Origin of the sequence: Listeria cossartiae subsp. cayugensis (assembly GCF_014229095.1) — a bacterium.
GTDB classification, from domain to species: Bacteria; Bacillota; Bacilli; order Lactobacillales; family Listeriaceae; genus Listeria; species Listeria cayugensis.
This window is the reverse complement of record NZ_JAARZC010000002.1, coordinates 115343-173013: the sequence shown is the minus strand read 5'-3', so window position 1 is coordinate 173013 and position 57671 is coordinate 115343. Positions and strand designations below refer to the sequence as shown.

Below are 57671 nucleotides of genomic sequence, written 5' to 3'. Positions count from 1 at the left end.
AGTTGTTAGAATAAAATCAATATTCCGATAGTATTGCAAGCTGTTTTTGTATCTAGTAGATGATAAAACGTCTACTATCTCGACATCAGGAAAAGCTTTTTGAACCTTCACTTTTAAAAGTTCGGACGTTCCGATGCCGCTTGAACACATAATAATAATCCGTTTTACTAGCGGGGACGCTTCCATATGTTTGGCGAAATATATCGTGATATAACCAACTTCATCATCTGATATCGTATTCAACTTAAAGGTTTTTGCCACATCACGGGCTGTTGCTTTGATGATTTCAAACAATTTGCCGTATTCTAATTTAATGTCGCTTAATAAGTTATTTTTTATGTTAATTTGATGATTCATTCGGTTGACCATCGGCTTCATATGGCTGAGTAATTCGATTTTCAGTTGTTTTTTATTAATCGGCATATTGATTTTAGCAGCCACTTGATTGATATAAAAATCAGTCATTTCCTCCACGATAGGTAAAACATTACTCGGAACTAATTCGATTTCATGATTAAAACGAGACGAAATCAAGTATTGTAGAAAATGAAAGATTTCTCGCTTTGGCAACGTCATTTTTAAATATTGTTCGATTGCTTCAATGGCTTCCACTGCGATCGTATGCAGTTTTTCATTCGTTACAATATAAGCGTCATCACTTTCGTTAAAATCTTCCACAACTCCTTGGCGAAAACGATTGATTAAAATATACAGATGCGAAAAAATATTAATATCATATGGGTACGGAATATTAATCATCAGCTTGCTTTCAATCATTTCCATCTGCCTAACAATAAACTGAACATCCGCTTTATTAAAATCACTATATTCCGTTTTCAAATCATCGTAGCTCGATAAATCAATGTTATTAATCACTTCATTAATTGCAGTGCGAATATTTTCTTCTGTGCCAACAACTCGAATTTCTTTTTGCCGTTTCTCAAGAGCTAAATCATATTTCTCGATAGATTGATTTAAAAGGGCAAAATCGTTTTTGATTGAATTATAGCCAACATAATAATCCTCATATAGCGCCGTTACATCTAAATATTTAGGAGATTTAAATAGTACTTGCAGTAAAATTTTTTCTCGTCTTTCTGTTGGTGTATAGCCAAAAATATCGCTTGTTGTTTCTAATTTCGCTTGAATATATGCCTTGTAATCAAGTTTAAAACCACGTCCTTTTTCAGATATAATGATATCTTTTTCTTCTGTCGTGGCATTGATGTTTTTAATCTTGCGGTAAATGGTTTTAGAGGAAACGTCTAGAATTTCAGCTAGTTGCTTTGCTGTCAAAAAATCGTTTTTCGTTAAGAACAAGTTAATTAATGCACGCTCCGTTTGGGTAAGAAGCATTTCATCACCTCCCTCTACGCTCTATTATACACAAATAAAAGAAAACGGTTACACTAAGTTATGTCCACTACACTAGACAATTTTTTGGCAAAGTTTGTGAAAAAACAATTGCTGCGTCGATTTACTTCCAACAAGACAATCCCGCTGTAAAACCGTATAATAAAAACAGGGAAGAATTTAGAAAGGGGTGCTCTTGTGACGCTTGAACTACATAATGTTACGAAAAATTTTGGCACTAAAGTCGCGGTTAATGATTTATCGTTTCGAGTAGAACCAGGAAAAATACTCGGATTAATCGGACAAAATGGCGCTGGTAAAACAACTACTTTTCGACTTATTTTGCATTTTTTAGAAGCTACTTCTGGTAAAATCACTTGGAATGGCAAAGAAGTAAGTAAAATTGATCCAAATATTATCGGCTATTTGCCTGAAGAACGCGGTTTATATCCGAATGTGACGATTGAAGACCAACTGATATTTTTTGCGGAATTAAAAGGATATCCGAAACAAAAAATCAAAGCAGAAATTGATGATTGGCTTGAACGTGCTGAAATCGTCGGCAAAAAAACAGACTTAATTAAAACGCTATCCAAAGGAAATCAACAGAAGATCCAACTTTTAAGTACTATTATCCACCAACCAAAACTAGTTATTTTAGATGAACCATTTAGCGGACTCGATCCTGTTAATGCGGAGATTTTGAAGAAATTTGTCTTTGATTTACGTGCCTCTGGAGCGGCGATTATTTTCTCCAGCCACCGCATGGAAAATGTCGAGGAGCTTTGTGATTCCCTTTTAATGTTAAAAAAAGGAAATGTCGTACTTCAAGGCACGACGGAATCTGTAAAATCTGTATTTGGTCGCAAACGGATTTTGATTGAATCTAATCACACGGCGGACGAACTAGCTGCTTTGCCAGAAGTGATACGTGTAGAGAAGTATCGTGACGGCGTTCTTCAACTTGAAATCGCAAACGAAGCAGATGCCGAGAAGATTTTTGACTATGTAACAAAAGATGGTTTCATCCAAACATTCAGCCTCCAAGCCCCAACACTTGAAGAAATTTTCAAATGGAAGGCTGGTGAATCGCATGAGTAAGTTTTGGGTAATAACGAAGCAAGTTTATAAAAGGCGTGTGAAAACAAAATCATTTTTAATTTCGTTACTGTTTCCTGTTTTAATCGCCGCACTCATCGCGGGCATTCCGAAAATGGTAGATTACTTTGATTCTACTAGCGACGTCACCAAAATCGCCGTATTGTCTGATGATCCCGTTTTCGCCAAAGCCTTAGCTGCGGACAAAAATCATTTCAAAGTAAATAAAGATATCAACGACAAAAAATCCGCCCAGTCCGCCTTGAAAAATGGCAAAATAGATGGATTTGTCACAATTACGCAGGAAAATGATACAGTTGGCGCGGTTTATACAACGCAAGAAACAGCTGGACAAGACGTGATTACACGTTTAACAGAAGACCTTACAGCCACCAAAATCGCTGAAAAAGCCGCTGCCTATAAAATCACCAATGAACAATTGCAGTCGATTACGTCCCCTGTTTCTGTAACCAATGATTTAGAGTCCAACAACCAGCTCACTAACCATGAAAAAGATGTTATGAGCGCAGCCGTACTCGTTTTAACACTAGTTATTTTCATTTTCGTCATGAGTTACGCAAACATTGTTGCATCAGAAATCGCTACAGAAAAAGGTACACGCATTATGGAGGTTATTTTATCCAGCGTTTCAGCAACAACGCATTTATTCGCTAAATTAACAGCGATTATTTTCATGCTTCTGACGCAAATTGGGTTTTATGTCATTTGTGGCGCGGTCGTTCTGATTGCTGGTCGCAACACCGAAATGGTTCAAAATGTGTTAGATCAAATTGCCGTTTTCCCAGCATATTACCTTGTGCTAAATTTACTATTTGTTATTCTAGGTTTATTGTTATATATTTTACTCGCAGCAATGATTGGTTCGATGGTCCCAAATGTCGAAACCGTTGCGCAGTTTATTTATCCGATGACGATTCTTGCTATTATCGGCTACTGGGGATCCATTGCAGCAGCTAATGCACCTGACAATATGCTTGTTATCATCGGTTCGTACATTCCGACCTTCTCACCAATGATGATGCTAGCGCGAATGGACTTATTATCCGTTTCAACTATCGGTATTTTTAGTTCTCTGGCCATTCTACTTGCGAGTGTTATCGGCGCCTTTTTCCTCACTGTCCGCCTGTACCAAGGAAATGTCTTGCTATACAGCAACGACGGCTTGTGGAAAACATGGAAAACCTCGCTATCCTATGCAAAAAGAAAATAAAGAAAGTTGGTAAATTATGCAAATTAGACTATCTAAGCGCGAAGATGCAGCTTCTATGATTGAGTTAGAACATTTAGTATGGACGCCGGGAACAACGCCCGGCAATATCCATTTTGATAGTGAGGCAGACTTTTTACTTAAATGCCCTCCTGGTTCCAAAATCGTTGTTGTAAACGAGGATAAAGTCGTTGGGATTCTTGGCTATAAGTCGCCAATCCCACTTGCCTCCAATCAACACGTAGTAGAAATCGACATCGCTGTTCATCCGGATTTCCAACGTGCCGGTATCGGTCAGCTTTTAATGGACAAAATGAAAGAAGTAGCGCGTGAAAAAGGCTATGTTAAAATTGCCTTGCGTGTTCTATCCATCAATAAAAAAGCGATTCACTTTTATGAAAAAAATGGCTTTAAACAAGAAGGATTGCTAGAAAAAGAATTTATTATTCAAGGCGAATATGTCGATGATATTTTAATGGCTTATTTCCTCTGACAAAAGACCTGGCTTAAAATGCAAACTATGACTTTATAATCATTTTACCGATAAAGCGTTTACATTTATTTAGAACGGTTATATAAAGAGTACAACGAACAAATAAAAGGTGATGCGAATGACAAAAACTTGGTGTACAAGCTGATTTTTTTCTCAGCTTTGTCATATGCCGGCAAAACGTCTGGTGAAGGATTGTAAGTGTCAAACAGCTGTGGTTAGCTGACAGGAGGAAGGCGAGGAGTATACGCCGCGTCAAGGACTTTACGCTAACTTAGTTGTAGGAAGACGGAATTTCGTTACGTCGCTCGTTTATCAATATTTTTTATCCTCACTACATTGGTAAATAAGCGAATAAAGTATCGTATCATTCATGGCCACTATTTAAGCAAGTTACGGGCGCTCATTTATTCGTAAGTTAGAATATCTTGAGAAGTAAGTAGCAAGACAAATAATTCGCCTACTTGTTTGAAAATGCCTCACCGTTTTCCGATTGTTGTATGTTTATTCAGAAACATCCAGACATGGTCCGGCCCATCAGATGAGTGGCAAGACAAGCTCATCCGAAAAGAAAAACCCCGCGTGACGAAATCGTCATTCGGGGTTTTTTGATTCAGAAAAAAAGATTGAAATATTTTTATCATAAAATCTTTGAATGACCAAGTGGCATTTTTCAAATTCTTTTGCTTCTAGATGTGTCACTAATTCTTCTAGCGTTTCTGTCACGTCCATCGTAAAATCTTCAAAAAGTGGCTTTTCATTCTCATTCTTCATATTTCGCAGCGTTTGGCTAAGAATATCGATATTTTTCTCCATCGCCGGCATTTCAGTATAGTGAATCATACAAGCATAAAAGTTTTTCACGTGATTAATAAATACATCTGTATCTTGTTCCGCAACAGCCAGTTTGATATATACTAGCTCTTTACGAAGGCAAGTTGCGCAAATTTCTGCGTCTTGTTCTTGTAGTTTTTGTACCGCATAATTCAGATGAAAAAAAGCTAACTTTACTCGTGATTTTTCGCGATGCTGAGCTTCACTAGTCACTGCAACTGAAAAACCATTTCCTCCGCTGTTTTTGCATAATATACCACTTTTATGTAAACAATGAAGCGCACTAAAAGCTACTCGTTTGCTGACCTGAAATCGTTTCATGATGTCGTCTATATCCACTTTCTCGCCACTTTCCAAAGTGTTAGCCATTATCTCATTCTTGATTTCTCCGTAAATTGGATCTGCAACAAATCCACTTTTTTCCATAATTTGAACCTCTTTAAATTTTATTGCTTTCAATGTTATATTTTACACGAAAAAATTCCATTTAGATATGGCTTTTTGCGAAAAAATGTGTCCATTACGTTACAAAATTGATTTCCAGCGCATAACATTTCAATATAAAAAGCAGAGCCACAAAGCCCTACTTTTTACATCATTCTACTGCAATTCAATCGTTAAATCTCCTGTTTTCAAGCGTTCCTTTTTAAGCAGAATCGGTCTGACAATAAGTGCAATAACACCTGGCAAGACAACTGCTACCAAAATAAAATCAGCAAGTGTGCTGAATCCGTAATTTGCTATTAAATAAAGTGGTGCAACAAAGGCGCATAAGCCAAGACCAGCAACTTCACTCGCGGCTTGAATATGAAATACCATCACACCAAGAGGTCCAGCGATTAATGTCGTCAGTAACGGCACTAACATCAAACTAGGCTTTCTAATAATATTAGGTGTTTGTAATTTCGGTGTACAGATAAGTTGCGCGAAAAACGCACCCCAGTTGTTGTCCCGATAGCTTAATACCGCAAATGATACAAATTGCACCGAGCAGCCAATCAATGCCGCAGCACTTGCTGTTGGATCCAGTTGAAGCGCAATCGCGAGCGCAGCAGATGAAGCCGGACTAAGAATAAGTAAACCAAACACAAAAGCAATAACCATCGATGAAATTAGCGGTGAACCACCAATTAATGAACTAATCCCAAGGCTTACAGAAGCTAAAATCGGTGCCATAATTTTTGCAAATAAAATACCGCTCAGTCCGCCAGCTAAAAGTGATACGCCAGGAATTAAAATCATATCAAATTTCGTCTTCCCAGTGACCCTTTTCCCAGTCCAAACTGCCACAATCACGGCTAAAATAGCGCCAACCGGTTCTCCGCTAGTAATACCAACGCCACCACCAGCCAAAGTCACTACTGCCCCGCCACCAATAACAGCAGATGCAGCCGCACTTATCGTCACAAGCGTATTCGCATGCAAGCACATAGCGATACCAACACCAATTCCCGGAATGAGCATCGTTTTACCAATCGCACCAACTGTTACAAGAAATGAAATCCCTGTCATCTGGCCAATTGTTTGCAACAGAAGCCCAATCCCAAGCGTTACAAGAACCGCATTCGCAATCCCCATAGAAGCCTTATAGGAACGATCTATAAAATATTCTTTCATTACTTCTCCCCTTCTAAAATGTATTCTTCCTCATTGTAATCACTCCCTTGTTAAAAAGCTAGTTTTATTTACTGATTTTCCTTTAAAAATGTTAAAAAGGTTTCCGCAATACGATTTTCTAGTCTTTGTTTATTTTTTAATACCGAAAATTTCCGCATCAAGCTTCCCGCCTCATTAAAAACGCGTAATTTTCCTTCTGCAATTTCTGTTTTAACGACGCATCTGGAAATAACCGTGTACCCCATGCCCTCAAGCACCATTTGTTTGACCGCCATATTACTCCAAGCAACGACTTTTTCAGCTACATTCCAACCATTCGTACTTAATACATGATCCAAATATTCGCGCGTTCCGGAACCTTCTTCTCGCGCAATCCACGTGGCGCCTTGCTCAATTTCTGCAAGCGAACCATCTGCCCGTCCGACAATGCACATTTCGTCATTCGCAAAAGCACTTATCGCCAAATCTTTCTTACTCACTTGACCTTCAATAAGTCCAGCATCCACTTGAAGCAATTCAACTTTATCGGCAATTTTAACTGTATTTTCAACGATTAGTTCGATGGTAATATCTGGATAGTGCGCATGAAACTTCGCAATCAGCGCCGGCAAATAATACTCTCCTATCGTAAAACTCGCACCAATCCGCAATCGCCCTTTTAAATGGTGGTGATACAAACTAATTTCATCTTCCACTTGTTTATACAAACCTTCTAATTGTTTCGCACGGTGGTATAGTATTTCTCCCGTAGCTGTTAAAATAAACTTTTTCGCTTGTCGGTATATCAGCTCGGTTTCATAAATCTCTTCTAATTTCTTTAATTGCAAAGATACTGCCGGTTGGGAAATGTGCAATTCTTCGGCCGCTTTTGTAAAACTTTGTAATTCTACAACCCTTATATACGTTCTTAAAGCCTCATCCATTTGAAATCCCTCCATAAATATTTCTTATCAATAATATAATTAATATAAATTTTACTAATAAAATTAGAAATGGTAAAGTAAAAGCATAAAAGAAAGGGGGATGAACATGAGTCAAATTTTATTTAAAACGAAGACTTTTTGGTATGGTATTGCGCTTACGTTCTGTATCGCTACCCTATCTTATTTTTTAGCAAAATTGCCATTTTTAATGATTCTTGGGCAACTTGTTACAGCTATTTTAATCGGTATTATCATTCGCGCACTTTTTCCGGTTCCGGATCAATGGTTTACAGGTATTCAATTTTCCAACAAAGTGATTCTTCGTGCTGGGATTATTTTACTTGGTTTCCGGCTAAATTTAGTTGATATTTATGATGCTGGCTGGCGCGTATTCTTGATCGCTGCCTTATGTCTTAGTTTTGGGATTGCAGTTGTTTACTTTTTGGCAAAACTTTTTGGCGTCGATAAAAAGCTGGCGATTCTGGTTGCTTGTGGTACAGGGATTTGCGGGGCTGCAGCTGTAGTCGCGATTTCGCCGCAAGTAAAAGCTGACAATAACCAAACCGCGGTGGCTGCTACGATTATCGCGCTTCTTGGAACTATTTTCACGATTATTTATACGCTAATTTATCCAATTTTGCCGCTTGGACCAGATGGTTACGGTATTTTTGCAGGGGCTACGCTTCATGAAATTGCGCACGTAATTGCTGCAGCGGATCCAGGTGGAACTTCTGCCGTCGATATGGCCGTTATCGTCAAATTAACTCGCGTGGCACTACTTGTTCCAGTCTGCTTCGTCGTTGCAAAAATGGTAAACGCTGGAACAAATAATCGTTTTTCATGGGCAGAACTTCCCGTACCTTGGTTTATTTTCGGCTTCCTAGCTACAAGTGCTATCAATAGTTTTGGTATTATTCCAACATCTATCACCAATTTTCTCGTTGTCTGTGCCTATTTCCTTATTGCTATGTCAATGGGCGGACTTGGATTAAATGTCCACTTACCTTCTTTTGGAAAAATGGGCGGAAAACCTTTTGTGGCGGCGTTTATTGGTTCGATCTTGCTTTCTGCTTTTGGGTTAACTTTAGTACTTTTGTTTCATTTAGCAGGTTAAGTTATCCTCGGCAACTCAAATTGTGATACAATAGCAAGCACGAGGTGACTATTACATGACGAAAGCAATTTGGACTTGCCGAGCTTTTTTACTCGGATATTTTCTTGTTTTACATTTTACCGCTGACACGTATACTTTTTTAATTTTAAATGTTGGGCTTGCTTATATACCTTTCGAAATAGCTGTATTCCTCACAAAGAAACCTCGCGTATGGTGGATATTTTGGCCCCTCGGCATTGTTTGGTTAGTATTTTTCCCAAATGCGCCTTATCTACTCACTGACTTGCTACATTTACAGCGCTTAGAGATTTACGGAGCAGAAGGAATACTTTCCACGTCACCATGGTTGTGGCGCCACTTCACTTATATTATCGTTGGTGTATTCTTTGGGTTATTTATTGGCTTCTGGTCCTTTGCAAAAATGCTTGCGGAAATAAGAAGACGCTTTAATTGGACGAGTTGGTTCAGTTACCAACTACTGTTAATTGGTTTAATCTTATTATCGAGTTATGCGATTTATATTGGCAGATTTTCACGCTTGCATTCGATTCATCTACTTACGCAACCAGTCGAATCCATCCAAATCATGTTTAGTGTTTTTCACTGGCCATTCTGGAACTTCGTATTTTACTTCTCGATTATCCAATATGTCATTTATACACTATTTAGTAAGTTTTCTAGCTCATTAAAAGACTAAAAACGTTTGTATTTAAGAACTTTCCTTAAATACAAACGTTTTTTTAATCGATATGGAGTTTGCTTCGTTCCGCCGAAAAGCCTTGCGGATAGCGGCGTTTTAATTTTTCGATATTTAATTCGGCAACGGTTTCCATGCTTATGTCGGCCCATTTAGCAATTTGTGATACGTACCAAAGAACATCGCCTAATTCTTTCGTCAACGCATCTTTATCTAAATCGTGTCCATGAAAAGCATATTTCTTAATCAAATCAGCAACTTCACCGGCTTCTCCAGCTATTCCAAGTCCGTAATTCGTTAATGCCTGTTCGTGTGTTGCTGCAGTTCTATTTGCTAAAACTTGATACTCTTTAAAATCCATGTGTTGTCCTCCTTGCCTCTCTCACTTTCTTACTATAACAGATAATTTTTTTCCTTTGCAGTCTTGACTATTTCGAAATTATGCGAACTGATGCTCTATCAATGCCTTTCATCTTTAAAATTTTTTTCTCTTTAAAGGCTTATTTTTTTCAAGTTATTCCTTTATAATAGAGATAAGATTTCTGAAAGGAGTTTTCAAATGAAATTAGCTAGCTTAGTTGTACTTCTTGTTGGTCTGATTGGCTTTGGTTTTTCGTTTAGCATAACTGGACTTATTGGTTTCGGTGTTTGCATCATTTCGCTTATTTTGGTCGCAGCAGGAATTTTTGCAATGATTCGTTCCAAAAAAAGACGTAAACGATCTTATTCTTATTAAATAAAAAGCTGCTTTATCCTAAACTGATAAAGCAGCTTTTTCTATTTTTTCGGCCATGTCCGTGTTCGGTTTTCTGCGAGCTTGGAACGAACAAGCTCTTCGCCGTCTGCTCCCATACTTTCCGCGATTTGGAGTGCGTATATCATGACATCCGCTACTTCTTTTAAAATCGCTTCCCGGTTTTCTTTCACTGCCACCTCATCTTGCTTCCACTGAAAACATTCCAATAATTCTGCTGCTTCAAGCGACAAGGATATTGCTAAATCTTTTGGTTTATTATACTGATCCAACCAGTCACGTTCTTCCAGAAAAGCAGTAATTTCATCTTGTAATTGTCTCAAATCCCTAACCCCTCCTGTAAATCAAATCACAAATAACGACAGAAAAAAGAGCAATAAGTCGCTTAGTAGCAAGGACTTATCACTCATTCAATTACGCATTTAAAGAAACAGCTTCTTCGATTTTGTTTGGTGGGATAAATCCGTTTAAACGGTGGATTTCTTCGCCGCCTTTGTAAAGTACAAGTGTTGGTGTTTGTTGTACATCACGGTCAAAAAAGAAGTTTTCGCCCATTTCTTCTAATTTTACTTTTAATACTTTTACTTTGCTTGCGATTTCAGAGTTTTTGAATTCAGCAAACGAAAGATCAAGCATTTTACAATTAGGACAATTATCTTTCCAATAATCTACATATACTAATTCTTCTCCACTAATATGAGCTTGGAACTCTTCAGGTGTTTTAATTTCAATACTTGTCATTTGATTCCACTCCTTAACGCTAAAATTTGCTTGACCCAATTGTCTATATCAGCCACATCTTGTTCGGTGTGTGGCATTTGTTCTATTTTTAAGGTTGGGTAGCTTGTACCGAAATATTTGGCCATTCGGTCGACAGCTCCGCAATAAAAATCCATACCCCATTGTGTTTCCCCAGTGCCAAAAATGGCTACATTCTTGGGCTTTACGGCTAGCTCCGCGATAAAATCTTTCATATCTGGCGGCGTTCTTCCGTAGTCGACTGTCCATGCCCCCAACACGTACAAGTCAAAATCCTCATCAAGCGGATACGCAGCGGAAGGAGATACACGTAAGGACACAACTTCGTGCCCTTCGTTTTGTAATATCTCTTCAATTTCATCCGCTACCATTTTGGTGTTCCCACTTAGAGAATCATAGGCTAGCAAGATTCTCATAAATCGTCGAATCCGTTATCCATATTCGTTTTTTTATAGCTTGAATTGCGCATTTCGAAAAAGTCAGTTTTTGTTTCTGTAAAGTTATCTGCGTAAGCTTTAATCCAAGTCATTGTGTTGTCGCTATGTCCTGGATAAAGTTCTGGAATACCAAGCATTCCTAGCATTTTGTTGGCACGATATTTCACGTAATCAACCATTTCTTCCACATCAATACCTTCAATACCTTGTAAAACTTCTTCAGACCATTCTGTTTCAAGTTCAACAGCGTGGCGGAAAGCTTCATGTGTATATTCTACTAACTCATCTGTTTGTAATTCTGGGTTTTCCCCAAGGATTGCCCGGATTACTTCAGAAATAAATTTCGAGTGAGCTAATTCATCACGATTGATAAAGCTAATGATTTTCCCAGTTCCTGTCATTTTATTTTGACGAACCAGGTTGTAGAAGTAAGCAAAGCCACTGTAGAAATTAATTCCTTCTAAAATTGAAGATTGAATCAATGCTTTGACAAGTGTTTCACCCGTTTTGTTATTCATGAAATCGTCGTATGCTGCCATGATTGGCTCGTTACGTTTGATGATTGTCGGATGTGTTCTCGCAAGTTCAAATACGCGATTTTGTTCTTGCAAGTTGGTAATAGAAGCAAGTACATAAGAGTAACTTTCATTATGGATTACTTCTTGTTGCCCGATAATCGCTGCATTTGCATGTACAGCTGGATCAGTAATATATTCCGCAATATTGTAAATGAAACGTGTTTGCGGAGAATCAAGTGTAGCTAGTAAGCCAATGATGGCATCAAAAGCATATTTTTCTTCTTCGGAAAGATTCGGATATTGTTTCGCATCACTTTTCATATCTACTTCATCTGGAATCCAGTAGTTAGTAGAAAGTTCTTTATATGCACGGTAGAAAGAAGGATACGGGATATCATTCCAATTCAAAATCCCACTAGTTTCTCCGTTTATGATTGAAGTAGAACGATTAGGAAATAAAGGTTCTAAAATTTTAATACGAGTAAGTTGTTCTTTTTGGTTAGCCATCGAGGCAAGCCCTCCCTTTCATTTTTGCGTTATTCGTCAAGTGTTTAGAGATTTATCAGCTTGAGCACCATTCACATTCTTCTACGTCGATATCGTTTGAGCGGACATAGTAAGTTGTTTTTAATCCTTCATTCCAAGCAGTCATGTGTAGTTCAAGTAATTTACTTGCTTTAATGCCACTTGGTACGTAGAAGTTAAAGCTTAGCGATTGGTCTACGTGACGTTGACGGCGACCATTTTGACGAACACTTGCGAATTGGTCTACTTTGTATGCACCTTTTTCGTAGTATGGGTATGTGCTTAAATTTAAGTCTGGTGCAATTACTGGACGACGGTAATCTTTTTTCTCTTCATAGTAGAACGCGCTGTAAATTGGATCGATAGAAGCAGTGGATCCAGCAATTTGAGCTGTACTCATATTTGGCGCTACAGCTACAAGATACGCATTACGTAAACCTTTTTCTGCTACTTCTTTCGCTAATTCTTGCCATTCAGCTGAATTATAGTTACGACGTGCAAAATATTCTCCAGTGTTCCAATCGCTTCCTTTGAAGACTTTGTAAGCACCTTTTTCTTGAGCTAGTTTGTTACTAGCGCGAATTGCTAAATAGTTGATTTGTTCATATAATTCATCGGCATATTTCTCAGCTTCTTCTGAGTCCCACGCGATATTTTTAAGCGCAAGCAAGTGATGCCAACCGAATGTTCCAAGTCCGATAGAACGGTATTTTTGGTTTGTAATCGTTGCTTGTGGTACTGGTAGTTCGTTTAAGTCGATAACGTTATCAAGCATACGTACCTCAACTTCGATTAAACGTTCTAATGTACCTTCTTCTTCCGCCACAACTGCACGGCCTAAGTTAACAGAAGATAAGTTACATACAACAAAATCTCCCGCTTGTTTTGTAATAACGATTTGATCGCCAGAAATAATTTCTTGAATCATTTTTGTTGGGCTCATATTTTGCATAATTTCAGTACATAAGTTACTTGAATAAACCATACCTTCGTGTTTGTTAGGGTTCATTCTATTTACTTCATCTCGGTAGAACATGAATGGGTTACCTGTTTCAAGTTGGCTCACCATCACACGTTTCATAATATCAATTGCTTTAACGATTTTTTTACTGATTGTTTCGTCAGCTACTAATTCGTCATATTTTTCACGGAAAGTACCTTCACCTTTTGTTTCATCGTAGAAATCTTGTAGGTACCAGCCTTTTTTCGCTTTTACTTCATGTGGATCGAATAAATACCACTCGCCACGACGCTCTACAGCTTCCATGAAAATGTCAGGAATACAAACAGCTGTAAATACATCATGTGCGCGTAGACGTTGGTCACCATTGTTTAAACGTAAATCAAGGAAAGATTCGATATCTTTATGGAATACGTCTAAATAAACAGCAATTGCGCCTTTACGTTGGCCTAATTGGTCCACGCTCACGGCTGTATTGTTTAATTGTTTAATCCAAGGAATAACGCCGCCACTTGCACCTTTTACGCCGCGGATAGCAGCTCCTGTTGAACGAACATAACCAAGATACGCGCCAACACCACCGCCGTGCTTAGAAACTCTAGCCACGTCTGTATTGCTGTCATAAATACCTTGCAAGCTATCATCTACTGTATCTATGAAACAACTAGATAATTGTCCGCCAACTTTTCCGGCGTTTGCAAGCGTTGGTGTTGCTACAGTCATATATAGGTTACTTAAAGCCCAGTAAGCTTCTTCTACTAATTTCATGCGTTTTTCTTTTGGTTCATTTTGCATTAAATAAAGTGCGATAGTTAACCAACGTTCTTGTGGTAACTCATACACATTGCGTTCAGAGTCAGTTGCTAAATAACGAGTCGCAAGTAAATACAAACCGTTATACGTAAATAATTTATCTTTTTCAGGGTCAATTAATTTCCCTGCTGTAATCAAATCTTCTTTAGAATAATTTTTTAGGATATTGCCGGAATAAATACCGCGCTCGCCTAAACTTTCTTGAAGTCCAACGTACGAACCATATTTATCATCATCATTATAAAAACGGTTTTTACTCGCTTTTTTATATAATTTATTTAAATAAAGACGTGCCGCGAAATGTTCCCATTCAGGAATATGAATATCTGTACGGGCTTCTGCTTCCCTAATTAAATAATCGACTAATTCGTCCGCCGCGTAATCTTCCTTCTTCTCTACAAAATTAAAAACCTTACGTTTGTAATCTTCTAAATCAAGTTTCGGAAATTCTTCATGGATTTTCTCTAAATAACCATCCAATCGGCTTTTGTCAAAAGGTAGCTTTCTGTTTCCCCCGTCTTTTACTATGTAAGTTGTCATTTGCAATCCCCATTTCATCCTTTTTTCCTCGTTGTAAAAATATCTGATTCATTTTGCGCTTTTCATTCGTCCCCGAACTATTTGTGGTCGTTCCATGGAGCAAAAAAATTAACTTTTAAAGGAGCAAATTCCCCTGATAAAAGTTAAAAGGCGATGAAGCAATATTTCGCTTTCGATACTATATATAGTATAACTTTTTTTATGTGAATGCAAGATATAGTACTTTGAATTTTCGGCTAAAAAGGGCAAAACTCTGATTAAAACAAGGTTTCCGGCAAATAAAAAAATTTTTTCAGGCAATTGTGTGTTTTCGAGCATATTTTCAGTACCAAAATGCTACTACTTGTAGTGGCTATTTTTTTCACAGATTCTACATTTAGTAGTAAAAAAAATCGATTTTTGTAACTTCACAATCTTTATGATTCCATTTTGTCACCATTCTGACAAAATTGTAAGATTAACGATGGATTTTGTTAGTTAACAAACGGGATAAAGTTGTCTTTTCATTGTAAACTTAATGTAATAAAACAAATCCAGAGAGGATGAAGGAGAAATGTTTAATAAAAAAAGAGGTTTAATCTTATTAGCTGCAGTTCTTCTGACTGTTTGCGCAATTTGGGAGTATGCGATGCCAACCGATGCCGCAGTAAAGTCCTACTATCTTAAAGTCGAAGCTACTGGAAAACCCGTTCAAAAAAATCAATTCAAAGGATTCAAATATGTATCGAAAGTATATGATGATAAAGGAAAGCAAAAACAACTAACATTCTATTCCGAAAAAGAATTAACCAAAAACGATCAATTCAAAGTTCTCATCGGTGAAAATAAAATGGTCGTTAATTATAAAAAAATCAAAAACGTTCCAGATACAATGAAATATTTAGCAGAACAATAAAAAACGCTTTGTTATAGCCTTATCAAAAGGCTAAACAAAGCGTTTTATTTTTTATTAAGGTGTAACAATATTGAATACTGGATTAAACTCATCGAGCAATGACGCGAATTCCGCAAATTTCTTCGCATTGCCTTCTAGTTTTACGGTTTGGTCAGCGAATGCTTCTTCAAAACTCTTCACGCCACCGAAAATATGATTAAATGTATCGCGAGTTGTTGTTAATGTTAAGTCCGCTTTATCGTCCGCCTCACTATCGCGATAAATCAATACAGAATTGTTTACGAGCAAATGATAATTTTCATCCACATCTGTCAGCTTCCAATTCATTGAAATCCGTTTATCAATCGAACGTTCACCATTTAAACGAATACCCATATAATCTAAAATTAAGTTAAATGGCATGCCCTCAACGATATCAAGCGTAACGCCAGAAATAACTTCCTCTGGTACTGAATTTCTTAGTTCATCTGCGCCAGCTAAGAACACATTGCGCCAAGGGCCTGACTCTGATTGATAGCCAAGTTGTTCTAGCGCATCAGCAAGTAGTGCTCTCGCTTCACCATTTTCTCCGTCCGCGAAGACCGCGTGTTTGACTACTTCCGCAACCCAGCGATACTCACCCGCTTCATAAGATACGCGTGCTTTTTTCAAGACTTCATCGACGCCGCCCATAAACTCCACATATTTTTTCGCGACATCTTCTGGAGGTAGTGGATAAAGATCGGCCGGATTACCATCATACCAACCAAGATAAAATTGATAAATGGCTTTAACATCATGGTTAAGCGTGCCGTAATAACCGCGTAAATACCATTTTTCTTCGAGAACAGGAGGGAATTTCACCGCTTCTGCAACTTCAATCGCAGTTAGGCCTTTATTAATAAAATGAAGCGTTTGGTCATGCATGTATTTATACGCATCACGTTGGTGGATCAGCATATCATTGATTTCGTCATTTCCCCATGTTGGCCAGTGATGTTGCCCAATACACACTTCATATTGATCGCCAAATGCGCGAATCGCTTTATCAATATCTTTCCACCACTCGTACGCATCACGAATTTGCGCGCCACGTAGCGTTAAAATATTATGCAAATTATGCACGGCATCTTCCGCGATATTAAGTAGTTTAAATTGCGGGAAATACATCATATGTTCAGATGGAGCTTCTGTATTCGGCGCCATTAAAAATTCTACTTCGATTCCATCAACAACCCGTTTTTCATGGTCAAATGTAATCGTATCATTTGGCGCTAATAATGACATATGTCCTTTGGAAGCCGTTTTCCCAAGACCAGCATCCACCTGCCCTAATTTACCGCGTGATAAACGGCTACCGTACATATACTCCGCACGACGAATCATCGCGTTTCCGGCAAAAATATTTTCACTAACAGCCGCTTCCATAAATCCTTCTGGTCCAATAAGCGCAACTTTTCCGGAGGCTACATCTTCTTTTGTAATAAGCCCTGCTACTCCGCCGTAATGGTCTGCGTGGGAATGAGTGTAAATAATCGCCTTAATTGGTTTTTTCGGACGGTGCTCATAATATAAATCAAGTGCCGCACGAGCTGTTTCAACGGACATCAATGTATCGGTAATAACTAAACCTGTGTCGCCTTCCATAATGGTCGTATTCGACATATCAAAACCACGCACTTGATAAACCCGGTCCGTTACTTTGAATAAACCATTCGTCATATTAAGCTGAGCGATACGCCATAAACTTGGATTCACGGAGTCAGGAGCTTCCCCTTCGATAAACTTGTAATCCTCTAAATCCCAAACCGCGTGACCATCATCCGTATCCACTTTTACATGATCCCATGTCCCAATAAAGCCTTTCCTTGCATCATCAAAATCTTTCGTGTTCTCAAAAGGTAGTGCCTCTTTCACTTGATTATTCACTTTCTTTGTAAAAGTTGATGCTTCTTTAGGTAAGACTTTTTTTGCCATTATCGGTTTCCTCCTACACATTTTATTTGCCTATACTTTTCTTGTATACCTCCATAAAATGGATTAAAACCTTTTACTATTATTAGACTAAAAAAAGGTAGACTTGAGAAATTCAAGCCTACCTTTTTCACTTATTCGGATAATTTCTTTTTAGCGTCGCCGGCTTTATCTTCTACTTCGCCTTTTGCTTTTTGCGCTTTACCTTCTACTTGTTTGCCTTTATCATCTGTTGCTTTACCGAACTTGTCTTTAGCGTCGCCTACTACTTTATCTTTCAATCCTTTTGCTTTGTCTTTCATACCTTTATCTTCACTCATTGGTTTTGCCTCCTAATTAGAATATTTTTCTAATGAAGAATCGCGTCTCCATATTAAGTGTTTTCCACATAATCAGAAGCTAAAACATCTTTTTCAGATAGAATGGATGGTTCGATTTGTCTCAGCCGCTTCAAATATGGCTTCAATCAATTTTAAAACTTGGTAAACTTCTTCGTTTTGAACGATGGGTTCACTGTCGTTATTTAAAACATCCACAAAATTATTATAGAAAGAAGTTGGTAACTCAGCAGGAGCTGGAAGAGATAATGTATTGGTTGCTTCCTCGCTTGGTGGCGCCATTGTTTTTGTTAGTCCTTGACCCGCTTTGATTGGCGTTGGTTCGGACGTTTTAGCAAGTGCGGTCGGTTGAACGATTTCGCCGCTTAAATCCCAGTCATGGATAATGCCAGTTCCTTCTGTTCCTTTGACATACCAACGAGGTAATTTGATGAAATTGGTTGTTCCTACTTCGATTTGGGCTGTGATGCCATTTTCAAAGGTAATGAACGTTACAAATCCATCATCGACTTCATCTCCGAGCGCGTAACTTAAATTAGCAGATACGGATTTCACGTTGCTGTCGACTAAGAATAACAATTGATCGAGTAAATGCACGCCCCAATCAAGTACCATTCCACCACCATGCGCTTTCAAATGACGCCAATCTCCTGGAATACCATTTGCGCCATGAACGCGCGATTCTAGGTGGAACATTTCGCCAATTGTTTTTTGTTCGAACATTGCTTTAATAATCAGGAAATCTTCATCCCAACGACGATTTTGGTGAACCATAAAGTGTTTATTTACTTTTTTCGCTACATCCATAATCGCTAGCAAATCTTCACTTGTCATTGTCACTGGTTTTTCGCAAACGACATGCTTACCTGCTTCGAGTGCACTAATCGCCAATTCTTTATGGCTATCATTTGGCGTCGCGATAAGAACAGCATCGACTTTTTCATCTGTTAAAACGGCTTCAAAACTTTCGTAGATTTTCAGACCTTTTTCGGCAGCTGCGGTCCGTTTTTCTTCTAGAATGTCGAATACACCATGAACTTCTAAATGATTAGCAGCCGATGCAAGCGTGACATGATAGCTTCCCATTCCGCCGTAACCAACAATGACTAATTGATATTTTTTCATCCTAAGACACCCTTTCTTATCGTTAAGCCCACCACATATCCAGTGGTTTATCTTTAATTAAAATCGATTGTAAGTTTGTAACAGCACGGTCGAAACCTTCATCAATCGACATTAATGGGTCTTCATGTTCGATGCTGACTACGTAATCGTAACCATATGTTCTAAGCGCACTCATAATATCCGACCATTCTGTCAAACTGTGACCACAGCCAACCGAACGGAATGTCCAGCTTCTTGTTTGAACGTCGCCATATGGTTGCATATCCGTTAAACCGTACATATTAATATTATCTTGATCCAAGTAAGTATCTTTCGCATGGAAATGATGAATTGCGCCCGCTTTTCCTAAGATTTTAATCGCGCCAACAGGGTCAATTCCTTGCCACCATAAATGACTTGGGTCTAAATTAACACCGATAGAGTCATTTGTTTCTTCGCGCAATTTTAAAATCGTGTACGGTGTATGACATAAGAAACCACCGTGTAATTCGATACCAATTTTGACGCCAGAAGCTGCTGCAAGCTCGCCAATTTCTTTCCAGTAAGGAATGAGTTTTGTTTCCCATTGCCACGTTTTAATATCGCTATAAACAGTCGGCCACGGAATAACCGGCCAGTTCGGCGCTTTAGCATCATCGCTATCACCAGCTGTCCCGGAAAACGTGTTCACAACAGGGACATTCATTAAGGAAGCTAGTTTAATCGATTTACGCAAAATTTCATCAGATGCCGCCGCTTCTGCTTTATTAGGAGAAATCGGATTATCATGACAACTAAATGCGCTAATCGTTAATCCGCGACTCGTAAATTTTTCCAAATATTCCTCGCGCGCTGCTTCGCTTGCCAAAAGTTCGTCTGTTGGGCAGTGGTGGTTTCCCGGATTACCGCCTGTTCCAATTTCTACTGCGTCAAGTCCTGCTGCTTTCACTTTATCTAACATTTCTTCTAATGGTAAATTAGCAAATAATGGTGTAAATACGCCTAATTTCATTTTTATTTCCTCCCTATTTTTTCAAGTGGTTGGTGATTTCCGTATGCTGGGTAATTTTTCCGACCTTCTGCGCACCAGTGGACACCGTTAATAATGACTTGTTGGATGTCCGGATGGTGATAGGTTGGATAGGATTCGTGGCCTGGTTGGAAGTAGAAAATCCGACCGTTTCCTCTTTTGTATGTGATTCCGCTGCGGAACACTTCGCCACCTTCAAACCAACCTAAGAAAATCAATTCGTCTGGTGTCGGGATATCAAAATGCTCACCGTACATTTCTTCTTCATCGAGCTCGATATATTCGCCGATTCCTTTCGCGATTGGATGCGTCGGGTCAACCACCCAAAGTCGCTCTCTTTCATTTGCTTCACGCCATTTTAGGTCACAACTTGTTCCCATTAAGCGCATAAAGATTTTTGACATATGACCTGAATGAAGTACGACAAGTCCCATTCCTTCTAAAACGCGCTTTTGGACACGGTCGACAATTTTATCTTCCACGCGGTCATGCCCCATGTGTCCCCACCAAATCAAAACATCCGTATTCGCTAAAACTTCTTCCGTAAGTCCATGCTCTGGTTCTTCTAAAGTAGCCGTTTTTGCATCAAGTCCTGCTTTTTCTAGGAAACTAGCAATTTGACCATGAATGCCATCTGGATAAATCGCCAGTACCGCATCATCTTCTTTTTCATGTAAAAATTCATTCCATACCGTTACGCGTGTCATATTATTTCCCCTCCAATAAATTCGCTACATAGTTATAACCTTTGGCAACACTTGTTAGTGGTTCTTCCTCGAACGCTTCTTGTTCGATAACCAGCCATTTGGTTCCAGCATCAAGCGCTGTTTTCAAATAACCAGGAACATCAAGAATCCCCTCACCGATAATCGTGCTTTCTTTGGTCGTTTTTGATTTATCTTTTATATGAACAAGCGGCACCCGGTTGCGATATTTTTCGATAAAAGGGATAACACCAATGCCAGCGTGCTCTATCCAATAAGTATCTAATTCCGCAACCATCTCCGGTACATTTTCAAATAAAGCATCTAAAATAATCTCGCCATCTAAGTTTTCTAACTCGTGGGCATGATTATGATAACCAAATTGCATTCCAGTTTGTTTCACAGCTTTCGTAATCTCGCGAAGTTCCGCGCTAAATTCAAGCCATTCTTGTTTCGTTTCAAAATCTGCATAAGGGCAAATGATATAGTTATTACCCAATTCGCGCTCAAAAGCAATGACCGCTTCCAAATCGGCTTCTAGTTGTTCCTTACTTATATGCGAACCTGCTACTTCTAGCCCAAGTTCCGCTAATTTTGCTTTAATTTCACCCGCAGCTTTGCCGTAATAACCAGCGAATTCCACGCCGTCATAACCCATTTTCGCCACTTTTTCCAGCGTTTCAAAAAAATCATCCTCACAAGCTTCCTGAACACTCCACAACTGCAAAGCTATTTTTGCTTTCATAAAGGTGCGTCCTCCTTAATTAAAATAAACTGGCTGACCTGTTTTAGATGATTCATAGATAGCTTCTAAAATTTGCGTTACAACAAGTGCTTGTTCTGGTTTTACAACTGGATCAGTATCATTCAAAATGGCTTCTAACCACTGTTCTGCTTCGATTAATGCCGGATCATCACCCGTGCCATCATAAAAATCAACGCCGCCTGCTTCTAATTGAATTTTCTTTTCAAACATTTGACTGTGTGCTTCTCCGTTGATACGTAATCCGTCTTCCATATCCGCGCCACCTTCTGTTCCAGAAAGAGAGGTTCTCGCTTCCCCAACATCTAGTGTGTTAAGCGCCCAACTTGCTTCTAAAACAATCGTCGCACCGTTTTCCATCGTGATAAAGCCAAATGCGGAATCTTCTACCGTGAATTTCTTCGGATCCCATGAGCCCCAAGCATTGGCTGCATTTTCTTTCTTTGCAAGTTTATGATAGCTGTTTCCTACTACATATTTCGGTTTATAGTTGTCCATCATCCAAAGTGTTAGATCAAGCGCGTGTGTTCCAATATCGATTAGCGGGCCTCCACCTTGTGCTTCTTCATCTAAAAACACGCCCCAAGTTGGCACTGCACGACGACGAATTGCTTTTGCTTTTGCATAATAAATATCGCCTAGTTCCCCGTTTTCGCAAACTTGATGTAAGTAGTCCGAGTCTTTACGGAATCTATTTTGATAACCAATTGTTAGTTTTTTGCCAGTACGCTCTGCGGCTGCAATCATGCTTTTCGCTTCTTCGGTCGTTTTTGCCATTGGTTTTTCGCACATAACGTGTTTTCCAGCTTCCATTGCCGCGATAGAAATCTCTGCATGAGAAATATTTGGTGTACAAACATGAATGACATCGATGGATTTATCTTGGAGTAATTCTTCATAGTTTGTGTATACGCTTGCATTTTCACTTCCAAATTCTTTTGCTGCCGCTTCAGCCTTTTCTAGAACGATATCGCAAAAAGCAACCATTTCTGCTTTTTCAGCTTTTAATAAACTTGGCATATGCTTCCCGTTTGCAATGCCTCCACAACCAATAATTCCAACTTTTAATGTCATAATAAAAAACCTCCAATAGTTTTGATAGTTACATCATACAAAACTACTGAAGGTAATTCTTCCTATTTTATTGCTTAATTATTCCCGTATATTGTCTTTCTGTATTTTAACGGCGCCACACCCATCGCCCGCTTAAATGCATGATGAAAGGTTTTCACGCTACTAAAACCAGCCAGTTCAGCCACTTCGGTTACTGGAAAGGCTTCATTTAACAACATCCATTTTGCTTTATTCAACCGATAATCATTTAAAAAAGTCACGAAAGTCATACCTGTATTTCGTTTGAAAAACTTGGTGAAATAGTAGGTACTAAATCCAGTATAATCCGCCACTTCTTGCAGGCTAACAGGCTCTTGGTAATGCTTTTCGACATAAGAAAAAATTTGATCTAATTTATGTAGGGTTTCTTGGGATTTGAGGACTGCCTCTTCCGAAATAACACTATCCGGTTGCGTTTTTATTTGAGGAATTTCACGGTAGATTAAACCAATAATCGCTAGGAGATCGGCTTTAAGAATGTAGTGCTTGCCTGGGCTGTCGCCGCTCGATTCGGTATGGATATTTATGATTAACGATTGCATTTTAGAAACCGTCTCTTCTGGCCATTCCCTGCTCAAATGCGCCATTTCTGTTAGCATTTCGCGCAATGTTTGGTTTTGACCGTCCATTTGCATTTCTTCTTGAAATAAACTTAAATCAAATTGAATCACGATACGTTCACTATTTGGTGAAGCTAGAAAATAATGAACATCGCCGCCATTGATTACTTGAATCTCGCCTTCATTTAATTGAATTGGCATATCATTCACACCAAGGTTTAGGCTACCTTTTAGCGCATAAATAATTTCAATTTCTTTGTGCCAATGTGGATAAACGAGCACCTCTCCTTCATTGACGAACGATCGAAATGGAAAAGCTTTATTTAATTCTGGAATTTCCAAGTATTCACTCATAGTGGAACTCCTTTTTTTCTTTCATTTTAGCATAAAAAAGAAGACAGCCGTTAGACTATCTTCTTGGTTTTATAAAATTAATGATTCGTAGGGAATTTCATTGAAAAGTTTTTCTACATTTATTACAACAGGAATTTTTGTGTTTAATAAGTAACCTTCTTTTTTCAGTTCACTAAGCGTTAAACTAAGATATTCTCTTGTAATACCCATGAACTTAGATAAAAATGTAGTAGACAATTCTTGTGGAATTTGAATGTTATCACCATTGGAAATACCATATTCGTAACCAATCGCAGCAATAACATGTTTCACGCGATCTTTCACTTTAAGCGTATTAAGCAAGCAGCGGCGTTGAAGTACCATGATTTCTTTTTTCGATTGATATAACATAAATTCTTCGATACTAATGTGTTTTTCCACCATAAAAATGAAAAAATCTCTATCTACTGCTGTAATAACACTAGAACTCGGTGATAATAATTTAGCCCCAATATTGCGTTTCAAATCTGAAGACATAAACGATGAAAAATTACATACATCCCCATGTTTTAGTAATTGATCATAGCCAATATAATCATCAATTTGTGTTCCTTTCATAACGATACCTTTTTCAACAAAATAGATACCTGTTACAAAGTCGACGTCAAATAGTTCATTTTTTGAAAGTTTAATACTCATACTATGTTTAGCAAAATCTCCAGACTTCTTACAAAAATGAAGTGGATTGGTCAAAATTTCATGTTGTCGTTTTTCTAATGTGTTCAATGCAAACTCCTCCTCTAAAGTATAATATCACAGAATGAAAACACCTCAGAGAAGGTTTTAACCAAATAAAATAACATTATAATAATCAAAAAGAAATTTTTCTTACTATTTTTGTACTAAAACAAACTTTTTTTAGGCAGAAAATAGCTAAATAAGTATTTTTTGTGACATTTTAAATCACCATCATTTAGATATTATTTTAACTTTTCCACCTTTTGTATGCTTAAAATCAATATATATTAAGTTTTATCAATTAAAGTGTGTCGATTTTTTTAATGACCCATGGTTTATAACTATCGTCCAAAATTCCTTCTTTTCGTAGTTTCAGCACGATAATATTCGTATATTCACGTGTCGTATTCGCATATTGGGCTAAAATAGAATTAGTGATCTCATCCGGTAAAATATATTCTTTATCCTTTGTCACTCTCCCCATATAAAGGCCAATCTCTTTTAAACACGCTCTAATACGGCGTTCTTTCTTCATAAAATTACGTTTGCTCGCTTTGAAATAAACTTTTCTTGTATAAAGCAAATTAGATAATAAATAGTTCGCTTTTTGACCTGATTCATCTAAAACACGTTCGACAAACTCAGGATCGAGTACCCAGCAATGAACCTCCGTCAAACTGCGTAATACGGACTCTTCTGGTTCTTCTTTAATCAGCGGAATCAAATTAATCGCAATTTCACTACTTACAAAGCTAATAATACCCGAGTCACCATATTCATTTTGAAGGCAATAAGAGAAATAGCCGCTTTCGACTAAGTAAATTTTGAAGCCTTTCGCATGGTTCATTTTGATTTCTTTGCCTCTAGGAATAATTTCTTGATAACAATAATCATGAAAGTGATAATCTTTTTTTAATAATTGAAGCAGTGATTTTGTTGTTGTTTCTTTGAAAATTTCCTCATCTGAATGCATTGTTCAACATCCTTTCCGTTTAATTACAAAAAAACTGCAGAATGACTACTTCTGCAAGTTCTTTTTAGTTGAAATATGGGTTTGTTTGCTTTTCGTGGCCGATTGTTGTTGCATCACCATGTCCAGAATATGCTGGCAGGTCATCAGGAAGTACGAATAGCTGTGTTTTAATGCTATTAATTAACGTATCAAAATCGCCTGTAAATAAATCTGTACGACCGATACTACCTTTAAATAGCGCATCGCCAACGACAACAAACTCGTCAAAAATAAAACTTACACTACCGATAGAATGTCCTGGTGTCGGTACCACTTTAAAACGAAAACCTTCTATATTATAATCACCTAACGTGAACTCTTGTTCCGCAGGTTGCGCCACGATTGCTTGGCCTGTGATGTGCGCTGATAGGTTTAACTCTGGATTCGAAAGCCATTCTTGCTCTAGCGGACTAACATATACGGGAATATCATAAGTTTTCCGGATTTCTTCCAAAGCGCCAATATGATCATAGTGGCAATGCGTTAGTAAAACGGCTACTGGTTTTACTCCTAACTTTGTAATTTCTGCTTCAATTTTATTCGCTTCTGCACCCGGATCAACAATAAGCGCTACATTATCTTGATAAATGATATAACAATTTTCTTGGATAATTCCTGTCATAATTCGTTTGATTTTTGTCATTCTACTTCCGCCTTTCTTCACAATCATCATTATACCGAAAAAACCGCCTTACTTCCATCAATATTCCTTGTTTGTATTCACTTCCGAGATATACTACAATAAAGGCAGAAGATTAAAAGGAGGAATAAAAATGACTGCAAAAATGTTACATACATGTATCCGCGTAAAAAACTTAACGGAATCAATTGCTTTCTATGAAAAAGCATTAGGACTAAAAGAAGTTCGCCGTAAAGACTTTCCAGATTTTGAATTCACACTAGTTTATATGGCATTTGAAGAAGGTGGCTTTGAGTTAGAGTTAACCTACAATTATGACCAAAAAGAAGCTTACGATTTAGGAAATGGTTATGGTCATTTAGCTGTTGGGGTTCCTGATGTGCGCGCTATACTAAAAGAACACCAAGCTGCTGGCTACACCGTTACAGACTTAAAAGGACTTCCCGGCGAAGAACCTTTCTATTATTTCTTAACAGACCCAGACGGTTATAAAACAGAAATCATTCAAGATGGTGCTTTATAATTCATGGGCAAATATTTCATTATTATTTTAATCGCACTAGCAATTAACGGTATTAGTATGCTATTCAAGAGCGATATAGCTAGCCTTATCGCAGTTGTCATCACAGCCGTATTGCTCGTTTACTTAATGGTAGATCTCACAAAAATGTATCGCCGTAAATAAAGAAGAGTCCAGCAAATCATTTAGGTTTGCTGGATTTTTTGCATAGTGATGACTAGTTGTCATCCGCGATACAAACTCGATTTCTCCCTGTTAATTTTGCTTTATATAACGCTTCATCCGCAGACTTAAATAACCCTTCACTTGTGTTTGCGCCATCTTTACTTCCACTCACGCCTACTGAAATCGTTATTTTCACTATTTGGCCGTTTGGAATAATAAAATCATTCTCTTCCGTTTCTTTCCTCACTCTTTCCGCCACATCATTTCCCTCATCTATCGAACAATCCAACAGCACAATCGAGAATTCTTCCCCGCCATTTCTAAAAGCTTCTGAACCATCTGTCGTGCTCGCCTTTAAAATGGCTGCCAATTGTTTTAAAATCGCGTCACCTGCATCGTGACCATATGTATCATTAATATTTTTAAAATAATCAATATCGATTAACATCAGCGTGACTTGCCGACTCCCAGCATCCATCACATGATTGATTTTTTCATCAAATTGCCTTACATTCGATAATCTCGTCAAATAATCTAGCGTCGAATCCTGCTCATATTTTTGAAAAAGTTGCTTTGATTTAATCATGTTACTCATTAATCCGGCTGCAATAACACCAATGACAAGTGCAATCGTTACAAATATCGACATATTGAGCCAGTAGTTAGCCTCTCTGGCTAAAATCAAATGCAAATTAACCACGACAAAGCCACATGCAATCACATTCAAAATAAAAACGCCCCAAATTTTGAATTTTTCTAAGCGTTTGCTAAAAAGTGCCGTTATTATGCCAATCAATATCATAACAATTCCCGCCATAATAGCCGCAGAATTCACTGAAATTAAGAAGCGCGATGCAGAAATAATAATAGCAGACACAATTGCCGGAATCGGCCCACCATAAAAACCTACCATTATAATTGGAATATGACGTAAATCAACAATCACATTATTCGAAATCGGAATCCCAAAAATCATCAGCGCAAAACCAAGAAGCCCGGCCCATATTCCGATTACCATTTTTCTATTTGTCGATAATTCTTTTGTAATTGGTTCTTTATAAACTAAGGAAATAATATAAAATCCTGCGAGTAGAATCGCTGCATTACTTACCAACTGTTGGACCAAAAAGCATCCCCGCCTTTCACTTTGTTACTCATTACCCCATTATGCTCACAACTATGCATACACACAAAGAAACAACCTCTTAAAAACAGACGCTGCTCCAAAGCTTTATCCCTCTATTTTCTCAAAAAAAGTCCACAAAAGAAAATGATTTCCTTTTGCGGACTAAAACGTATTAGTAAGCGGTCCAACCTGCGTCCGCTGTAATAACTGTTCCATTAACAAAACTAGCATCATCAGAAGCTAAAAATAACGCGACTTTGGCAATTTCTGAAGCATCTCCAGCTCGAGGATTAATGCCCATTCCAATCATCGCACGTTCTTGCCCAAACTCATCTGGCGCATAAATCGTTGTGCCGATATTCGTATTTACTGCTCCTGGCGCTATGGCGTTACACCGGATGTTTTTATTCGCATATTGGAAGCCAACATTTTTCGTAAAACCAACGACCGCATGTTTCGACGCTGTATAAGCCGCACCTGCTCTGGAGCCAAATAGCCCGCCGGCGGAAGCAATATTAACAATCACACCTTGCCCTTTTTCTTCAAAGATATGGAGTGCTTCTCGAGTGGCGCGCATCACGCCCGTTGTGTTTATCGCAAACACTTTATCCCAAAGCTCATCTGTTAATTCGCCAGCTGGGACAAAATTATCCATAATTCCTGCATTGTTTACTAAAATATCTAATGTTCCAAATTTCTCCACTGCTTGATTGATCATGTTTTCAATATCTTCTTGTTTGGTTACATTCGCGACAACCGCGAGCCCGGTGCCTTGTTCTTTTTCAACAAGCTCAACTGTTTTTTGTGCTGCTTCTAAATTCAAATCCGCCACGACTACTTTCGCGCCCTCTTTGGCGAAAAGAATCGCAATCTGTTGCCCCATTCCAGAAGCCGCACCAGTTACTACTGCTACTTTTCCAGTTAATTTCCCCATTATTATTTCCTCCTTCACTTTTGTTACGCTAGAAAGAAAAACACCTTCTTTCTCTCTTCATTATAATCCCTGAGTAAAACGCTTTCAATATGTAAAGAAAGCCTGTTTTGTTGATTAAGCAACACTTTTGCGTTATATGTATAGTAAGAGGAAAATTTCTTCAATCGGAGGTGCAAAATCATGGATAGACGGGTTAAAAAAACAAAAAAAGCCTTCAATCAAGCCCTTTTTACCCTACTTGACCAAAAGCCTTTTCAACAAATTACTATTACGGATATTGTAACCGAAGCAGATGTTAACCGCGGCACATTTTATAAACATTACCATGATAAAGAGGAACTTTTGGACAGCATTGTGGAAGAAGTTTTGACCGATTTAAAAAGTGCTTATCAAGACCCTTATTTACAAACAACTCATTTTTCTATTCAAGCACTTACTCCTTCCATGATAAAAATATTTGACCATGTATACGCGCATCAAGCCTTCTATAAACAAGTTATCAAATCAACCATTCGGCCGAGCTTTCAAAATCAAGTGTGCGACGTTATTCGCGAACTTATGCTAGCAGATGTTGCTAGTTTTTCGGATAGCTCAAGCGCTGATCCTTTGTTACTCGCAACCTACCAAGCCCATGCTATTTTTGGCATCATTGTTTTTTGGGCAGAAGAAGATTTTTCCCATTCCCCGCAATATATGTCGGAACAACTCCTTCATATCATTCATGCCAAAAATCAAAAAGTATAAGCTTACATAATTGTTATATTGCTTTCTTGCATTGTCACTTGAATCGAGGGTCTATTCTCTTACACCTTGCTATAATAAAGACATCATAGAAAGGTGTGTTAATTATGAATGATCATCGGGTTTTAAATGCTTTAAGTTATTTTAGCATTTTGTTTGCACCAATTATTGTTCCCGTTTTGATTTGGATTTTTGCAAAATCAGAAGAAGTTTCACATCATGCTAAAGTGGCACTGCTAACTCATATTATTCCGACTATTGCTGGGGTCTTATGCTTCTCTAGTTTGTTCGTTACAGCTTTGTTAAAGGGTGGCATTTTTACTAGTATGAGCTTTTTACTTACTGGCAGCTTATTTATCTTTACGCTCATCGCAGTAGTTGGTCTATTTATTTATAATATTGTTCGCGGAATTCAAATGCTATGCGCAAAAAAAGAAGAAGACATTTGGATTTAAAAAAACAGCTATCCTAAAAATTTAGGGTAGCTGTTTTTTAGTTATTTTCTTTTCCTTAGTAAGAGGAATCCGATTGTACTCATGACGAATCCGGAGAACATCATATCATACGGGAACGCATCTCCTGTTGATGCTAGCTTTTGTGATTGTTTATTTTTTGCTGGTTTTAAAATAGTGAATGGGTCAAATGGTGTTTCAGGTTTTGTTGAGTTGCCTGTTAATACTGGGTTAATTGGTATTTCTGGATTACTTGGTGTCTCTGGGCTACTCGGTGTCTCTGGATCACTTGGTACGTCTGGGCTTACGGGCTGTTCTTGAATTTTCTCGTATACGAAGATGACTTCTTGCGCCTCTTCTTTGTATACGCCTGTTTTATTTGATGGTTCTGTTTTTAATGTGTATCCTGCAATGTTTGGCGCAATGGTCGTGTACCCTTCGCCCACATCACCAGTGTAGGTTTCTGTTTCCGCCAAAGTATTTCCTTCTGTATCAACAAATACTACGTTCACTGTCCCCATTTTTTTCTTGTTAGTTTTCGTTACTTGTGTAGAGGTTTGTTGATTAAATACGATGCTGAATTCTACTGGTGTCCTGTCTAGTTCATAATCTGTTGGTGCCTTTGTTTCTATAAATTGATAGTCTCCTGGTGCAAGTTCTGTGACGGTTAATTCGCCGTCCACATTCGTAGTTAGGCCATCCTCGATTTTTGTTCCATCTGCTTTTTGCAACTCGAACTCGGCTCCTGCTAATGCGGTTTTTGTCACACTATCTTCTTTCGTTAAAATGACACTACCTGTTTCAGCTGAATTTTCGATAGTATAACTGCTAACTGAGCCGTCTGCATTTATAGTGACTTCTTTGCCGTCTTTTAGTTCGTCGCTAATTATATAACCAGTTGGCGCTTCGGTTTCTATTAGTTTATATTTTCCCGATTGAATATTATCAAAAATAATTTTACCTTCTGCATTTGTAGTAGCTTCTTGTCCAGATTTTTTACCATCTAGCGTATAAAGCTGAAATTTTGCTCCTGCTAATTTTTTAGTTGGATCGGCTTTATCTACCTTGGTAATTTCAAGTGAACCAATTGTAGCTATTCCACTACCGCTACCCATGGTAAAATTGGGCGTAACCGTATTGGTTGCAATTTTACTTGGATCCGAAAGCTCCCCGTAATCATTTGCATCTACTCTAACCGTATTCTTAACCGGACCCGATAATAAACTAATTGTGTCATACGTTATGCTAATTGGTGCTGTAGCTGTATAATTTTTGAATTGGACCGTGAAAGTATTACCGTTAAAAGTAATATCGTAATACTTAGCGTCAATCAGTTTCTCCGTCTTTGTATCAATTACTTTAAAACTATTTTTCACCATTTGCGCCCCGGTTACCCCACTGTTTAATGTATCCGTCACAACTGGATTGGTAACTACGCGCTCCTCCGTAATTTCAGTAAGTTGGATTTTCCAATTTATTTTATTGTTGTAAAGCATATCAACATTTCCTGTTTTTGAAATTGGTGAGCGGAGTTCAAAAATAGCTGCTTCTGCTGAATAATCTTTTGGATTTTTACCGTTATCAGAAACTTTCGCTACATTCGTTACTGTTTTATAAAAATACCACTTATTATCAGTCGTCGTTTTATACTTAACAAATACTTGCGATGTCCCCAAATTTCCAAACTCCAAATGGATTTTCTTGTCAGTTGTTTCTATCTTAGTCGGGTAATTTTTATCGCCTTCTTTTATTAGTTTTCCTGTAGAAGTAAGTGGTTCTCTTAAGTTAATTAATTCATTTGGACCGCTAACTTGTCGAAATTCTAAAGAGCCTTCCACGTATGAAGTCCCTTCTGGCATCTCATCATCAAAAATGAGATTATCAAAGTTTGTTGCCCTAGAATTCAAGGAGACAATCCAGTTAGTAGTTCCTGTTTCACTATCCCACTCACCAAATTTCGCCCCATTTTCCGAAATCTTACTATCTATTTCCAATGATGCTTCTTTTGTATCGGAATAATGTGTTATATAGCCATCATAATAAGAAATATAAGCTTTATTCCCCAGTGTTTTTGCATCATTTGCTGAATCGATATTCGTTACAAGTTTTACGACGATTTCTTTATCTGTTGTTGCATAATTGCCGATAAGTTTAACTTTAAAACCTGCTGGCACTGCTGTTTCCGTTATCGTATAATCTACATTTTTCACCAGTTTCACAAAATCGGTTTCACTTGAATAAGCATACACATCGTGATTATCCAAGCTTTTTACGCCTGTAGAAAATTCATCAATAATGGTCATATCACTCATTTCAATTCTGTCTGTGTTCGCTGTGATTTTCCATGACATTAAATTATTAAAATAGTCTACCGTTCCACTTTCTTTTTGAACTATATTAGGTTCAAATGATAATTTATCTGTGGCTGTTACACCCTTTTCATCTATCACTTCATTAATAATATCACGCACGCTAAAATCAGTTACTTTGGTGGCATACGTAATTTGGTACGCTTTTTTATCCGTGTTTTTATATCTTGTGTCAAAACTACCATTCGCTGATACCATTGAGGTAGTCCAATTACTTGATACATCTTCATCGCCAACAATCGCATCGCCAGTTGTTGGCGAGAAAGTCACTTCTCTAATTTTCAGCGAATTGGGCACGTAACTCACACCAGTATCTGCTAAAATATCTTTTAAAACTGTGTTTGGCGTTAATTCTACTCGGTCATAGTTTACATTAATCACCCAATCAATTGTTTGCGTTTTGGAATCATAAATTGCTTTTTTCTCTAAATGCTTGTACTTAATCATTTTTGCTTCCGCAGTTGCTTGACGTACCGATAATACGTCTGAATCACCAACTGTTTGAGCTCTCGTAACTAAGGAAACTAAGGCATTAGTTGTTTTGTCAATTAAACGCGTATAGCTTACTTCATATCCTTTACCATTTAAACCATTACTTAATTTGATTTTCAGTTCAGTGTCTGTAGCTTCTACGGTGTAATCTGTACCTTCTTCTAACAACTGCTTACTACCTATAAATGTTCCCTTGGCACTTACATCACTTGCGTAAACTTGTAAAGTACTCTTATCAATTTTTGTTGAACCACTATAGGTGAAATCTGTTAATCGTAGTTCTCCTGCTGCATTTACTTCTTTTGTTAAGTTCAGTTTAGCTGTAACAAATGCTTTTTCTGGGTTAATACTACCTGGGCTTAATGTTACATCTACTATTGTCGGATAGTCCACTGTTGGAATAACCTCATATTCATAAACAGTATCACCACCCGAAGTATTGAAAACAACTTTTTGATTCGTTTTGTCTGTCTCTGTAAATGACCTAAACGCAGTCGTTATACTCACATCAAAATTACCTTCTTGCACACCATCTTTTAAAATTTTAATTGTTAATTCTCTCGAACTTGCGTCAAAAGACCATTCCGCTTCTGTGGAAGGTAAAAAATTCCCACTTAAATCCGTAGAACCAAAATTAAATGCGTCTGGTAAAATCGTTGTAAATGTATCTCCCGCTTTATAATTCTTCCCCGTGAAAGAAAAATTCATATTTAAAACAACCCCACTACCATTTGCCACTCTTTCATTCGGGGCGATTTTATTTCCATTTACATCTTGAAGTTCTACTTTCGCAAAAATATTATCGGAAATATTGGCTTTTAAATTAGCTTTTTTCAGCGAGGGAGTTTTGGATGAAACAGAAGTCACTAATTCTTCCTTATCTTTCAAGACGATATTATATGTTTTCTCATCTTTTAAATAACCTTGTGGTGCCTTTGTTTCTTTCACTAGATATTCGCCTGTAGCAAGCGATGTATCTACTATTGTTCCATTATCTTGAATAGAAAGCTCCTTGATTTCTCCCGTTTGCACATTCTTTATTTCAAAAATAGAGCCATTTATTTTTTCTTTCGATTCTTTGTCTTTTTTGACGATTTTCAAGGACGCCTTCTCTTCTTTAACGTCCGTCAATGCTGCTAATACTGGTGAAACATTTTGAAAAACGAGTAATCCGATAACTACTGCGATTATCATTTTCTTCCCTAGTATAAAATTTCTCATTGCTTCGATGTCCTCCTCTTTTGCAAGTATTGTCTGTTGAATAAGACCTCTGACTTGTTGAATTGTATCAAATACAGGCAAAGAAAACAGGACTTTAAAGAGCCAAAAAAATTGATTTTGGACTTTTTTATGACTTTTTAGTGAACAATTAATGAGCCCATGAGAAAAGTGGCTTTTTAAAGGCAAAAAACGCTATCCTTTTTGGGAGGATAGCGTCTTTTTTTACTCATTTACTTTTTTAGATTTTCTTAGTAAGAATAGCCCAATGATGCTAGCGAATAATCCAGTAAAGATTATGCCATATGGTGACTCATCTCCGGTTGAAGGAAGATTTGGTTTCACTGTTGGTTTCTTCGTTGGTTCAACCGGTTTAGTTGGTTTTACTGGTGTGACTGGTTTATCTGGATTTACTACGATTGGCGTTTTATTTTTCTCGTATACGAAGGTTACTTTTTGATCTGTCTCTTTGAATACGCCCTCTTTGTTCGTAGGTTGTTTTGTTAGTTTGTAACCTTTGATATCTTTTGCTTTTGTTGCATATTTTTCGCCAACGATGCCAGTGTGAATTTCTTTCTCTGCTAATACATTGCCTTTTGTATCGACAAATTCTGCGATTACTTTGCCGCTCACAACTGTTTTTAAGTTCGTTTTCGTAACTTGCAACGTATCTTTTTGATCAAAAGTGATTTTCACATCAACAGGAACTGTATCCAATTCATAGCCTGCTGGTGCTTTTGTTTCAATCAATTGATAATCGCCAGGTACTAAATTAGTTATTTCTAGTTTCCCAGATGCATCTGTAGTTAGGTTTTCTGTAATATTATTATTTTCATCTACTAATTTGAACGTTGCATTTGCAAGAGGTGCTTTCGTCTCACCATCTGTTTTCGTTAGTACAACAGAACCAGTAGACATCGTGTTTGTTTTTGTTACTTGAATTGGTGCTTTTTGGTTAAACTCGATGGCGAACTCAACTGGTGTAGCATCTAAATCATAACCAGTTGGAGCTTTCGTTTCAACTAATTGATAATCTCCTGGTGCTAAATTATCAATTTGCAGTTGCCCATTTGCTTCTGTCACTACTTTGTCTTTCAAACTTACCCCAAGCTTTGTTTGTAGTTCAAACTCTGCTCCAGCTAAATTACTTCTTGATTTACTATCTAGCTTAGTAAGAACCACACTACCAGTTTTCGCTGTGTTTTCTTTTGTAACATTCACAGCAGTTGCTTGGTTAAATTCAACTGTAAATTTCGCCGGTGTTGCATCAAGAACATAGCCAGTTGGTGCTTTTGTTTCAACAAATTGATAGTCTCCCGGTGCCAAGTCAGTTACTTCGATTTTACCATCTGCATTAGATACTAAGTTTTCAGCAACTTTTGTACCATCAGCATTTTGCAATTCGAATTCTGCTCCTGCAATAGCATCTTTTGTTACACTATCTTCTTTTAAAAGAACTGCGCTACCAGTTTGCTCAGTGTTTTCAATTGTAACGCTAGTAGCTACATCAGCGACAACTGTAATTTCTTTACCATCTTTGTATTCATCACTAATCGTATAACCAGTTGGTGCTGCTGTTTCAACGAGTTTATATTTTCCGGATTGAAGCCCGTCCATGACGATTTTTCCGTCTGAATCGGTTGTTGCTTCTTGTCCAGCCTTATCCCCTTCAAGCGTATAAAGCTGGAATTTGGCTCCTGTTAGTTTTTTCGAATTATCCTTTTTATCAACTTTAGTAATTTCAAGGGAACCAATTGTCGCCGTCCCGCTACCACTACCAATAGTGAAGGCTGGAGATATGCTTGTTGTTCTTGATTTGTAGGTCATTGGTAAATTACCGTAGTCAGGAGAAGAAGTTGTTGCTGTGTTACTAACAAGTCCCGACATCAAGCTGATTGTACTATAGGTTACTTTAATTGGTGCAGTTGCTTTATAGTCTTTGAATTGGATAGTGAAATTATTGTCGGTATAAGTGATATCATAATATTTTGAGTCAATATCTTCGCCTGTCGTTTCATTCATTACTTTAAAGCTACTTTTTACTACTTGTGCTCCAGTTGTTCCTGTTTTCATTGTATCTGTAATTGTTGGGTTATTAATAGGACGATCTGGTGAAATGTTGTTAAGTGTAACAACCCAGTTAACTTTATTATCAAAAGATGGATCGATCGTAGCTGTTTTTGTCATTGCATTAAAAAGTTTGCTTGCGTATGCTTGGTAACTATATGATTTTTCGCCTACTCCATTATCGCTCACTTTCGCAGTGTTTTGTACGTAGGAGTAGAAATACCAGTTTTCGTTTGGTTTGGTACTGTATTTAATAAATACGCGTGAATTCTCCAAGTTAGCAAATTCTAAATGTAATTTATTCCCAGTGGTATCGACTTTTGTTGGATAGTTTTTATCACCTGTTTTGGCTACTGTTCCAACAGAGTTAAGCGGGATATATAGATTCATCATCTCACTTGTGGAAGCCACATTACGATATTGTAGTGAACCTTCTACGTATGTTAAGCCAGTTGGAATAGCGTCGTCAAAAATCAAGTTGTCATAGTTTTTCGCCATAGCATTTACAGATACAATCCAATCGATATTCCCAGTAGTAGAGTTGTATGATCCGTACTTACCACCATTTGTCATCATGCCTGGATCAGGTGCCATTGAAGCAGTTACTTCATCAACATACTTGATAATCCCGCCATCATAATAAGAAATGGATGCTTTATTATCAATTGTTTTTGTTACATCAGAAAGGTCAATATCTGTGACAAAATCAACAACAATTTTTTTATCTGTGGAAGCATAATCGCCGATAAGTTGTAAATAAAATCCAGCTGGTGTTACATCTTTATTCATCGTATAATCTTTACCTTCTGTTAATAAGACGCTATTGGTATTATCTGTATAAGCACGAACGGTGTAGCTTTTAAGGCTTTTTACCCCAGTAGAAAATTCATCCGTAATATTAAGATTCCCCATCTTAATTCTGTCGGAGTTAGCAGTAATTTTCCATGTCATCGTGTTATTAAAATAGTCGATTGTTCCAGCTTCTTTTTTCAGTAAATCTGGTTGAATCGCGATCGTTGCGTCAGCGGAAACACCATTTTCATCTGTAATTTCATTTTTAATTTTACGATCACTAAAGTCGGTGATTTTCGTTGAATAAGTGATTTCATATGCGTTGGTATTAGTGTTTTTATACGTTAAATCAAAATTCCCATTTGCCGAGATTGCTGAGGTTGTCCAATCACTTGAAGCATCACTTCCGACGATTGGCGACCCATTAGTTGCGTTAAAAGTTACTCGTTTAATTTTAAGTGAATCTGCTACATAAGCGACATCGTTATCTGCTAAAACATCAGTAAGCACTGTTGAAGGAGATATTTCGTCTTGATCAAAGTTAAAATTAATTTTCCAATCAATACTTTGTGTTGAGCCGTTGTAAGTAGCTTTTTTCTCGAGATGCTTGTAATTTGTCATTGTCAGGTAAACATAAGCGGAGTTGCTTGATAATGTACCTGCATCGCCTACTGTGTAAGCTTGTGTAGACATGTAAGAAAGTGAATCACTTGGTTTATTGATTGTGCGGTCATAGGTTACTTGGTAGCCTTTCCCAGCAAGCCCACCGTTTAATGTAACCGTTAGAGAAGTTGCGGAATAAGTTAGCGTATAATCTGTGCCTTCTACTAGTAATTGTTTCGTACCAATAAATGTTCCCCCAGCACTAACATCACTTGCGTACACTTTGATGCTATCTCGATCAATCGTGGTCGTTCCACCTGAAGTATAATCAGTAAGTTTCAGTTCCCCTTTAGCATCTTTTTCTTTCGTTAAGTTGAATTTCGCATCCACTTGTCCTTTAGTTGGATTCACTACCCCTGGATTCGCTGTGATTGCTACAGTAGTTGGATAGTTAACAACAGGAACTACTTCAATTTGATAAACGGTATCTTTCCCAGCTGTCTTGAATACAACTTCTTGAATGGTTTCTTCTGTTGACGTGAATACTTTGAAGGCCGTACTAATATTGACGTTATAGTCGCCTTCTTGAATACCGTCTTTTAGGAACTTAATCGTAAGTTCACGCGTTGTTACATCTAGTGTCCATTCTGCTTCTGTAGATGGTAAGAAGTTTCCACTTAAATTTTTATTCCCAAAGTTGAACGCGTCTGGTAATACGGTTGTAAACGTATCCCCTGCTTTATAATTTTTCCCAGAAAACGCAAAATTCATATTAAGCACAACACCACTACCATTTTGAATCCGGTCAGAAGTATTGATTTCGTCGCCATTGCCATCTTTCAACGTTACTTTATTGAAAATATTATCTGTAATTACTGCTTTTACGTTCGCACGTTGCGTTGTTTTTGGCGCAGCAGCTGGCTCTGTTTTTTCTTTTGTTGAAGTCGAGGTTACTACTTCCTCTTTATCAGAAAGTGTTACATTATACGCTTTCTCATCCAAAGTATAACCAGAAGCAGCTGTTTTTTCTTTAACAAGGTACTCTCCGGCCGAAAGGGAATCTAGTGTCCCAGTACCGTTTTCCTTGATAGAAAGCTCTTTCGTCTCTCCACTAGCTTTATCTTTTACTTCAAAAATAGAGCCATTGATTTTTTCTTTCGTGTCCCTGTCTTCTTTTATAATTTTCAATGTTGTGGTTCCTGTTGTATCATCTTTTATCGTTGCTAAAACTGGTGAAACGTTCTGAAAAACTAGAAGCCCAATAATGGTTGCAATAACTAGTTTTCGCCAATGTCTAAAATTTTTCACTACGATTTATCCTCCTATAATAAAAGTCCAATAAATACCTTTTAATAAAGCTCCAACCTAGATTTAAAAGGCTAGATTATTATTAAATGTTCGTCTTTTATGCTTGGTAGTGAATTTTCAGCCGTATGGTCCGGTTAGCAATTCTTGGAGGATAATCTGTTTGTTGTTTGATTCTAATATGAAGTATTTTACGGGTGCACTACTGTTTTCTGTAGCGATAATACTCGCTTGATGAGTTTGGTGAAAGAGTTGATGGATCTAGCTACTCGTTTGGGTGGAGGTTGCTCTTCTCCAATCCCCCCTGATAAGCTCACATTAAATGTTCTATTGCGCTGCTTCTTGTAAAGGTTTCGAAGTCTCCTCATTTTAAGTCGTTTCTATGTAACCTTCTTAAACATTATTTCTTATGCGCACTTTACCTCCTCCACTTTCTGCTGCTTCTATAAAAAAGGTAGAGGTGCAATAATGAGTAAAGCATAAATTATTATTTTAGATGACCCTCAATCTCTTACTTAAAACTAATTATTTCATAGGAGGAGACCTTGAAATGTTCTTTCGATACATAAATCCGCTGCGTTTGTTACAGAAATGTGAAATATTTTACTCTTTTATACTTATTTAATAGTAAAATTAACAAAAACAGGGAAAGTTGTTATCTATTTTAACAACTTTCCCTGTTTTCTTTTACCTTATTCGAATCGATTCACTCTCTACTAACCTAGCACCTTTTACTTCTTCACCAGATTTTAGTAATTCAGCAATTCGCTTTTTATCAATTTTAGGTTCTTGCAGTAAAAAGAAGGGTTTTAGCAATGCTTCTTCCACTATTTCCACGCTTGCCGGGTTCTTCTGAATTTGTATCGTGAAAAGCGTGCTATTTATCTTTCTAATATCCATTCGTTCCATTTCGGACTGTAAATAGTTTTTTAATCGTTGCGCATTGTTTTCTAACGCTTGTTTCCGCTTTAAAAGTCGTTTTGCTTCGATTCCCGCCATTTCCGCATCTGCTGTTAAAGACTTAATAATTTTGGCGATATTTTCCGCTTTATCATGAAACCCGTCCGTGATGGCATCTAATGTGTCGCTCACAGCCTCAGTTTTATTTTCTTCTAAAAGTTCTTGCAACCGCAAATAATTATCGGTTAGTTCATATAATTTCATTGTTCGCACCCTTTCCAACAAGAAAAAAAGCCCAAAAGCAGCTGTCGTCTTTTGGTGCTTCCTCATTTTGCTACTAGTTTCCCTTGAATAACCATGCGTCCTTTTTCATAATCTTTCTCTGTATCACAAGTCGAAAGCGTAATAATACGATCTTTCCCACTTACTTCTACATTTGATTTATACATAGATTGTTGTTTCACTTTTTGTAAATAATTGTTAAAATCATTCGTTTCCGGAAAGTCCGTTTCAATATAATAAAAATCCGTCGTCGTTTCATACACAGCAAAAATTTCTACTTCATAATTTGCCAGCCCTGATTCATAAGAAAAAGTCGGATGTGCCTCGAAAAAATCCTTATCCAAGTACTTCCGTAAATCCGCGAACATCGAGCCATCTTTCATATTATGCCCATAAATAATCGTATTTTTATCCACAAACTCATTCGTATTGCGATAATCTTTAAAAATACTGCCGGCCCTTGCTTTTTCATTTTTGTAATTGTGGTGCAAATAATAGTCATTGTCGGTACTTTGCAAAATCGGATAATCAACTTCCGTATCCGCAATCGTTAACCAACCGACCATATCTTTATTTAATTTCTGCAATACTTTAAGCTCATCACGCACTTCACCGTTCACATTCGTCGTAGCCACGTCTTTCGTATAGGCAGCTTTTGCATCCTCCAAAATGTTTCGGTTATGATAATTTTCATATAGCTCCATCCCAATTTTCCATCCAGAAAAAAGAAATACCCCTAAAATAACCAAAGTCAAACTCTTCCCCAAAAACGATTTCATTTTCACGTTCTAAAACTCCTTTCGTCTTTGAGGAACAATGTATTTCCCAGTTTTCGAATCATTTAAAACTTCCGCAACCACGCCGTAAGTTTCTGCAATCAGCTCCGTTGTTAACAATTTCCCCGGTTCTCCTTTTGCCACAACTCCCCCGTTTTTCATCACAATCAATTGATCACTATAAGTTAGCGCCTGGTTTAAATCATGCAAAATCATCACAATCGTCAAATTTTCTTCTCGATTCAAGCGTTTTACCAACTCTAAAATTTCCAATTGAAAATACATATCGAGAAACGTTGTCGGCTCATCTAAAAGCAAACTCGGCGTATCTTGAACTAAAGCTGTCGCAATAAATACTCGTTGTCGTTCTCCACCAGAAAGACTATCAACAAACTGCTCTGCTTTTTCAGTTAGCTCCGTTTGTTCCAAAGCCCGCTCAACCGCAAAATCATCCGCTTTCGTCCGCGTCATTCGCCAATTTTTATAAGGAAGACGACCAAAGTACAGCAATTCCTTCACCGTTAGTTCACTCGGAAGTAGATTATTTTGATGAACAATCGCCACATTTTGCGCAAATTCTTTTGCTTTCCATTCAAAAATCGATTTTCCTTCTAGCAAAACATCCCCAGAACTAGGCGAAAGAAGTCTAGCCAAAATTTCTAATAAAGTAGATTTCCCACTACCATTCGGCCCAACAATCGTATTGATTTTATTTTTCTGGATAGTAAATGAGACATTTTTCAAAATTGCATCGGTTCCATTATAACTAAAATTAACGTCCCTTACTTCCATAAAAATCACCCTTTCGCATTAAAAAGATTAAGAATGGACCACCGATAATAAGCATAATCACCGAGGCCGGAATCTCCATTTGTTGAAATAAAGTTCTGCCTAGCGTATCCGCAAAAAGTAGTAACAGGGCACCAAATAAAATTGAGAACGGCACAAGTATTTGATAATTCCCGCCAACTAGTTTTCTCGCAATATGTGGCACAAGTAAACCAACAAAGGCAATAACCCCAACAACCGCCGTAGTAATCGACGCAAGCAGAACCGCAATTAACGCCAACCAAATTCGCGTTTTATTAACCGGCACACCAAAACCTCTAGCCATTTTATTTTCAAGCCCTAGCACATTGCACCATTTAGCAAGTAATAGCGCGCAAATCAGACCAATCGTCACATAGATTAACAACGTTTCCACATCGGACCATTTTTTCATCGCCAGGCTCGCCGCACTACTCGCAGATTGACTAGAAACAAGCGCTACTTGCGAAGATAACGCATCACTCAGCCCTGTAAAAACCGCATTAATCGCAATCCCAATAATAATAAAACGAAGCGGATTAAAGTCCGAACGATAGCTAAACAAAAAGACTAGAAAACACGCAAGCGCTCCACCAATAAAAGAAAAAAGCGGCAACCAAAAATACAATTCCGGCAAAAATAAAATGATTACAAAACTAAAAAACTTTGCTCCCGCTGAAATCCCAATCACCCCAGCATCAGCAAGCGGATTCCGCATCACAGCTTGCAACAACAAACCAGACACCGAGAGCGCCGCACCAGCCAGCAAAGCAATAATAATCCGTGGAAAGCGTAAATCAATCACGACATCAACCATTTCATTTCCACCACTAAAAACACCCTTTAAAAAAGCTGGAATCGACATCGCCAAACTCCCCGCCTGAACTGCCCACAAAATCGTCCCAATTAACAAAACAACGACTGCACCAAACGAACTTTTTTGCTTAATTGTCATAAAGCATCTTTTCCATTTCGCGTAATGCATCTGGCGCATTCAAGCTAGCTGTCATACCAAATAAATTCTCATCCAAGTCATACACCCGGTTATTTTTCACCGCATCAAAATGCTTCCAGATATCGTTTGTTTTAAACTCCTCATCGAACATTTTAACTACTTCGGCAGGCATCCCATGTGCTGCTCGCAAAATAATATCTGGATTCGCATTTTGTAAGTATTCTGTGTTAGAAGCCAAATATTCCACTTTTTGATTCGTAATCACATTTTCCCCGCCAGCAAGTTTTACTAAATCACCGATGTAAGCATGCTCCGTTACAACCAGATAGCTTCCGGGAACACCCATCAATATTAAAACAGTCGGCTTTTTCTTTTTAGCGACATTCGATTTCACCTTATCTATCTCACTCGTTAAACTAGCATTCAATTTAGTTGCTTCAGCTTTACGGTCAAATTCTGCACCAAGTTTTGTAATTTCACCTTGCATCGATGCAATACTCGTAAAATCTAAAAAGTCTGCTTTCAAACTAGCTCCCTCAAAACCAGCCTTCAAGTCCGCTTCTAGCGTTTTTGTCGAAAGGACCATGTCTGGCTTTAACATCCGAATAATTTCCAAATCAGGCCCCATAGGCGACCCAGTTTCCTTCACATCCGCATATCGTTCCGGAAGTTTTTTAGAACTAGTCGGAATACCAACTAGCGGCAAATCGAGTTTATCCATAATTTCAGTAATCGCTACCGTTGTCGCCACAATCTTAGGCTCCTTCTCCGATGTTTGCTCGGTCTTCTCCTCCGCCTGTTCATTCCCGCAACCAACTAAAAAAAGTAATAATACCAAAATTATGGCAGCTATTTTCCTCATCACCAATTCCCCCATTTGTAAAATAAAATCGGTAAAGCGAGTTAAGCAAAGGAATCCCCCAACCTAACTCGCTTTTACCGTTTTATTAACTCAATCTTTTACGTTTTAATCGAAAAGCTAAATAAAGGAAGGAAGCCCCAAATAATGTCACGTACCAAGCCATACTCGAGGAATCATTTGTTTTTGCATTTTTCTCTGCTTTATTCGCTGTTTTTTGAACAGAATTTGTATCATCAAAATCTGGTTTTGCTAATTTTGGTCCAGCATTATTATTATTCGCTACATTACCTGTACCTAAAAGATCATTTTTGACAGGCTCTTTTAACGTTACATCTTTCCCCGTAATATCTTTAATTGTTGCTGCATTCAGTTTTACTTGAACAGTATATTCATGATCGTAAGCGAATCCTGGCATATCTTCAATTAATACGTGCGTTTTCACATCCGTATTAGCCGTACCATCTTTCACAGGATATTTCACTGTTCGCGTATTTTTATTGATATCACCAGAAACCACTTCCATATCTTTCCAAACACCATTTTGTTTATATTGGAACGTTTTAATCCAACTACTGTTTGTTAATGTTAAATAAACATACGGTTGGTTATTTTCTACTTTAATCAAAGCCGGTTTCATTACATAGCTTTCCATCATCGAAGTTTCTGTTGTTCCATCTTTAAATACATCAAAATCAATCGAGTACGTATGATTATTTAATAGATTTTTAGGATCAACTACTACCGGTTTATTTGGTGTTGTAGGCGGTGTTGTCACAGGTGGATTCGTTGTACCTGGATCTGGTTTTGTTACAGGTGGATTTGTTTCGCCCGGATCCACTACAGGAGGCGTTTCATCGCTACCCGGATATGAACTTGCCACAACTGCTTTCGTTGTATCAAACACATAACGGAAGTCCGCTTGCCCTTTATAAACCGAACCATTAAATGGTGCTTCATAATTAACGTGAGCCGCAAGTGGTTGATTTAAGTCTTCCACTTCAAATTCTACAATCCGTGTATTAGCATCTTTATCTTCTGAAACAACTTTCACATCTTGCAAAGCTCCAGCTAGAGTCGTTTTTAAAGCCGTTACAGTTTTATTATCATTAACGGTCATCGCAACCATTTTCTTGCCATTTTTCACTTTCAACCACGCAGGATTGTTAAAGTAATTTTGCATACTTGAATTACTATCATCATTAGCCTTTTTCGCTACAAACGGAATCGTATAAATCCCATCAGAAAGCGTTACTGGCGTCGTAACTGCTGGCTCTGAAATCACTTTAAAAGTACTTGGATCAATCGTCAAATCAACTTGATACCAGTGATCATAACTAATCGCATCTACTTTAATATGCATATAAGAAAAAATAACATCATCTAAAGAACTAAGCTTGAATTTCTCTACACGCGTATCTTTCGCTGCATCCGTGCTAACAGTTTGCACATCTTGATAACCAGCTTGGTAAACTTCCGCTTGTGCTGGCTTTTCAGGGCGAGTTCCATCTTTTGAAACTGCCATTGTTTGCCACCAGCTGCTATTTGTAATCGTTAAGTACATGTAAGGTTGACCATTTTCCACTTTAATTGTTGCTGTATGGTCAATATATTTATCTGCTTCTGAGGATTCTTTCGTAGTTTTCCCAGTATTATCTTTATAAAAATTCACTTGAACCTGATATTCTCCGCCATCTTTTAGACGAGAATCAGCCGCATTCGCAAACCCTGGTATCAATTGAAAAATAAGTGTCAAAGCTAAAAAAGCGACTAAACCTTTTTTCCATAATTTCTTCATTATAATCCCCCTTTATTTAAAAATCGCCCGTCTTTTAAGTAAAACTAACCCAGTTCCCGCAGCAACAAAAATAATGATGTATAAAAACATTTGGCTAGAATCACTAGACTTTGGATTTGCTACTTGATTATTTGAGTCGTTTGTCGTTGTTGTATTACTATTATCAGAAGATTTCACAGCCCCAGCTAAAGATTTAGCAGACCCTTCGTCAAAACGTAACTTGATTTGATATTGATGATGATAATTTAAGCTGTCGTCATCAATATCTACTTTAATTTTTGCACTCACTGGGCTACTTAAAGTCGACACTGGGAAAGACACTTTTCGAGTATCATTGGAAGTGTTTTTCGAAGTCACACTGACCGCACTACCTTCCACCCATAGGCCAGTAATCCATTTACTATGGTTCACTTGCAAACTAACCGTAGATTTCCCTCCATTTACTGTTACTGTTGCAGGCTTATCAAAATAGTCATTCGCCATAGATACAGAATCACTATCTCCTTGTAATACCGTATAATCAACCGAATAGGTTCCATCTTTAAGTGCAGCTTGTGCCGTTAATCCACTTGAAAGAAACGAAAAACTAAATACCGCAACAAAAGCAGCCAAAACTAAAAATTTCTTCATCCTTCAATCTCCCTTCTTTAATAAAAACTACTATTTATAAAAAACCCCCACAAACACTTGCGGAGTAAAAGTTTATGTAAAAGGATACGTTAATTATCATTTTAATTGATAATGATTATCATTGTCAACAACATTATGATTTTAAAACTTTTTTCACAATCAAAAAAACCATGAATAGCAACACCTATCCATGGTTAATAATTATTTACTTTTCTAATGACTATTCATCTATTTGAGAATAGCGATCATATAATAGCTCCCCTTTTAAAGTTAACGTATAGCGTTTTTCCGCAATATTATTATTTCTAGTTAAAAAGCCATTTTCTTCCAACCAATAAAGTGTTAACAGCACTTCATTTTTCGTGTAGTTCCGCAGATTCCCAAAATCAATCACCTCGAGCGACATATCGTTAATCTTCGTATCCACACTTCCCGCAAAAAGAAGTACTTCTCGTAATAAGTTTTCATCTTTAAATTCCATCATTTATCATCCTTTAATTCTGAGTTAGTAACATAAATAACGTAAAAAGCCGTAGCTAAATGCCACGGCTTCTTACAGCGCAATCAAAAGGAGAAATTCACACAATCAAATAAAGGGGGTATTTGTTTGTGATTTATTTCACGGTTATAATATACCATATAACCACTTATAATTCAATAGTTCACATAGCTATTTTTATTTGTACATTTCGTGAATACTGGCACCACTTAAACACAAGAAAAAAAGACACGTAGACCTTAGTTCTAACGTGTCTTTTTTTAGCAAATTTCACAAACAATTATTTAACTAGTTTTTCTAATTCATCTAACCGTTGTTCGAATACTTTTAACGCATCATCCACAGGAGTAGGTGTCGCCATATCCACGCCAGCTTTTTTCAAAACATCAATCGGATAATCAGAACTTCCAGCTTTCAAAAAGTCAATATAAGCCGTTACAGCAGCTTGACCTTCTGTTAAAATTTTCGCACTCAATGCAGAAGCCGCTGAAAAACCAGTCGCATATTGGAACACATAATAGTTCATGTAGAAATGCGGAATACGAGACCATTCATAGCCAATTTCAGCATCATAAACCATCGCTTCTCCGTAATATTTCTTATTAATATCAAAATACGTTTCCGTTAAATAATCAGCAGTCAAAGCCACACCTTGTTGATCTGCTTGATGAATCGCATGCTCAAATTCAGCAAATTGTGTTTGACGGAATACTGTACCTTTAAATCCATCTAAATAATGATTCAATAAATATGCGCGCACTTTTGGATCATCATATTTTTTAAGCAGATAATCAGTCAATAAATTCTCATTCGTAGTAGAAGCAACTTCCGCCAAGAAAATCGAATAATCGCCATAAACAAATGGTTGATTTTTTCTAGTATAATAACTATGCACACTATGTCCAAGTTCATGAGCCAGCGTATACACATTATTAATATTATCTTGCCAGTTCAGTAAAATATACGGATTCGTACTATATGAGCCGGAAGAATATGCTCCACTACGTTTTCCTTTATTTTCCATCACATCAATCCAGCGACCATCAAATGCTTCTTTCAAAATTGCCTGATACTCTTCTCCAAGTGGTTTTAATGCTTCAAGTACAAGCTCTTTCGCTTCCTCATACGTGAATTCCAAATTAACATCATCCGAAAGTGGCGTATAAAGATCATACATATGCAATTCTTCTAAGCCAAGCAATTCTTTACGTAGTTTTACATAACGATGAAGCAAGCTAGCATTAGTATTCACCGATTTCAGTAATGAATCATACACAGTTTCAGGAATATGGTTCCCCGAAAGAGCAGCCTCACGAGCCGAAGTATAACCACGAGTAGCAGCATAAAAATTAGATTTTTTCACTTGACCATTTAAAGTAGATGCTAACGTGTTTTTCAATCCCTCATAAACAGAATATACACCAAGAAACGCATCACGACGCACACGCGGATCATTACTTTCTAATAACTTGCCAAAACGGCCATGCGTAATTTCGATTTCCTCACCATTCTCATCTTTAATCGTCGGAAACTTCATATCCGCATTATTTAACGTATTAAATGTGTTGGATGAACTTCCAAGAACTTCCCCCGCATTCGCAAGTAACGCCTCTTCTTTTTCACTCAAAATATAAGGTCGACTTAAATTCAATTCTTCTAATAAATGAGCATATAATTGTAAATCTTTATCTTCATCTAAAAATTGTTGTAAGGTATTCTCATCCATCGCTAAAATTTCAGGATCATAATAAGATAGTGCAGACATTAGTTTAGTAACGAGACTCCCCGCACGGCTATATAGCCCTTGATATTTCGCATTAGCTGTATCTTGGTCCATTTTTAAATGAGCGTAAACGTATAAATTACTAATCAAATCATATGCATTATCACGAAATTGAAGTGCTTCAAAAAGCGTTTGGCTACTTTCTGCTAAACGGCCTTTAAATTGCTCGCTTTCTTCGGTAATCTTTTGCAAATCTACAAAAGCCTGTTCCCAAGCTTCATCATTCGGGTAGATAGTTGTTAAATCCCACGTTAGATTTTCTGGTACTTCTCCTCTTAAAGGTAACGCATTTGTTTTACTCAATATTAAAACCCCCAACCATAATCATTTTGTTTTTATTATGAGCCAAAATAACTAAAAAAGCAAAACAGATGATTCTATTTACCCCACTTGAGTATTAGCAAATGTCATAATTCGCCGCACGCGATATCGATTTTCTGGCATTGCCGATAGAACTCCCTTACTAATCAAGTAAGAAACATATGCTTTACCTAATTTCCAATGTTCTTTAGGCGATAGCCAAATCGTTAGAATGGGGTTTACAACTGATTGAAAACTTTCTAAAAAACAATGCTCACTAAAAGTATCTCCCTTCTCTAATCCTTTAAAAAACTTTTCCCATAAATCAAATTGCCATTCTACAGCCGGTGTCACAACTAAAAATTGCTCTTCTAAATCCACCCCGATTTCTTTCGGTAAATAGTGTAAATAATATCCGGCATTATATAACTTTTGCATAAATTGACCATGTTTTTTAAATTTAGCATAGTAAAAACAAATTTTTTGTCTTTCTAATGCTCTATCCCGCTTAACATAGGCTTGTCGACTTATAATTCGTGCTATCTTCCGCTCCCATTCCTTAAATGGTACCTTCATCGAAAAAGGCATCTCACTTGCAAAAAAGCGATTTCCTTTCTCAAATGTTAGATGATAATACAGCGTACAAATCTCACTTTCTGCCGAGTAATGCCAAAAATGATAACCCAACTTAGAATCAAACTTAATAAAGGCTTGTTGAAACGCAGAAAGACAAATGCGTCCTTTCTCTTTTTTTAGCACCTGACCAAGTACCCAGTGCACTTCTAAACCAATTGACAAGTAATCCATCGTACGCTGAACCATCTCGCTGATTGGAACCGAAGATCGTTGAAATTCAATAACCGTCTTGCTATCCACTAAAATATCTGCTTGCCGATTAATTTCAGGAAAATAGCTTTCTACTTCTACTGGTATTCCTTGATAACAAAGCCACGCCATAATTTGTCGCTTAGCTGCTAAATGTTCTTCACTCTCTCCCTCTGAAGCAAAGGCGCACTTCATAGTCTTCTCATGAGCAAAATGAGGAATCTTAATTTGCCCAGCTTTAATCATGACAGGACTAGCACATGACTTACAAAACAGTCGTTCTTCTTGCTTAATTCGGTCGACGTTCATCTTAGTAATAGTAAAAGTTTCTCCTGTGCTATTTCTGGCGGTAAAAATAATAATCACTCTCCTATTAGCTCTTTAATATTATTATTCGCCGCATGACTGTCCAATTCCTTTCTTATTTTTAAAATCGCAAAAAAGACCCGTTTAGCTTATTTTCCAGCACAAACGGGTCTTCAAAATGCAGTTTTAGAAATGTTTTCTTATTTGCTTTAATGCAGGAACGTCAAAGATTACTTTTCCGTATTCCGCAAGCATATAACCAGTTAAATTCGACTCTAAACCGTACTCAAGTAAAATACTAACGGCATTGTCAATGTTAGATTCATCATATTTATTCTCAGGAAATTCTACATTCAAATAATACTTTCCTTGATACGAAAATAGCTTAGTTACTAAATTTTCCAGTCCTGTTGCTCGTGAAAGTGAAATAGCATCTTCAAAATCACGGAACTCTAAAATAAACTCTAGCGTATCATCTTCTCCAAGTGATTCTTTTCTCACCGGATTGAAATTTTCTTCAAGTAGTTTTTCGATTTTTTCTTCTGCAAGCTCATCTGGGGAGCTAAGCGTGACATCAAAGCCATCTTCGCCTTTTCCACCAATTGTAGCTTTTGTTACGAATACTTCTAAGCCATGTTTTAAGGCTTGGACTTGTATCCAGAGCGGACCTTCCGGAGAGAACTCTTCTTCATATTTCAGCTCATCCATCATATCCCAGAAAAGTTCTTCACTTTTCTCGCGATCATACCAAACATCTTCTTGGTTAAAACCTCGCTCTTCCAAATCCAGATAAGAGATATAAAACTTGATTGTATCCTCATTAATTCGTTCAATTTCCATCGTCACACTCTCCCTTCCTTCTTAGTCATTGACAATGAAGGGTGAAACTTAATTGGTTAAATTCATTGTAGCTCATATTAGCAAATAGTACCACCATTTTTCCTTCGATTTCAGTGGTGGATTATTATCTTAGCTGAAAAACGAAAAAAATTCAAGAACATTTACTCCAATTACAAAAAAAGCGCCAAGAATCCAACTGAATGGAATTCTCGGCAACCACTTTTATCAATCTTAGTTAACCATTTTTTGCGCTTCACGTAGTTGATACGTACGTACACGGCGCGGTAAGAAACGGCGAATTTCATCTTCATTGTACCCAACTTGCAAACGTTTTTCATCAATAATGATAGGACGTCTTAATAAGCCAGGATTTTTCTGGATTAATTCAAATAGTTGTTGCAAAGGAAGGCTATCTAAATCCACGTTCAATTTTTGGAACGTTTTTGAACGAGTGGAAATAATTTCATCTGTACCATCCTCAGTCATACGAAGAATTTCTTTAATTTCATCCAAACTAAGTGGCTCAGAAAAAATGTTTCTTTCCTTATAAGGGATATCATGTTCTTCCAACCATGCACGAGCTTTTCGGCAAGATGTGCAACTAGGTGAAGTGTATAACGTTACCATTAGACATTCACACTCCTTATCGGGTATTGTTTCATTCATATAACGAAATTCTAGCAATATCTCTATTTGGAAAATTCATTAAAGAACTTACACTTCATTATACACTAATTTTGTGAAATTCTATATACTATTTTTTAAAATTTTCTTTCCAAATATGTAAAACCATTGTTAGCAAGCCGTTATGTATATGATACCCCTACTATAACTTGTTTAAACTAAAATCACATGAAAAAAAACGCTTTTTTATGAGAATTTCATGAGAATTTTAATTTTGTGAAAAAAACATCAATCAAATTTTACTCTGATTGATGTTTTAATGTTATTTTGTAGCGGCTTCAGCAGTTAGCTTCGCATGCTTTTCTTTATACATAACTTCTTCTTCTTCTGAACAATATACGAAATGTCCAGGAGCGATTTCGCGCATTTTAATTTCATCGCCATCTTTATAGTTATGAGAAGTTGGATCATATGCTTTACGCACACGAGTACGCTCATAATTTGGATCTGGCAAAGGAATCGCGGATAAAAGAGATTCCGTATACGGGTGTAGCGGTGCATGATATAAATCATTAGCAGGCGCTAACTCGACTAACTTACCGAAGTACATTACGCCGATACGATCACTAATGTATTTAACCATTGATAAATCGTGGGCAATGAAAAGGTATGTTAGATTTTTTTCTTTTTGTAATTGACGTAATAAGTTAACTACTTGCGCTTGGATAGATACATCCAGTGCGGAAATAGGCTCATCGGCAATAATAAATTCTGGTTGAACAGCAAGCGCACGAGCAATACCGATACGTTGACGTTGACCACCGGAGAATTCATGCGGGTAACGACCAGCATGTTCTTTACTTAGACCAACTGTTTCAAGTAGCTCATAAACTTGTTGATTCGTTTCTTCAGGCGTTTTAGCAAGGCCGTGGATACGAATACCTTCTGCAATGATATCTTTAACTTTCATACGCGGATTTAAAGACGCATATGGATCTTGGAAAATCATTTGCATTTTGCGGCGGAATTCAAGCATTTCTTTACGGCTTTTACGTGCATGCACATTTTTGCCATTATAGATAACTTCTCCACCAGTTGCATCGTATAAACGAATAATAGTACGTCCAGTTGTAGATTTACCACAACCAGATTCTCCTACTAAACCAAGTGTTTCACCTTTATAAATATCAAAAGAAATATCATCAACAGCGCGTACTTCACTTGCAGTACCTTTGTTAAAGTATTGCTTTAGATTATGAATTTCTAATAATTTTTCTCTTTGTTCAGTCATTCTACTTCTACCCCTTTCGCATGGACAGCTTGCATGCCAGGATGAAGTTCCGCAAACTGCTCTTGGCGACGTAATACAGCATCAGGAGGCGTTACTTCTGGTGCATCAGGATGAAGCAACCATGTAGCCGCATAATGCGTATCAGACACCTTAAATAGTGGTGGCTCTTCTTCAAGGTCAATTTGCATTGCGTATTTATTACGTGCAGCAAATGCGTCCCCTTTTGGAGGATGAAGTAAATCTGGTGGTGTACCTGGGATAACAAATAATTCTTCATCATCTGTATCCAAAGTAGGCATCGAACTAATTAATCCCCATGTATAAGGATGTTGCGGATTATAGAAAATTTCATCAACCGTACCGATTTCAACAATTTTACCACCGTACATAACGGCAACGCGGTCTGCAACGTTTGCTACAACACCAAGGTCATGGGTAATAAAGATAATCGATGTGTCAATTTTTTTCTGTAAATCCTTCATTAAGTCTAAAATTTGCGCTTGGATAGTTACATCTAGCGCTGTTGTCGGCTCATCTGCAATAAGAATTTGCGGGTTACAAGCAAGGGAAATTGCAATAACAACCCGTTGACGCATCCCACCAGAAAATTGGTGAGGATATTGTTTAATTCTTTCTTCTGCATTGGCAATACCAACTAATTGAAGTAAACGAAGCGCTGTTTTGTGTGCTTCATGTTTACTGATTTTTTGGTGCTTAATAAGTGGTTCAGAAATTTGTTTACCAATTGTCATCGTTGGATTTAGTGATGTCATTGGATCTTGGAAAATCATAGCTATATCTTTCCCACGAATTTTTTGCATTTGTTTTTCGTGAGCTTTAGCGATATCCATTCCGTTAAATAAAATTTGGCCACTTTTAATTTCTGAGTTACCTTCTGGAAGTAAACGCATAATCGATTTGGTCGTAACTGATTTACCAGAACCAGATTCGCCAACAATCGCTAAGGTTTCCCCTTTATATAAGTCAAAATTAACTCCACGAATCGCCTTAACTTCACCGGCATATGTGTGGAATGAAATATTTAAATCTTTAACTTCTAATAGCTTTTCCATTTTTCCTCACCTCTCTTTTAATCGCGCATTTTAGGATCAAAGGCATCGCGCAAACCATCTGCAATTAAGTTAAATGCAATCATGATGATACAAAGTACAATACATGGATAAAGAATCATATACGGTAATACTTGTAATGTTTTATATCCATCATTTACCAAGACACCAAGAGACGCTGCTGGCGCTGGAAGACCAAGTCCAATAAAGCTTAAAAAGGCTTCAAAGAAAATCGCACTAGGAATACTAAACATAATGTTAATGATAATAATCCCAGAAATATTTGGTATTAAATGTTTAATAAGAATTTTAGGAGTAGATTCCCCTAAAGTTGTGGACGCCATAACAAATTCTTGATTTTTTAGTTTTAAAACTTGTCCCCTGACTACCCGGGCCATCGTTATCCAACTCGTCATCGCAATCGCTATGATAATAGAAATTATCCCTGGATCAAGTATTAGCATCATTAAAATAACGACAACTAAGTTTGGAATAGCACCAATAACTTCTAGCACACGTTGCATAAAGTTATCAACACGACCTCCAACATAACCAGAAATCAAACCGTAAGTAACACCAATGATTAAATCACATAGTGCTGCAACAACAGCAATAATAAGAGATACACGTGTACCAGCCCAAATACGAGCAAATTGGTCACGTCCAAGCGTATCACTACCTAACCAGTAGTAAGTGCCCTCTTTAATATTATTTTGTTTATAAATATCAACGTCTTCTCCGCCAATGGATTGATGACCATTCCAGAAAGGCATATTTTCAAAGCCTTGAACTTTTGGAGGAAGACTCGCATTTTCAGTAATCTGTCTATTAATATCATGTTTTGGTCCTAAGTTTTGTGACAAATAAGGGCCTACAATTGCCATGATAATAACAAGTGCTAATACAATAAGTGAAACTAGAGCAGCTTTATTTTTACGAATACGAAGCCAAGAATCTTGCATAAACGTCAAACTTGGACGAGTAATTTTTTCCGCTTCGGCATCTAGAATGTGTGCTGGCTGGAATCTTTCTTTTGCAATTTTATGTTCTGCCATTATTTTCTACCTCCAGACACACGGATTCGTGGATCAATCAATCCGTAAAGAATATCTACTACCAAGATAACAAATACAAGCATAGCAGCAAATAATAATGTAGTCCCCATGATAACTGGATAATCGTTCATTTGAATAGAAGAAACGAATTGACTACCGATACCTGGAATACTGTAAATATTTTCAATAACAAGGGAACCAGTCATCAGTGCAACCGATAATGGTCCTAAAACTGTAATTAAAGGAATAAGTGCATTACGAATCGCATGTTTAACTGCTACTTCCGTTCTACTATTCCCTTTCGCTTTTGCAAGTAGAACGTAATCAGATGCAAATACATCGATTAATTCTGTTCTCATGAAACGAGCTGCTGTCGCTAGTGGGAACATCGCAAGTGCGAATGCTGGCAGAATAGTATCTGCAAACGTGCCCCAACCCGCTACTGGTAAAATTTGAAGTTTTGCTCCAAGCCAGTATTGTAAAACAGTCGCAAATACGAAAGATGGAACTGATTTACCTAATATTGCTATAAATGTACTCGTATAATCCGGCCACTTATTCTGGTACATGGCCGCTACTACCCCAAGTAAAATACCAAATATAACACCAAATACCATTGCCTCGAGTGCTAATTGGACAGATGGACCAATCAGTGCACCTAAAATCTCAGACACTGGTCTATTATCAAGTTGGAAAGAAACACCTAAGTCCCCTTTTACCAAACCTGTCATATAATTAAAGTATTGGACTGGAATTGAATCATTTAGTCCGTATTTTTCATTCATCATGTGAATTTGTTCGTCAGATAGTTTCTCCTGATTACGGTAAGGCGTACCAGGTAAGAATTTCATAAGAACAAACGTAACCGAAGCAATGATGAATAACGTTATAAGCATATATAATACTCTTTTTAACGTATATTTAACCATCTATCTCTACACCTCCCAGTTTTAATAAATATATTAAAAAAGTTATTCCTAACCAAATCCGCAAGTTTAGTGAGCCTTTTTCTTCATTTCTAAACTTTTATTGCATTAGTGCAAATTAGTTAGGAAAAAAACTTCATTTTTCGAATGTTAGGTTTCTAGATAACTAGAAAAGGATACTTTAATTTTAAATTATAACACATGAAAACATGAAAATCATCAGCAAAAGGAGAGAGCATATCGAAATATACTCTCTCTTTCCGTCAAGCATTTCTTAAAGACTAATATTTTATTTAGTCAAGTATGTTTCTTTGTAAGTGTAATCTGGACCAAATGGATTTTTTTGCAAGTTTTTAATGTAGTCTTTTTGTAGGTATGCAGTAGAACGTTGATAAAGTGGTTGAATAGCTACATCATCCGTAAGAAGGATTTTTTCTGCTTTAACCATTTCATCCCAACGTTTTTGATCGTCAGCTGCATAAGTTACAGAAGCATCATTTAAAATCTTGTCATAGTCTTTGTTAGAATAACTCATTCTGTTTTGTGCACCATCAGTTACGAATAGGTTCAAGAAAGTGGATGGATCTTGATAGTCAGGACCCCAGCCGCTCATTGAGAAGTCGTAATCTTGGTTTTGGTCATTTTGTAAACGAACTTTAAATGGTACGTTTTTAAGTTTAACTGTAAGACCGTCTAAGTTCTTTTGTAGTTGGTCTTGAATGAATTCAGAAGATTTTCTCGCATTTTCAGTGTCATCACTAGTGAATTCAACTGTAATTTCGGAAACTCCAAGTTCTTTCAAACCAGCTTTCCATGCTTTTTGTGCTTCTTTTACATCATATTCTAAATGTTTACCAGACTCTTTTGTATAATCTTCTTTGTTACCTGGGTCAAAAGTGAAACCTTCTGGTACAAGATTGTTTGCAGGTTTAGATCCGTTTTTAAGAACTGTATCAGTGTACGATTGTTTGTCAATCGCAAGAGCTATAGCTTTACGGATGTTTTTGTTAGCAAATACTGTGTCTTTGCCAGCACGTTTTTGGTTAAATTTAATGTAGAATGTTGAAGAATCGTTCACTGTAACGTAGTCTTTATTGTTTTTGTTTTGAGCCGCGTAATCAGCACTTAATACTGTACGGTCAACTTTGTCAGTGTTGTATAAGTTAAGTCCAGTACCGGAGTCTTGAACAACTTGTACGTTGATTTGTTTCAACTTAACTTTATCTTTATCCCAGTAGCTATCATTTTTTACATAAGTCCATTTTTTGTTTGTTCCAGTCCAGTCTTTCAACTCGAAAGGTCCGTTGAATAACATGTTATCACTATTTTGTGCATATTTTTCGCCTTTTTCCGTAACGAATTTTTCGTTAAGTGGGAAGAAAGTTGGGAATGCAAATAATGAGTTAATGTAAGCAGTTGGTTTAGCTAAAGTAATTTCTAAAGTATAGTCATCTACTGCTTTAATTCCTAATTCTTCAGGTTTTTTCTTGCCAGCTACGATATCAGTACCATTTTTGATTGCATCAAATAGGTAAGAATAAGTTGCAGCAGTGTTAGGGTCAACTGCACGACGCCATGAGTAAACATAGTCATTTGCAGTTACAGGATCTCCGTTAGACCATTTTGCATCTTCACGAAGTTTGATAGTATAAACTGTTTTGTCATCGCTAATTTTTGGCTCTTCAGCAGCACCGGCAATGGCAGGAATACCATCTTTGTCAAGCGCATATAGACCTTCGTTTGTTTGGTTTACAACGTTTAAACCAACTTGGTCATCCGCTTTTGTGCTGTCTGCAGAAGGAATTAGTGCGCTTTCTGTCAAGTTAAGAACTTGCTCTCCTGAAGCTTTTCCTGAATCTGAGCCTTTTTTGTCGGATTTGGAATCTGATCCGCCTCCGCATGCTACCAAGACTAAGCTTAGTAATAGTGTTAATCCAAGTGTAAGAAATAATTTAGATTTTTTCACTAAGTAGACCTCCCTTTTTTATTTTTCTGAAAAATTGTTTCGATACCTATTATACTCTAAGATTTCTGGCTTTGTAAATTATTTTTACAAGATAAATGAAAACAAGGATGAAAGATACAAGTTATTAAAATATTAAGGCAAAATTGAAATTGCGTGAAAACTCTGAACAGAGAGTGTTACACAATCCTCTATTTTGCAATAAATCGAATTAATTATGTATACTTTGCTAAACCTTTTGATTAAGTTTTCAGAAAACATAACCATTTAAATTGATAAATTTACGCTGAACTTTGCCAATTAAGTTTTAACTGGAAGAAGTCATCTTTTTTGTATAAGTGAAAATATCGAACCCCTTTAAATTTTTAAAGGATTATTATATTTATATACTTTTTTTGAGCTGTTGTCTAGATAAAAATACCAAAAATTTAATTAAATTTTGTAATAAATTCGAAAAACGTTGATATAAAGGCATTTTTTTATTAACAATCTGTAAAGACACTAAGGCGTTTTTTTGGACAAAAATGGACAAATTTCTAACATTGCATGATAGC

The 57671-nt window shown here is 37.3% G+C and carries 53 protein-coding genes (1 of these 53 cut by a window edge); 11 read left to right on the top strand and 42 right to left on the bottom strand.

What is annotated here, in order from left to right:
• Nucleotides 1-1356, bottom strand: partial view of a BglG family transcription antiterminator gene (locus tag HCB49_RS07920; RefSeq protein ID WP_185604616.1) — the 5' portion only. 102 nt of this gene lie to the left of the window's left edge; 1356 of the gene's 1458 nt are visible here — the first part of the coding sequence; it begins with the start codon at nt 1354-1356; its stop codon lies beyond the left edge, outside the window.
• A 195-nt stretch (nt 1357-1551) separates the two neighbouring features.
• On the opposite strand from HCB49_RS07920, the gene HCB49_RS07915 reads away from it, so the two are divergent.
• From HCB49_RS07915 to HCB49_RS07905, 3 genes are read left to right on the top strand one after another with little or no spacing between them, the layout of a single operon-like run.
• Nucleotides 1552-2454 (top strand): ABC transporter ATP-binding protein, encoded by a 903-nt coding sequence (locus HCB49_RS07915; RefSeq protein ID WP_185604615.1) that lies wholly within the window; start codon nt 1552-1554, stop codon nt 2452-2454.
• Nucleotides 2447-3682, top strand: coding sequence for an ABC transporter permease (locus HCB49_RS07910; RefSeq protein WP_185604614.1), 1236 nt, complete (start codon nt 2447-2449; stop codon nt 3680-3682). The genes HCB49_RS07915 and HCB49_RS07910 overlap by 8 nt, the downstream gene beginning before the upstream one ends.
• Before the next feature lie 16 nt (nt 3683-3698).
• Nucleotides 3699-4172 (top strand): GNAT family N-acetyltransferase, encoded by a 474-nt coding sequence (locus HCB49_RS07905; protein WP_185604613.1) that lies wholly within the window; start codon nt 3699-3701, stop codon nt 4170-4172.
• Between the two features lie 591 nt (nt 4173-4763).
• Here the strand turns inward: HCB49_RS07905 and HCB49_RS07900 are convergent.
• The 3 genes from HCB49_RS07900 to HCB49_RS07890 all read right to left on the bottom strand — a co-directional run bounded on the left by HCB49_RS07900 (nt 4764) and on the right by HCB49_RS07890 (nt 7543).
• Nucleotides 4764-5429 (bottom strand): GntR family transcriptional regulator, encoded by a 666-nt coding sequence (locus tag HCB49_RS07900; protein WP_185604612.1) that lies wholly within the window; start codon nt 5427-5429, stop codon nt 4764-4766.
• 174 nt (nt 5430-5603) lie between these two features.
• Nucleotides 5604-6620 carry a PTS sugar transporter subunit IIC gene (locus HCB49_RS07895; RefSeq protein ID WP_185604611.1) on the bottom strand — a complete coding sequence of 339 codons (1017 nt, stop codon included), beginning with the start codon at nt 6618-6620 and terminating at the stop codon, nt 5604-5606.
• Between the two features lie 68 nt (nt 6621-6688).
• Nucleotides 6689-7543 carry a LysR family transcriptional regulator gene (locus HCB49_RS07890; RefSeq protein ID WP_185604610.1) on the bottom strand — a complete coding sequence of 285 codons (855 nt, stop codon included), beginning with the start codon at nt 7541-7543 and terminating at the stop codon, nt 6689-6691.
• A 106-nt stretch (nt 7544-7649) separates the two neighbouring features.
• Here HCB49_RS07890 and HCB49_RS07885 point away from each other — a divergent pair, with 106 nt between their 5' ends.
• Both HCB49_RS07885 and HCB49_RS07880 read left to right on the top strand, forming a co-directional pair.
• Nucleotides 7650-8657 (top strand): YeiH family protein, encoded by a 1008-nt coding sequence (locus tag HCB49_RS07885; RefSeq protein ID WP_185604609.1) that lies wholly within the window; start codon nt 7650-7652, stop codon nt 8655-8657.
• 55 nt (nt 8658-8712) lie between these two features.
• Nucleotides 8713-9354 (top strand): DUF1361 domain-containing protein, encoded by a 642-nt coding sequence (locus HCB49_RS07880; RefSeq protein ID WP_185604608.1) that lies wholly within the window; start codon nt 8713-8715, stop codon nt 9352-9354.
• A 43-nt stretch (nt 9355-9397) separates the two neighbouring features.
• On the opposite strand, the gene HCB49_RS07875 is transcribed toward HCB49_RS07880, so the two are convergent.
• Complete coding sequence (locus HCB49_RS07875) at nt 9398-9715, bottom strand: nucleoside triphosphate pyrophosphohydrolase family protein (RefSeq protein WP_185392549.1); 318 nt, start codon at nt 9713-9715, stop codon at nt 9398-9400.
• Nucleotides 9716-9913: 198 nt separating this feature from the next.
• Here HCB49_RS07875 and HCB49_RS07870 point away from each other — a divergent pair, with 198 nt between their 5' ends.
• Nucleotides 9914-10090 carry a hypothetical protein gene (locus tag HCB49_RS07870; protein ID WP_008948462.1) on the top strand — a complete coding sequence of 59 codons (177 nt, stop codon included), beginning with the start codon at nt 9914-9916 and terminating at the stop codon, nt 10088-10090.
• Between the two features lie 41 nt (nt 10091-10131).
• On the opposite strand, the gene HCB49_RS07865 is transcribed toward HCB49_RS07870, so the two are convergent.
• The 5 genes from HCB49_RS07865 to HCB49_RS07845 all read right to left on the bottom strand — a co-directional run bounded on the left by HCB49_RS07865 (nt 10132) and on the right by HCB49_RS07845 (nt 14679).
• Nucleotides 10132-10431: a nucleotide pyrophosphohydrolase gene (locus tag HCB49_RS07865; protein WP_185569014.1), complete on the bottom strand. Its 300-nt coding sequence runs from the start codon at nt 10429-10431 to the stop codon at nt 10132-10134.
• A 91-nt stretch (nt 10432-10522) separates the two neighbouring features.
• Nucleotides 10523-10849, bottom strand: a complete 327-nt coding sequence (locus HCB49_RS07860) for a thioredoxin family protein (RefSeq protein WP_185397162.1) — start codon at nt 10847-10849, stop codon at nt 10523-10525.
• Entirely contained in the window at nt 10846-11283 is a 438-nt protein-coding gene (locus tag HCB49_RS07855; protein WP_185604607.1) for a flavodoxin, read from the bottom strand. The genes HCB49_RS07860 and HCB49_RS07855 overlap by 4 nt, the downstream gene beginning before the upstream one ends.
• The gene (locus HCB49_RS07850) at nt 11280-12329 is read right to left on the bottom strand and encodes a ribonucleotide-diphosphate reductase subunit beta (RefSeq protein WP_185392545.1); all 1050 of its coding nucleotides are present in this window, start codon (nt 12327-12329) and stop codon (nt 11280-11282) included. Before HCB49_RS07850 ends, HCB49_RS07855 begins: the two co-directional genes overlap by 4 nt.
• Before the next feature lie 55 nt (nt 12330-12384).
• Nucleotides 12385-14679, bottom strand: a complete 2295-nt coding sequence (locus tag HCB49_RS07845) for a ribonucleoside-diphosphate reductase subunit alpha (protein ID WP_185604606.1) — start codon at nt 14677-14679, stop codon at nt 12385-12387.
• A gap of 535 nt (nt 14680-15214) precedes the next feature.
• On the opposite strand from HCB49_RS07845, the gene HCB49_RS07840 reads away from it, so the two are divergent.
• Nucleotides 15215-15556, top strand: a complete 342-nt coding sequence (locus HCB49_RS07840; protein WP_185604605.1) for a YxeA family protein — start codon at nt 15215-15217, stop codon at nt 15554-15556.
• Between the two features lie 54 nt (nt 15557-15610).
• Here the strand turns inward: HCB49_RS07840 and HCB49_RS07835 are convergent, their stop codons facing one another.
• From HCB49_RS07835 to HCB49_RS07785, 11 genes are all read right to left on the bottom strand, one after another.
• Nucleotides 15611-17512 (bottom strand): alkyl/aryl-sulfatase, encoded by a 1902-nt coding sequence (locus HCB49_RS07835; RefSeq protein WP_185604604.1) that lies wholly within the window; start codon nt 17510-17512, stop codon nt 15611-15613.
• Between the two features lie 131 nt (nt 17513-17643).
• A complete protein-coding gene (locus HCB49_RS07830; RefSeq protein WP_008948472.1) occupies nt 17644-17829 on the bottom strand; it encodes a CsbD family protein in 186 nt (61 codons plus the stop codon).
• A 93-nt stretch (nt 17830-17922) separates the two neighbouring features.
• Nucleotides 17923-18972, bottom strand: a complete 1050-nt coding sequence (locus HCB49_RS07825; RefSeq protein WP_185604603.1) for a Gfo/Idh/MocA family protein — start codon at nt 18970-18972, stop codon at nt 17923-17925.
• A 22-nt stretch (nt 18973-18994) separates the two neighbouring features.
• A complete protein-coding gene (locus HCB49_RS07820) occupies nt 18995-19963 on the bottom strand; it encodes a sugar phosphate isomerase/epimerase family protein (protein ID WP_185481191.1) in 969 nt (322 codons plus the stop codon).
• Nucleotides 19964-19965: 2 nt separating this feature from the next.
• On the bottom strand, nt 19966-20688 hold the full coding sequence (locus HCB49_RS07815; RefSeq protein ID WP_185604602.1) for a ThuA domain-containing protein: 723 nt from the start codon (nt 20686-20688) through the stop codon (nt 19966-19968).
• 1 nt (nt 20689) lies between these two features.
• Nucleotides 20690-21430, bottom strand: coding sequence for a sugar phosphate isomerase/epimerase family protein (locus HCB49_RS07810; RefSeq protein WP_185604601.1), 741 nt, complete (start codon nt 21428-21430; stop codon nt 20690-20692).
• Nucleotides 21431-21445: 15 nt separating this feature from the next.
• Nucleotides 21446-22522 (bottom strand): Gfo/Idh/MocA family protein, encoded by a 1077-nt coding sequence (locus HCB49_RS07805; RefSeq protein ID WP_185504072.1) that lies wholly within the window; start codon nt 22520-22522, stop codon nt 21446-21448.
• Between the two features lie 74 nt (nt 22523-22596).
• Nucleotides 22597-23475 (bottom strand): acid resistance transcriptional regulator GadR, encoded by an 879-nt coding sequence (gadR, locus tag HCB49_RS07800; RefSeq protein ID WP_185604600.1) that lies wholly within the window; start codon nt 23473-23475, stop codon nt 22597-22599.
• 69 nt (nt 23476-23544) lie between these two features.
• Nucleotides 23545-24240, bottom strand: coding sequence for a Crp/Fnr family transcriptional regulator (locus tag HCB49_RS07795; protein ID WP_003729570.1), 696 nt, complete (start codon nt 24238-24240; stop codon nt 23545-23547).
• Between the two features lie 253 nt (nt 24241-24493).
• Entirely contained in the window at nt 24494-25165 is a 672-nt protein-coding gene (locus HCB49_RS07790) for a cyclic nucleotide-binding domain-containing protein (RefSeq protein WP_008948478.1), read from the bottom strand.
• 64 nt (nt 25166-25229) lie between these two features.
• The gene (locus HCB49_RS07785; RefSeq protein ID WP_185604599.1) at nt 25230-25847 is read right to left on the bottom strand and encodes an MBL fold metallo-hydrolase; all 618 of its coding nucleotides are present in this window, start codon (nt 25845-25847) and stop codon (nt 25230-25232) included.
• 130 nt (nt 25848-25977) lie between these two features.
• On the opposite strand from HCB49_RS07785, the gene gloA reads away from it, so the two are divergent.
• Nucleotides 25978-26367, top strand: a complete 390-nt coding sequence (gene gloA / locus HCB49_RS07780) for a lactoylglutathione lyase (RefSeq protein ID WP_185604598.1) — start codon at nt 25978-25980, stop codon at nt 26365-26367.
• Between the two features lie 3 nt (nt 26368-26370).
• The gene (locus HCB49_RS07775; RefSeq protein WP_008948481.1) at nt 26371-26529 is read left to right on the top strand and encodes a hypothetical protein; all 159 of its coding nucleotides are present in this window, start codon (nt 26371-26373) and stop codon (nt 26527-26529) included.
• 52 nt (nt 26530-26581) lie between these two features.
• Here HCB49_RS07775 and HCB49_RS07770 read toward each other — a convergent pair whose 3' ends face one another.
• Both HCB49_RS07770 and HCB49_RS07765 read right to left on the bottom strand, forming a co-directional pair.
• Entirely contained in the window at nt 26582-27655 is a 1074-nt protein-coding gene (locus HCB49_RS07770; RefSeq protein WP_185604597.1) for a GGDEF domain-containing protein, read from the bottom strand.
• Nucleotides 27656-27827: 172 nt separating this feature from the next.
• On the bottom strand, nt 27828-28589 hold the full coding sequence (locus HCB49_RS07765; protein ID WP_185604596.1) for an SDR family oxidoreductase: 762 nt from the start codon (nt 28587-28589) through the stop codon (nt 27828-27830).
• A 180-nt stretch (nt 28590-28769) separates the two neighbouring features.
• On the opposite strand from HCB49_RS07765, the gene HCB49_RS07760 reads away from it, so the two are divergent.
• A complete protein-coding gene (locus HCB49_RS07760; RefSeq protein WP_185604595.1) occupies nt 28770-29333 on the top strand; it encodes a TetR/AcrR family transcriptional regulator in 564 nt (187 codons plus the stop codon).
• A gap of 104 nt (nt 29334-29437) precedes the next feature.
• Nucleotides 29438-29785, top strand: a complete 348-nt coding sequence (locus HCB49_RS07755) for a magnetosome magnetite crystal formation protein family (RefSeq protein ID WP_185604594.1) — start codon at nt 29438-29440, stop codon at nt 29783-29785.
• A 41-nt stretch (nt 29786-29826) separates the two neighbouring features.
• On the opposite strand, the gene HCB49_RS07750 is transcribed toward HCB49_RS07755, so the two are convergent.
• The 19 genes from HCB49_RS07750 to HCB49_RS07660 form a co-directional block, all read right to left on the bottom strand.
• Nucleotides 29827-33864: an LPXTG cell wall anchor domain-containing protein gene (locus HCB49_RS07750; RefSeq protein WP_185604593.1), complete on the bottom strand. Its 4038-nt coding sequence runs from the start codon at nt 33862-33864 to the stop codon at nt 29827-29829.
• 222 nt (nt 33865-34086) lie between these two features.
• Complete coding sequence (locus HCB49_RS07745; protein WP_185604592.1) at nt 34087-38631, bottom strand: SpaA isopeptide-forming pilin-related protein; 4545 nt, start codon at nt 38629-38631, stop codon at nt 34087-34089.
• Between the two features lie 684 nt (nt 38632-39315).
• Nucleotides 39316-39792, bottom strand: a complete 477-nt coding sequence (locus HCB49_RS07740) for a siphovirus Gp157 family protein (RefSeq protein WP_185504078.1) — start codon at nt 39790-39792, stop codon at nt 39316-39318.
• 62 nt (nt 39793-39854) lie between these two features.
• Complete coding sequence (srtB, locus tag HCB49_RS07735; protein ID WP_185604591.1) at nt 39855-40595, bottom strand: class B sortase; 741 nt, start codon at nt 40593-40595, stop codon at nt 39855-39857.
• Between the two features lie 3 nt (nt 40596-40598).
• A complete protein-coding gene (locus tag HCB49_RS07730) occupies nt 40599-41378 on the bottom strand; it encodes an ABC transporter ATP-binding protein (protein ID WP_185604590.1) in 780 nt (259 codons plus the stop codon).
• Nucleotides 41359-42348, bottom strand: a complete 990-nt coding sequence (locus HCB49_RS07725; RefSeq protein WP_185481206.1) for a FecCD family ABC transporter permease — start codon at nt 42346-42348, stop codon at nt 41359-41361. Before HCB49_RS07725 ends, HCB49_RS07730 begins: the two co-directional genes overlap by 20 nt.
• Nucleotides 42338-43210: a heme ABC transporter substrate-binding protein IsdE gene (isdE, locus tag HCB49_RS07720; protein WP_185604589.1), complete on the bottom strand. Its 873-nt coding sequence runs from the start codon at nt 43208-43210 to the stop codon at nt 42338-42340. Before isdE ends, HCB49_RS07725 begins: the two co-directional genes overlap by 11 nt.
• 85 nt (nt 43211-43295) lie before the next feature.
• Nucleotides 43296-45005 carry a hemin/hemoglobin-binding protein Hbp2 gene (hbp2, locus tag HCB49_RS07715; protein WP_185604588.1) on the bottom strand — a complete coding sequence of 570 codons (1710 nt, stop codon included), beginning with the start codon at nt 45003-45005 and terminating at the stop codon, nt 43296-43298.
• A 12-nt stretch (nt 45006-45017) separates the two neighbouring features.
• Nucleotides 45018-45635 carry a heme uptake protein IsdC gene (gene isdC, locus HCB49_RS07710; protein WP_185399512.1) on the bottom strand — a complete coding sequence of 206 codons (618 nt, stop codon included), beginning with the start codon at nt 45633-45635 and terminating at the stop codon, nt 45018-45020.
• A gap of 220 nt (nt 45636-45855) precedes the next feature.
• Entirely contained in the window at nt 45856-46116 is a 261-nt protein-coding gene (locus tag HCB49_RS07705) for a DUF3116 family protein (protein WP_185481335.1), read from the bottom strand.
• Nucleotides 46117-46414: 298 nt separating this feature from the next.
• Nucleotides 46415-48220, bottom strand: a complete 1806-nt coding sequence (gene pepF / locus HCB49_RS07700; protein ID WP_185604587.1) for an oligoendopeptidase F — start codon at nt 48218-48220, stop codon at nt 46415-46417.
• Nucleotides 48221-48298: 78 nt separating this feature from the next.
• Nucleotides 48299-49408, bottom strand: a complete 1110-nt coding sequence (locus tag HCB49_RS07695; protein WP_185604586.1) for a competence protein CoiA — start codon at nt 49406-49408, stop codon at nt 48299-48301.
• A 126-nt stretch (nt 49409-49534) separates the two neighbouring features.
• Complete coding sequence (gene mecA / locus HCB49_RS07690) at nt 49535-50188, bottom strand: adaptor protein MecA (protein ID WP_185392519.1); 654 nt, start codon at nt 50186-50188, stop codon at nt 49535-49537.
• A gap of 231 nt (nt 50189-50419) precedes the next feature.
• Nucleotides 50420-50815 (bottom strand): transcriptional regulator SpxA, encoded by a 396-nt coding sequence (spxA, locus tag HCB49_RS07685; RefSeq protein ID WP_003720569.1) that lies wholly within the window; start codon nt 50813-50815, stop codon nt 50420-50422.
• Between the two features lie 319 nt (nt 50816-51134).
• Nucleotides 51135-52103 (bottom strand): oligopeptide ABC transporter ATP-binding protein OppF, encoded by a 969-nt coding sequence (gene oppF / locus HCB49_RS07680; protein ID WP_185392518.1) that lies wholly within the window; start codon nt 52101-52103, stop codon nt 51135-51137.
• The gene (locus HCB49_RS07675; protein WP_003722316.1) at nt 52100-53176 is read right to left on the bottom strand and encodes an ABC transporter ATP-binding protein; all 1077 of its coding nucleotides are present in this window, start codon (nt 53174-53176) and stop codon (nt 52100-52102) included. The genes oppF and HCB49_RS07675 overlap by 4 nt, the downstream gene beginning before the upstream one ends.
• 17 nt (nt 53177-53193) lie before the next feature.
• Nucleotides 53194-54228 carry an oligopeptide ABC transporter permease gene (opp3C, locus tag HCB49_RS07670; RefSeq protein ID WP_185392517.1) on the bottom strand — a complete coding sequence of 345 codons (1035 nt, stop codon included), beginning with the start codon at nt 54226-54228 and terminating at the stop codon, nt 53194-53196.
• Nucleotides 54228-55157: an oligopeptide ABC transporter permease gene (opp3b, locus tag HCB49_RS07665; RefSeq protein WP_185392516.1), complete on the bottom strand. Its 930-nt coding sequence runs from the start codon at nt 55155-55157 to the stop codon at nt 54228-54230. Before opp3b ends, opp3C begins: the two co-directional genes overlap by 1 nt.
• 286 nt (nt 55158-55443) lie before the next feature.
• Nucleotides 55444-57120, bottom strand: a complete 1677-nt coding sequence (locus HCB49_RS07660; RefSeq protein ID WP_185392515.1) for a peptide ABC transporter substrate-binding protein — start codon at nt 57118-57120, stop codon at nt 55444-55446.
• Nucleotides 57121-57671 lie beyond the last annotated feature (551 nt).

Coding starts and splice junctions, on each gene's coding strand:
- HCB49_RS07850 (WP_185392545.1), bottom strand. CDS start 12,329: ATGGCTAACCAAAAAGAACAACTTACTCGTATTAAAATTTTAGAACCT.
- HCB49_RS07760 (WP_185604595.1), top strand. CDS start 28,770: ATGGATAGACGGGTTAAAAAAACAAAAAAAGCCTTCAATCAAGCCCTT.
- HCB49_RS07750 (WP_185604593.1), bottom strand. CDS start 33,864: ATGAGAAATTTTATACTAGGGAAGAAAATGATAATCGCAGTAGTTATC.
- oppF (WP_185392518.1), bottom strand. CDS start 52,103: ATGACTGAACAAAGAGAAAAATTATTAGAAATTCATAATCTAAAGCAA.
- HCB49_RS07705 (WP_185481335.1), bottom strand. CDS start 46,116: ATGGAATTTAAAGATGAAAACTTATTACGAGAAGTACTTCTTTTTGCG.
- HCB49_RS07810 (WP_185604601.1), bottom strand. CDS start 21,430: ATGAAAGCAAAAATAGCTTTGCAGTTGTGGAGTGTTCAGGAAGCTTGT.
- hbp2 (WP_185604588.1), bottom strand. CDS start 45,005: ATGAAGAAATTATGGAAAAAAGGTTTAGTCGCTTTTTTAGCTTTGACA.
- HCB49_RS07840 (WP_185604605.1), top strand. CDS start 15,215: ATGTTTAATAAAAAAAGAGGTTTAATCTTATTAGCTGCAGTTCTTCTG.
- mecA (WP_185392519.1), bottom strand. CDS start 50,188: ATGGAAATTGAACGAATTAATGAGGATACAATCAAGTTTTATATCTCT.
- spxA (WP_003720569.1), bottom strand. CDS start 50,815: ATGGTAACGTTATACACTTCACCTAGTTGCACATCTTGCCGAAAAGCT.
- HCB49_RS07740 (WP_185504078.1), bottom strand. CDS start 39,792: ATGAAATTATATGAACTAACCGATAATTATTTGCGGTTGCAAGAACTT.
- HCB49_RS07815 (WP_185604602.1), bottom strand. CDS start 20,688: ATGACACGCGTAACGGTATGGAATGAATTTTTACATGAAAAAGAAGAT.
- HCB49_RS07860 (WP_185397162.1), bottom strand. CDS start 10,849: ATGACAAGTATTGAAATTAAAACACCTGAAGAGTTCCAAGCTCATATT.
- HCB49_RS07765 (WP_185604596.1), bottom strand. CDS start 28,589: ATGGGGAAATTAACTGGAAAAGTAGCAGTAGTAACTGGTGCGGCTTCT.
- HCB49_RS07775 (WP_008948481.1), top strand. CDS start 26,371: ATGGGCAAATATTTCATTATTATTTTAATCGCACTAGCAATTAACGGT.
- HCB49_RS07895 (WP_185604611.1), bottom strand. CDS start 6,620: ATGAAAGAATATTTTATAGATCGTTCCTATAAGGCTTCTATGGGGATT.
- HCB49_RS07830 (WP_008948472.1), bottom strand. CDS start 17,829: ATGAGTGAAGATAAAGGTATGAAAGACAAAGCAAAAGGATTGAAAGAT.
- HCB49_RS07905 (WP_185604613.1), top strand. CDS start 3,699: ATGCAAATTAGACTATCTAAGCGCGAAGATGCAGCTTCTATGATTGAG.
- HCB49_RS07835 (WP_185604604.1), bottom strand. CDS start 17,512: ATGGCAAAAAAAGTCTTACCTAAAGAAGCATCAACTTTTACAAAGAAA.
- HCB49_RS07725 (WP_185481206.1), bottom strand. CDS start 42,348: ATGACAATTAAGCAAAAAAGTTCGTTTGGTGCAGTCGTTGTTTTGTTA.
- HCB49_RS07855 (WP_185604607.1), bottom strand. CDS start 11,283: ATGAGAATCTTGCTAGCCTATGATTCTCTAAGTGGGAACACCAAAATG.
- HCB49_RS07880 (WP_185604608.1), top strand. CDS start 8,713: ATGACGAAAGCAATTTGGACTTGCCGAGCTTTTTTACTCGGATATTTT.
- HCB49_RS07900 (WP_185604612.1), bottom strand. CDS start 5,429: ATGGAAAAAAGTGGATTTGTTGCAGATCCAATTTACGGAGAAATCAAG.
- opp3C (WP_185392517.1), bottom strand. CDS start 54,228: ATGGCAGAACATAAAATTGCAAAAGAAAGATTCCAGCCAGCACACATT.
- HCB49_RS07785 (WP_185604599.1), bottom strand. CDS start 25,847: ATGACAAAAATCAAACGAATTATGACAGGAATTATCCAAGAAAATTGT.
- HCB49_RS07825 (WP_185604603.1), bottom strand. CDS start 18,972: ATGAAAAAATATCAATTAGTCATTGTTGGTTACGGCGGAATGGGAAGC.
- HCB49_RS07820 (WP_185481191.1), bottom strand. CDS start 19,963: ATGAAATTAGGCGTATTTACACCATTATTTGCTAATTTACCATTAGAA.
- HCB49_RS07805 (WP_185504072.1), bottom strand. CDS start 22,522: ATGACATTAAAAGTTGGAATTATTGGTTGTGGAGGCATTGCAAACGGG.
- HCB49_RS07755 (WP_185604594.1), top strand. CDS start 29,438: ATGAATGATCATCGGGTTTTAAATGCTTTAAGTTATTTTAGCATTTTG.
- HCB49_RS07790 (WP_008948478.1), bottom strand. CDS start 25,165: ATGCATTCAGATGAGGAAATTTTCAAAGAAACAACAACAAAATCACTG.
- HCB49_RS07845 (WP_185604606.1), bottom strand. CDS start 14,679: ATGAAATGGGGATTGCAAATGACAACTTACATAGTAAAAGACGGGGGA.
- opp3b (WP_185392516.1), bottom strand. CDS start 55,157: ATGGTTAAATATACGTTAAAAAGAGTATTATATATGCTTATAACGTTA.
- HCB49_RS07870 (WP_008948462.1), top strand. CDS start 9,914: ATGAAATTAGCTAGCTTAGTTGTACTTCTTGTTGGTCTGATTGGCTTT.
- HCB49_RS07875 (WP_185392549.1), bottom strand. CDS start 9,715: ATGGATTTTAAAGAGTATCAAGTTTTAGCAAATAGAACTGCAGCAACA.
- isdE (WP_185604589.1), bottom strand. CDS start 43,210: ATGAGGAAAATAGCTGCCATAATTTTGGTATTATTACTTTTTTTAGTT.
- HCB49_RS07730 (WP_185604590.1), bottom strand. CDS start 41,378: ATGGAAGTAAGGGACGTTAATTTTAGTTATAATGGAACCGATGCAATT.
- HCB49_RS07890 (WP_185604610.1), bottom strand. CDS start 7,543: ATGGATGAGGCTTTAAGAACGTATATAAGGGTTGTAGAATTACAAAGT.
- HCB49_RS07885 (WP_185604609.1), top strand. CDS start 7,650: ATGAGTCAAATTTTATTTAAAACGAAGACTTTTTGGTATGGTATTGCG.
- HCB49_RS07675 (WP_003722316.1), bottom strand. CDS start 53,176: ATGGAAAAGCTATTAGAAGTTAAAGATTTAAATATTTCATTCCACACA.
- isdC (WP_185399512.1), bottom strand. CDS start 45,635: ATGAAGAAATTTTTAGTTTTGGCTGCTTTTGTTGCGGTATTTAGTTTT.
- gadR (WP_185604600.1), bottom strand. CDS start 23,475: ATGAGTGAATACTTGGAAATTCCAGAATTAAATAAAGCTTTTCCATTT.
- HCB49_RS07910 (WP_185604614.1), top strand. CDS start 2,447: ATGAGTAAGTTTTGGGTAATAACGAAGCAAGTTTATAAAAGGCGTGTG.
- gloA (WP_185604598.1), top strand. CDS start 25,978: ATGACTGCAAAAATGTTACATACATGTATCCGCGTAAAAAACTTAACG.